Origin of the sequence: Streptomyces sp. NPDC014733, assembly GCF_043083385.1 — a bacterium.
Classification (GTDB): Bacteria; Actinomycetota; Actinomycetes; order Streptomycetales; family Streptomycetaceae; genus Streptomyces.
The window spans coordinates 1-57,671 of the sequence record NZ_JBIBYO010000015.1; the positions used below are offsets into that span (position 1 = coordinate 1).

The 57,671-nt window shown below is 72.5% G+C and carries 47 protein-coding genes (1 of these 47 running past the window's edge); 29 read left to right on the forward strand and 18 right to left on the reverse strand.

The genetic code is table 11. The features are described from left to right. The first annotated feature begins 309 nt into the window (after positions 1 to 309). The gene (locus tag ACF1BH_RS26525) at positions 310 to 714 is read left to right on the forward strand and encodes a tetratricopeptide repeat protein (RefSeq protein WP_391646334.1); all 405 of its coding nucleotides are present in this window, start codon (positions 310 to 312) and stop codon (positions 712 to 714) included. A 97-nt stretch (positions 715 to 811) separates the two neighbouring features. On the opposite strand, the gene ACF1BH_RS26530 is transcribed toward ACF1BH_RS26525, so the two are convergent. Further along, on the reverse strand, positions 812 to 1,132 hold the full coding sequence (locus tag ACF1BH_RS26530) for a DUF6343 family protein (protein ID WP_391646336.1): 321 nt from the start codon (positions 1,130 to 1,132) through the stop codon (positions 812 to 814). A 357-nt stretch (positions 1,133 to 1,489) separates the two neighbouring features. Continuing rightward, positions 1,490 to 1,630, reverse strand: a complete 141-nt coding sequence (locus ACF1BH_RS26535; RefSeq protein WP_391646338.1) for a hypothetical protein — start codon at positions 1,628 to 1,630, stop codon at positions 1,490 to 1,492. 667 nt (positions 1,631 to 2,297) lie between these two features. Between ACF1BH_RS26535 and ACF1BH_RS26540 the strand changes: the two genes are divergently transcribed. The 4 genes from ACF1BH_RS26540 (at position 2,298) to ACF1BH_RS26555 (ending at position 9,392) form a co-directional block, all read left to right on the forward strand. After that, positions 2,298 to 5,261: a DEAD/DEAH box helicase gene (locus tag ACF1BH_RS26540; RefSeq protein ID WP_391646340.1), complete on the forward strand. Its 2,964-nt coding sequence runs from the start codon at positions 2,298 to 2,300 to the stop codon at positions 5,259 to 5,261. Next, on the forward strand, positions 5,258 to 6,919 hold the full coding sequence (locus tag ACF1BH_RS26545) for an SWIM zinc finger family protein (RefSeq protein ID WP_391646343.1): 1,662 nt from the start codon (positions 5,258 to 5,260) through the stop codon (positions 6,917 to 6,919). Before ACF1BH_RS26540 ends, ACF1BH_RS26545 begins: the two co-directional genes overlap by 4 nt. Continuing rightward, positions 6,916 to 8,847 carry a helicase-associated domain-containing protein gene (locus tag ACF1BH_RS26550; protein ID WP_391646345.1) on the forward strand — a complete coding sequence of 644 codons (1,932 nt, stop codon included), beginning with the start codon at positions 6,916 to 6,918 and terminating at the stop codon, positions 8,845 to 8,847. Before ACF1BH_RS26545 ends, ACF1BH_RS26550 begins: the two co-directional genes overlap by 4 nt. Before the next feature lie 236 nt (positions 8,848 to 9,083). Then, complete coding sequence (locus ACF1BH_RS26555) at positions 9,084 to 9,392, forward strand: hypothetical protein (RefSeq protein WP_391646347.1); 309 nt, start codon at positions 9,084 to 9,086, stop codon at positions 9,390 to 9,392. A 911-nt stretch (positions 9,393 to 10,303) separates the two neighbouring features. Here ACF1BH_RS26555 and ACF1BH_RS26560 read toward each other — a convergent pair. Continuing rightward, positions 10,304 to 11,884, reverse strand: coding sequence for an FAD-dependent oxidoreductase (locus tag ACF1BH_RS26560; RefSeq protein ID WP_391646349.1), 1,581 nt, complete (start codon positions 11,882 to 11,884; stop codon positions 10,304 to 10,306). Positions 11,885 to 12,597: 713 nt separating this feature from the next. On the opposite strand from ACF1BH_RS26560, the gene ACF1BH_RS26565 reads away from it, so the two are divergent. The 4 genes from ACF1BH_RS26565 to ACF1BH_RS26580 all read left to right on the forward strand — a co-directional run bounded on the left by ACF1BH_RS26565 (position 12,598) and on the right by ACF1BH_RS26580 (position 15,834). Continuing rightward, positions 12,598 to 13,569, forward strand: coding sequence for a zinc-binding alcohol dehydrogenase family protein (locus ACF1BH_RS26565; RefSeq protein ID WP_391646351.1), 972 nt, complete (start codon positions 12,598 to 12,600; stop codon positions 13,567 to 13,569). A gap of 72 nt (positions 13,570 to 13,641) precedes the next feature. Continuing rightward, positions 13,642 to 14,562, forward strand: a complete 921-nt coding sequence (locus tag ACF1BH_RS26570; protein WP_391646353.1) for an IclR family transcriptional regulator C-terminal domain-containing protein — start codon at positions 13,642 to 13,644, stop codon at positions 14,560 to 14,562. A gap of 151 nt (positions 14,563 to 14,713) precedes the next feature. Continuing rightward, positions 14,714 to 15,154 (forward strand): hypothetical protein, encoded by a 441-nt coding sequence (locus tag ACF1BH_RS26575; protein ID WP_391646355.1) that lies wholly within the window; start codon positions 14,714 to 14,716, stop codon positions 15,152 to 15,154. A 41-nt stretch (positions 15,155 to 15,195) separates the two neighbouring features. Further along, positions 15,196 to 15,834 carry a uridine kinase gene (locus ACF1BH_RS26580; protein ID WP_391646357.1) on the forward strand — a complete coding sequence of 213 codons (639 nt, stop codon included), beginning with the start codon at positions 15,196 to 15,198 and terminating at the stop codon, positions 15,832 to 15,834. Between the two features lie 39 nt (positions 15,835 to 15,873). Here the strand turns inward: ACF1BH_RS26580 and ACF1BH_RS26585 are convergent, their stop codons facing one another. After that, positions 15,874 to 17,304 (reverse strand): WGR domain-containing protein, encoded by a 1,431-nt coding sequence (locus ACF1BH_RS26585; protein WP_391646359.1) that lies wholly within the window; start codon positions 17,302 to 17,304, stop codon positions 15,874 to 15,876. 138 nt (positions 17,305 to 17,442) lie between these two features. On the opposite strand from ACF1BH_RS26585, the gene ACF1BH_RS26590 reads away from it, so the two are divergent. Then, a complete protein-coding gene (locus ACF1BH_RS26590) occupies positions 17,443 to 17,904 on the forward strand; it encodes a type II toxin-antitoxin system PemK/MazF family toxin (protein ID WP_391646361.1) in 462 nt (153 codons plus the stop codon). A 61-nt stretch (positions 17,905 to 17,965) separates the two neighbouring features. Here the strand turns inward: ACF1BH_RS26590 and ACF1BH_RS26595 are convergent, their stop codons facing one another. From ACF1BH_RS26595 to ACF1BH_RS26605, 3 genes are all read right to left on the reverse strand, one after another. Continuing rightward, entirely contained in the window at positions 17,966 to 18,508 is a 543-nt protein-coding gene (locus ACF1BH_RS26595; protein WP_391646363.1) for a DUF1697 domain-containing protein, read from the reverse strand. Positions 18,509 to 18,545: 37 nt separating this feature from the next. Then, positions 18,546 to 19,109 (reverse strand): methylated-DNA--[protein]-cysteine S-methyltransferase, encoded by a 564-nt coding sequence (locus tag ACF1BH_RS26600; RefSeq protein WP_391646365.1) that lies wholly within the window; start codon positions 19,107 to 19,109, stop codon positions 18,546 to 18,548. A 91-nt stretch (positions 19,110 to 19,200) separates the two neighbouring features. Continuing rightward, positions 19,201 to 20,085, reverse strand: a complete 885-nt coding sequence (locus ACF1BH_RS26605; protein ID WP_391646367.1) for a glycerophosphodiester phosphodiesterase — start codon at positions 20,083 to 20,085, stop codon at positions 19,201 to 19,203. A gap of 651 nt (positions 20,086 to 20,736) precedes the next feature. Here ACF1BH_RS26605 and uvrB point away from each other — a divergent pair. Further along, positions 20,737 to 22,872, forward strand: a complete 2,136-nt coding sequence (gene uvrB / locus ACF1BH_RS26610) for an excinuclease ABC subunit UvrB (protein WP_391646369.1) — start codon at positions 20,737 to 20,739, stop codon at positions 22,870 to 22,872. A 273-nt stretch (positions 22,873 to 23,145) separates the two neighbouring features. Beyond that, entirely contained in the window at positions 23,146 to 24,129 is a 984-nt protein-coding gene (locus ACF1BH_RS26615; protein ID WP_391646371.1) for a TerC family protein, read from the forward strand. A 68-nt stretch (positions 24,130 to 24,197) separates the two neighbouring features. Here the strand turns inward: ACF1BH_RS26615 and ACF1BH_RS26620 are convergent, their stop codons facing one another. The 3 genes from ACF1BH_RS26620 to ACF1BH_RS26630 all read right to left on the reverse strand — a co-directional run bounded on the left by ACF1BH_RS26620 (position 24,198) and on the right by ACF1BH_RS26630 (position 27,432). Further along, entirely contained in the window at positions 24,198 to 24,854 is a 657-nt protein-coding gene (locus tag ACF1BH_RS26620) for an MBL fold metallo-hydrolase (protein ID WP_030282917.1), read from the reverse strand. Between the two features lie 9 nt (positions 24,855 to 24,863). Then, positions 24,864 to 25,595 carry a maleylpyruvate isomerase family mycothiol-dependent enzyme gene (locus ACF1BH_RS26625; protein ID WP_391646374.1) on the reverse strand — a complete coding sequence of 244 codons (732 nt, stop codon included), beginning with the start codon at positions 25,593 to 25,595 and terminating at the stop codon, positions 24,864 to 24,866. Positions 25,596 to 25,845: 250 nt separating this feature from the next. Next, positions 25,846 to 27,432, reverse strand: coding sequence for an FAD-dependent oxidoreductase (locus ACF1BH_RS26630; RefSeq protein ID WP_391646376.1), 1,587 nt, complete (start codon positions 27,430 to 27,432; stop codon positions 25,846 to 25,848). A 78-nt stretch (positions 27,433 to 27,510) separates the two neighbouring features. Here ACF1BH_RS26630 and ACF1BH_RS26635 point away from each other — a divergent pair, with 78 nt between their 5' ends. Both ACF1BH_RS26635 and uvrA read left to right on the forward strand, forming a co-directional pair. Continuing rightward, complete coding sequence (locus ACF1BH_RS26635) at positions 27,511 to 28,224, forward strand: TetR/AcrR family transcriptional regulator (protein ID WP_391646378.1); 714 nt, start codon at positions 27,511 to 27,513, stop codon at positions 28,222 to 28,224. A gap of 262 nt (positions 28,225 to 28,486) precedes the next feature. After that, complete coding sequence (gene uvrA, locus ACF1BH_RS26640; RefSeq protein WP_391646380.1) at positions 28,487 to 31,549, forward strand: excinuclease ABC subunit UvrA; 3,063 nt, start codon at positions 28,487 to 28,489, stop codon at positions 31,547 to 31,549. A gap of 185 nt (positions 31,550 to 31,734) precedes the next feature. Here uvrA and ACF1BH_RS26645 read toward each other — a convergent pair whose 3' ends face one another. Beyond that, complete coding sequence (locus ACF1BH_RS26645; protein ID WP_391646382.1) at positions 31,735 to 32,700, reverse strand: carbohydrate kinase; 966 nt, start codon at positions 32,698 to 32,700, stop codon at positions 31,735 to 31,737. Further along, positions 32,697 to 33,803: a LacI family DNA-binding transcriptional regulator gene (locus ACF1BH_RS26650; protein ID WP_391646384.1), complete on the reverse strand. Its 1,107-nt coding sequence runs from the start codon at positions 33,801 to 33,803 to the stop codon at positions 32,697 to 32,699. The genes ACF1BH_RS26645 and ACF1BH_RS26650 overlap by 4 nt, the downstream gene beginning before the upstream one ends. 326 nt (positions 33,804 to 34,129) lie before the next feature. Here ACF1BH_RS26650 and ACF1BH_RS26655 point away from each other — a divergent pair, with 326 nt between their 5' ends. Both ACF1BH_RS26655 and ACF1BH_RS26660 read left to right on the forward strand, forming a co-directional pair. Then, positions 34,130 to 35,137, forward strand: coding sequence for a zinc-dependent alcohol dehydrogenase family protein (locus tag ACF1BH_RS26655; RefSeq protein ID WP_391646386.1), 1,008 nt, complete (start codon positions 34,130 to 34,132; stop codon positions 35,135 to 35,137). An 85-nt stretch (positions 35,138 to 35,222) separates the two neighbouring features. Then, entirely contained in the window at positions 35,223 to 35,630 is a 408-nt protein-coding gene (locus ACF1BH_RS26660; RefSeq protein ID WP_391646388.1) for a Rieske (2Fe-2S) protein, read from the forward strand. 173 nt (positions 35,631 to 35,803) lie between these two features. On the opposite strand, the gene ACF1BH_RS26665 is transcribed toward ACF1BH_RS26660, so the two are convergent. Continuing rightward, on the reverse strand, positions 35,804 to 36,742 hold the full coding sequence (locus ACF1BH_RS26665) for a hypothetical protein (RefSeq protein WP_391646390.1): 939 nt from the start codon (positions 36,740 to 36,742) through the stop codon (positions 35,804 to 35,806). Between the two features lie 237 nt (positions 36,743 to 36,979). On the opposite strand from ACF1BH_RS26665, the gene ACF1BH_RS26670 reads away from it, so the two are divergent. The 12 genes from ACF1BH_RS26670 to pgi all read left to right on the forward strand — a co-directional run bounded on the left by ACF1BH_RS26670 (position 36,980) and on the right by pgi (position 49,824). Continuing rightward, positions 36,980 to 37,600 (forward strand): papain-like cysteine protease family protein, encoded by a 621-nt coding sequence (locus ACF1BH_RS26670; RefSeq protein ID WP_391646392.1) that lies wholly within the window; start codon positions 36,980 to 36,982, stop codon positions 37,598 to 37,600. A 4-nt stretch (positions 37,601 to 37,604) separates the two neighbouring features. Further along, positions 37,605 to 38,435 (forward strand): hypothetical protein, encoded by an 831-nt coding sequence (locus ACF1BH_RS26675; RefSeq protein WP_391646394.1) that lies wholly within the window; start codon positions 37,605 to 37,607, stop codon positions 38,433 to 38,435. Between the two features lie 201 nt (positions 38,436 to 38,636). After that, positions 38,637 to 40,721: an excinuclease ABC subunit UvrC gene (gene uvrC / locus ACF1BH_RS26680; protein WP_391646396.1), complete on the forward strand. Its 2,085-nt coding sequence runs from the start codon at positions 38,637 to 38,639 to the stop codon at positions 40,719 to 40,721. Between the two features lie 68 nt (positions 40,722 to 40,789). Beyond that, on the forward strand, positions 40,790 to 41,680 hold the full coding sequence (gene rapZ / locus ACF1BH_RS26685) for an RNase adapter RapZ (RefSeq protein ID WP_391646566.1): 891 nt from the start codon (positions 40,790 to 40,792) through the stop codon (positions 41,678 to 41,680). Beyond that, positions 41,677 to 42,732 carry a uridine diphosphate-N-acetylglucosamine-binding protein YvcK gene (yvcK, locus tag ACF1BH_RS26690; RefSeq protein ID WP_391646398.1) on the forward strand — a complete coding sequence of 352 codons (1,056 nt, stop codon included), beginning with the start codon at positions 41,677 to 41,679 and terminating at the stop codon, positions 42,730 to 42,732. The genes rapZ and yvcK overlap by 4 nt, the downstream gene beginning before the upstream one ends. Next, positions 42,723 to 43,712, forward strand: a complete 990-nt coding sequence (whiA, locus tag ACF1BH_RS26695; protein ID WP_030282946.1) for a DNA-binding protein WhiA — start codon at positions 42,723 to 42,725, stop codon at positions 43,710 to 43,712. The genes yvcK and whiA overlap by 10 nt, the downstream gene beginning before the upstream one ends. 227 nt (positions 43,713 to 43,939) lie before the next feature. Continuing rightward, complete coding sequence (gene gap / locus ACF1BH_RS26700; protein ID WP_391646400.1) at positions 43,940 to 44,944, forward strand: type I glyceraldehyde-3-phosphate dehydrogenase; 1,005 nt, start codon at positions 43,940 to 43,942, stop codon at positions 44,942 to 44,944. Positions 44,945 to 45,084: 140 nt separating this feature from the next. After that, complete coding sequence (locus tag ACF1BH_RS26705; RefSeq protein WP_391646402.1) at positions 45,085 to 46,296, forward strand: phosphoglycerate kinase; 1,212 nt, start codon at positions 45,085 to 45,087, stop codon at positions 46,294 to 46,296. 6 nt (positions 46,297 to 46,302) lie between these two features. Further along, a complete protein-coding gene (gene tpiA, locus ACF1BH_RS26710) occupies positions 46,303 to 47,079 on the forward strand; it encodes a triose-phosphate isomerase (RefSeq protein ID WP_391646404.1) in 777 nt (258 codons plus the stop codon). Between the two features lie 161 nt (positions 47,080 to 47,240). Further along, positions 47,241 to 47,471: a preprotein translocase subunit SecG gene (secG, locus tag ACF1BH_RS26715; RefSeq protein ID WP_391646406.1), complete on the forward strand. Its 231-nt coding sequence runs from the start codon at positions 47,241 to 47,243 to the stop codon at positions 47,469 to 47,471. 156 nt (positions 47,472 to 47,627) lie between these two features. Further along, entirely contained in the window at positions 47,628 to 47,963 is a 336-nt protein-coding gene (locus tag ACF1BH_RS26720; RefSeq protein WP_078653942.1) for an RNA polymerase-binding protein RbpA, read from the forward strand. Positions 47,964 to 48,171: 208 nt separating this feature from the next. Next, positions 48,172 to 49,824, forward strand: a complete 1,653-nt coding sequence (pgi, locus tag ACF1BH_RS26725) for a glucose-6-phosphate isomerase (protein ID WP_391646568.1) — start codon at positions 48,172 to 48,174, stop codon at positions 49,822 to 49,824. A gap of 103 nt (positions 49,825 to 49,927) precedes the next feature. Here pgi and pgl read toward each other — a convergent pair whose 3' ends face one another. Genes pgl through tkt form a run of 5 tightly spaced genes read right to left on the reverse strand, consistent with a single transcriptional unit; the run spans position 49,928 to position 56,547 of the window. Then, complete coding sequence (pgl, locus tag ACF1BH_RS26730) at positions 49,928 to 50,710, reverse strand: 6-phosphogluconolactonase (protein WP_391646408.1); 783 nt, start codon at positions 50,708 to 50,710, stop codon at positions 49,928 to 49,930. Beyond that, a complete protein-coding gene (opcA, locus tag ACF1BH_RS26735) occupies positions 50,707 to 51,762 on the reverse strand; it encodes a glucose-6-phosphate dehydrogenase assembly protein OpcA (RefSeq protein WP_391646410.1) in 1,056 nt (351 codons plus the stop codon). The genes pgl and opcA overlap by 4 nt, the downstream gene beginning before the upstream one ends. Continuing rightward, complete coding sequence (gene zwf, locus ACF1BH_RS26740; RefSeq protein WP_391646412.1) at positions 51,759 to 53,291, reverse strand: glucose-6-phosphate dehydrogenase; 1,533 nt, start codon at positions 53,289 to 53,291, stop codon at positions 51,759 to 51,761. Before zwf ends, opcA begins: the two co-directional genes overlap by 4 nt. Before the next feature lie 4 nt (positions 53,292 to 53,295). Further along, entirely contained in the window at positions 53,296 to 54,414 is a 1,119-nt protein-coding gene (gene tal, locus ACF1BH_RS26745) for a transaldolase (RefSeq protein ID WP_391646414.1), read from the reverse strand. Positions 54,415 to 54,459: 45 nt separating this feature from the next. Continuing rightward, a complete protein-coding gene (gene tkt, locus ACF1BH_RS26750; RefSeq protein ID WP_391646416.1) occupies positions 54,460 to 56,547 on the reverse strand; it encodes a transketolase in 2,088 nt (695 codons plus the stop codon). 432 nt (positions 56,548 to 56,979) lie between these two features. Between tkt and ACF1BH_RS26755 the strand changes: the two genes are divergently transcribed. Then, a protein-coding gene (locus ACF1BH_RS26755; protein WP_391646418.1) for a heme o synthase crosses the window boundary here: on the forward strand, positions 56,980 to 57,671 show its 5' portion. The gene runs 265 nt beyond the window's last position; 692 of the gene's 957 nt are visible here — the first part of the coding sequence; its start codon is at positions 56,980 to 56,982; the stop codon falls past the right edge of the window.

Below are 57,671 nucleotides of genomic sequence, written 5' to 3' on the forward strand. Positions count from 1 at the left end.
GTTTTGGGTTTGCCCCCCCCCCCCCCGCGCCCGGGGGGGGGGGGGCGGGGGGGGGGGGGGTGGGGGGGGGGGGGGGGGGGGGGGGGGGGCCCTGACTTCGGGGGGCTCCCCCCCCTCCCCCTCCCCCTCCCGCCCCTCCCCGTGTCGCGCTCGTCTCGGCCTCGGGTGTGCCACGGCCAAGCGCAGGCGCCGGTGTCTCATCTGTTGGCCGTCCGCCGGGAATGCAGCGGCAGGCGTTGTCGTTGTCCGGTGAGAATCCGACCGGGTGGCCCAGAAGGGGCATCCGGTGCCCACTGGAAGGAGGCAGCCGTGCAAGAGCGCAGCCCCGAGACCTATGTCATCGATTACCGCGCTGCGGAGCAGCTGCTGGATATCCGCGATCCCCGTGGAGCGATCCGGCTGCTCGATTCGGTCATCGCGGCGCACCCGGAGAACACCGCGGCGCGGCTGCTGCGGGCTCGCTCCTACTTTCTCGCCGCTCAACTCCGTCCGGCGGAGCTGGAGTTCCAGACCGTGCTGGAGCGTGAACCGGACAACGCGTTCGCGCACTTCGCCCTGGCGCGCACTTTCGAGCGGGCCGGCCGCCCGGAAGAGGCGCAGCGCCACTTCCGGCTGGCCGCGGCTCTCGAACCGAGGCCCGACTTCCTCCAGGCAGCCCGCTTCGGCACCGGTACTGACGGCGGCCCCGATCTGCCGCCTGCTCCCGCCGCCTGATCCGCGTGCTCCGGGTGTCCCGAGGTGGGCCCGGTCTCCTTTCGGGCCTTCCTCCTTTCCTCAGGGAATGACATGGACGGGACACAAGCGTGGTGCGCTACGGGCGAGCTCGCCCCTGTGGCCCTGAGGGGCGAGGCCGGGAGAGTGCTCTGTTCCGACCGTGGTCGGGCTCGTAGGGCGGTATGTCCTTGCCCGGCTGGTAGTGCGGACCCTGGTGGATGTGGCGGATGACCATGGCCAGGTCCATCAGGATCACCACGGCCAGGGCGGCGCAGGCGGCTGCCCAGCCGGGTCGGCCGGCCATGACGAAAGCCACGGTTCCGGCGACGGCCCAGACCAGCCCCCAGATGATCAGTCCGAAGCGGATTTTCAGCGGGCTCCGTGCGTGAAGGGGCTCATTTCCCGTGCGCATTGCCATCCATCTCCCGCCTCCATGGTGCTCCTGAATCGTGGGGGCGTCACTCATCAGTGCGTAGCGCTACGTCGCCCTCTGTAGGGAGGTGAGTCCGAGCGAGGGCGGTCGGTGAGGCGCGCGCCGAGGTGACTCGTAAGTGATGTGTCCTGTAGGTCGTCCAAACTGTCCTCCGATCAGCGCCCCGCCCCTCGCGGGAGCACGGACGTGGGTCAGGGGGGCGGCCGGGTGCCTGTTGATCCAGGACAGTCCGCCGATGCCGAGCCGGGAGCGTGCTCGGGTCACCGCCACGTAGGCGAGGCGGGCATCGTCGGGATCTACGGGCCGGGGAGCGGTATCCCGTGATCGTCGTGCTCTTCCAGATCATCGGGCTCCGTGAAGGTGCGCGGTCGACCGGCCCGGCTCCGGATCGTGGGCCGCCTGCGCCAGGGCGCGGAGCACCTCGCTGCCGTCGGCGAGCGCCACCCTGCGGCCCGTCACCAACTGCCGTATCACCTCTCGCATCGCGCCCGCGTTGGACCGGCAGAGGATCGCCCGAGGCGCCCGGACCGGAGTGATTTCCGTGGTGCGCCACGGCGCTCCGGTGAGGAGTGGTGTCCGAGGTCGGGGTCCGCGGATTGGCAGAAGCGGTTGACGCATGGCGAGGGTCGTGGTCTTACCCGTCCCGGCGCCTGCCTGGATCACGAGGTGTGAGCCGGACCGGAATGCCTCCGCCGCCGCGTGCTGTTCGGTGGTGGGCATGGTGGGCGCGGCGGTGCGATGGGCGTACATGAGCATCTCCTCAACGAGACGACTTGGTTACGGAAAGTGATTTCGTGACTCACTGTAATCTCTTTGTCGTCGATGTGCGAGGCCTTTCGCGGGCTGTGGAAAACCTTCGCGAGGGGGCGGCCGGTGCGGCGGGTGCGCGCATGGGTGCGCGGGGGAGCGGGCCGGTGAAAGTGCAGCTCAGGGGCTGTTGTCAGTGGTGTCTGGTTCCATCGGCGGTGGATCGCTCGCTGCGATCCGCGGAGGATGAGTGCTCGCGTCGGGGTGACGGGGGCGGAAGCGAAGCGGGGGAGGAGGGGCAGTGCGGACGACCGTAGACTCGCAGGCTGGAGCCGTGTGGCGGACGGAAGCCGTCGAACCGGCGAGGTGGGTGACAGCGAGTGATCAGCAAGCAGAGGTAGGCATGGCGGCGGACGATGGGCGAGCGGGGCACGCCGGTTCGGCCGTCGGCGCCTTCCCGAGGACGCCTTCGCCTGAGGGAGGAGCGCTGCGCGGGGTGACGACGTGCGCCGCGATCTTCCTGCCCGGCTCGCCGCCACGGACCGGAACCGTCGCGTTCTGGCGGCCGGACGGTGCGCCGCTCCCCTGCAGGGAGGCCGACGGAGACAGCGGAGAACGAGGAGCCGGGGCGCCGCCGGGCGACGGCCCGTCCGGCGGCACCGCGCAGCTGACCGTCGCCCGACGGCACGGCACCGGCGCACGGAGCCGCACGGTCCCCGCCGTCCTCCTGCCGATCGCGGACGCGCTTCCCCTGCTGCTCGATGCCCGGCACGACCCCGGGGCCCACCCGGCGGCCGCCTGCTGGGGCGCCGCCGCCCACCACGCGTTGCACCTCGCGGCACGCGGACGGCTGCTGCCCGGCCTCACCGAACGTGACCTCGACGCCTGGCGTGCCGGGCCGCTCGACCCGGACGACGCCGCCCACCTCGCCGCCATCGCCGCGGCCATGCCCGGCGAGGCCTACGCGACACCCCTGCCGGCCACCCGCCCTCTCCAGCTCCCCGACCCGGTAGCGCTCGTCCCGCTCTTCGTCGATGCCGTCACCGACACGCTGCCGCGCACACCGGGCGCCGCGCTCCTGGCCGGGCCCGCCTTCGCCGCCCAGGAGCCGCAGGCCATCCCCGGCGCGCGGGAATGGGCGGCCGAAACCGCGGCCGGTGCGGACGCCGGGGTACGCCTCTCCCTCCGGTTGGACCTCGCCCCGCACCGGCTCTTCGACAGCCGCGACGCACCGTCGCCCACGGACGGACACGACGCGGAGGACCTGGGGCCCGAGCGGAACGCCGCCGCGGCCGTCCTCCAGGTCCACAGCCTCACCGACCCCACCCTGGTGACCGACGCGGCAGACCTGTGGGACGGCGACGTCGCCGATCACTTCGGCCCCCGCTCCCGCGTCGACACCCTCCTCGCGCTCCGCCGCGCCGCACGGATCTGGGCCCCGCTCGGCCGACTCCTCGACCGGCCGGCGCCGGACGTCCTCCCGCTCGACGAAGACGAACTCACCGATCTGCTCGGCGCGGTGGCGACCCGGCTGAAAGCCGCCGGCGTGGCCGTCCACTGGCCCAGAGAGCTGGCCCGTGGCCTCACGGCCACTGCGGTACTGCGCCCCGCCCCCGGTACCGCCGCCGACGGATTCGGCTTCTTCGACACCGACCAACTCCTGCAGTTCCGCTGGCAGCTGGCCATGGACGGGGTGCCGCTCACCGAGGCCGAGATGGACGAGCTCGCCGAGGCGCACCGCCCCATGGTCAGACTGCGCGACCGGTGGGTCCCGGTCGACCCCGCCCTCGTCCGTAAGGCCCGCAAACGGGAGCTCGGCCTCCTGAACCCGGCCGACGCCCTCGCCGCCACTCTCAACGGCACCACGGACATCGACGGCGAAGAGGTGGAGGTCGTCCCCCTGGGGGCGCTCGCCGCGCTGCGCGACCGCCTCACCGACCCCACCCAGCTCCTGCCGCAGCCCCCCGCGCTCCGCGCCACCCTCCGCGACTACCAGCTCCGCGGTATGACCTGGCTCGACACCATGACCACCCTCGGCCTCGGCGGCTGCCTCGCCGACGACATGGGCCTGGGGAAGACCATCACCGTCATCGCCCTCCACCTCCATCGACGCCCCGCCGACCCGGTGCTCGTCGTCTGCCCCGCCTCTCTCCTGGGCAACTGGCAGCGCGAGATCGAACGCTTCGCGCCCGGCACCCCCGTACGCCGCTTCCACGGAGCGGGACGCAGCCTCGCCGGCGCGGAGAGCGGATTCGTCCTCACCACCTACGGGACGATGCGCAGCAGCGCCGCACAACTGGCCGACCACCCCTGGGCATGGGTCGTCGCCGACGAGGCCCAGCACGTCAAGAACCCCAACTCCGGCACCGCCAGAGCGCTGCGCGGCATCAAGGCGCCCGCCCGCATCGCCCTCACCGGCACCCCCGTGGAGAACAACCTCTCCGAACTCTGGGCCCTCCTCGACTGGACCACCCCCGGCCTCCTGGGGCCCCTCAAGACCTTCCGCGCGCTGCACGCCCGAGACGTCGAGGGCGGTGAAGTCCCCGGGGCCGCGGAGCGCCTCGCGCGGATCGTGCGGCCGTTCATCCTGCGCCGCAGAAAGTCCGACCCCGGCATCGCCCCGGAACTCCCGCCCAAGACCGAGACGGACCACCCGGTGGCGCTCGGCCGCGAACAGGCCGCCCTCTACCGAGCGGTCGTCCGGGAAACGCTCGCCGCCATCGAGGGCGCGGAAGGCATCGCCCGCCGCGGCCTGATCATGAAGCTGCTCACCGCCCTCAAGCAGATCTGCAACCATCCCGCCCAGTACCTCAAGGAGGCAGCGCCGGGACTCGTCGCCCGCTCCGGCAAGCTCGAACTCCTCGACGAACTGCTCGCCACCATCCTCGCCGAGGGCGGCGCGACCCTGATCTTCACCCAGTACGTCGAAATGGCCCGGCTGCTCGAACACCACCTGCGCACCCGCGGCATCCCGAACCAACTGCTGCACGGAGGCACCCCCGTCGCCCGACGCGAGGAGATGGTCGACCGCTTCCAGTCCGGCGACGTCCCGGTCTTCCTGCTCTCCCTCAAGGCCGCGGGCACCGGACTGAACCTCACCCGCGCCGGCCACGTGATCCACTACGACCGCTGGTGGAACCCGGCGGTGGAGGAGCAAGCCACCGACCGCGCCTACCGCATCGGCCAGACCCAGCCCGTCCAGGTGCACCGCCTCATCACCGAGGGCACCGTCGAGGACAACATCGCCGACCTCCTCACCGCCAAGAGAGCACTCGCCGACGCGGTGCTCTCCGCCGGGGAGACCGCACTCACCGAACTGTCCGACGCCGATCTCGCCGACCTCGTCTCACTCCGGAGGCCCGCATGAGCCCCCGCCCCACCTCCGGACACCCCGACCCGTTCGCCGGCCCCCGCCGCCGTCCGGCCGGCCGGACGGGAGTCCCCGGCGCCGCGCCGTTCCGCGGCCGGCACGCCGATGCCGGGCGCAGAGCAGCCGCGGACCGCCTCGCCCGCGCCGACCGCTCCCGCACCTTTCCGCCGCTGCCACCGCACACCACGGGCGACACCTTCGCCACCACCTGGTGGGGCCACGCCTGGCTCGACGCCCTCGAAACCACCGCCCTGGACCCCGCGCGGCTGGCCCGCGGCCGCGCCTACGCCCGCGACGGCCACGTCGACACCGTCAACATCACCCCCGGGCGCATCCTCGCCACCGTCCGCGGCAGCCGACCGCGCCCCTACAGCGCCGAGATCCGCCTCCGCGCACTCCCGGACGAGGAGTGGGACACGCTCCTGGAGACCGTCGCCGCCCAACCGGCCCAACTGGCCGCACTCCTTGCCAAGAAGCTCCCCGAAACCCTCGCGGACGGCACCGTTCCGCTGCTGCCGGGGCCCGGAGACCTCACCCCCCGCTGCTCCTGCCCCGACCACGGACGCCCCTGCAAGCACGCCGCCGCCCTCTGCTGTCATGTGGCCCGCCTCCTGGACGCGGACCCCTTCGTCCTGCTGCTCATGCGCGGCCGGGGCGAACGCGAACTCCTCGACGACCTCACCCGCCGCAGCGCCGTCCACACCGCCCGCGAGACCCACCCGAAGCCCGAGCACCACGAAGCCCGACGGGGCGCCGACGAACCCCAGGGGACCGGTCACCCTCACGAAGTACGCCGATCCCGCCCGGTGTTGCCGCCGCCCCCGGCCGAGGCCCGGCCGGAACTCCACGGCCCGGTCCCTCCCGCCGACCTCGCATCGCGTCGGGAGACTCCCGCGAGCCCGCTCCCGGCGAGGCCGGAGGGCGCAGCCCCCTCCGTACCCCGGCACGGTGCGCCCCGCGACCCCGCACCCCGGCCCGCGCACACCCGGCGGGTGCTCGCCCGCGACGCCCTCGCCGACCGCCCCCGTCCGCCGCTCCCCCCACCCGTGCCGCTTCCCGACGCGCCAGGATCCGGCCCGGCGCTCCCCGACGGCACCGGCCTGCCCTTCGACCCCGCCGCTGTCGCGTTCCTCGCCACCGACACCGCCGCCCGGGCCCACTCCCGCCTGACCGCCCTCGGGCGATCCGCCACCCGGCGCCGTTCGGAGTCCGACCCGGCAGCCGCACTCACCCCCTGGCAGGACGCCCTCCGCCTCGCGGCGACCGCACACCCCACCGCCGGGCTCACCTCCGCCACCCGCGCCCTCTTCCGCGACCTCGCCGCCGCCACCGGCCGCAGCACCGAGGACGTCGCCCGCTCCGTCGCCGCATGGCGCCAGGGCGGACGCGAAGGGCTCGCCGTCCTCGAAGACCCCTGGGACCCGCCCGCCGGAGACTTCGACCGCGCCCGCAGCGCCCTGCTCGCCGCGGGCCACCCACCCCTGCGCCCCGAGCACAACCGCCTCACCGACCCCGACCGCCGCCACCAGCTCCGCTTCGGCCACGACGGCCGCTGGTACCCCTACGAATCCGACCCCGGAGCCGAGATCTGGTGGCCCACCGGCCCCGCCGACCCCGACCCCCTGACCGCCCTCCGCAACCTCCTCACGCGATGACTAACCTCAACACGGTGGAAGGACTCGACACACTCACCCGCTCCCTCGCACAGCGCACCCCCGAGCAGCTCGCCGCGCTCCTCACCCGGCACGCGACCCCGCTCTCCCTGCGCCCCGCCGCCACCGGCCTACGGGACCTCGCCACCGCGCTGTGGTCGTACGAAACCCTCCACCACCTGGTGTTGCACCTCGACCATCCGAGACTCCAGGTCCTCGCCACCACCGCCCGCATCAGCCAGGACCGCGCCGACCAGGACGCACCGGCCCCCGCCGCCCCCTCGTCCGGCGCCGACTACCAGTCCCTCATGGCACACCGGCTCTCCTTCGCCCGGCTGGCCAGCGCACCCGTGGCGCCCGACGCCACCCGCACCGCCCTCGGAGCCACCTCCGGCCCCGCCCGGGCCACGGCCGAAGCAGCCCTGCGCTCCCTCTGCGACGACGGAATCGCCGCCCGCACCGAGGACGGCCACATCGTCGTCCCGCCCCGGACCGCACAACTCCTGGCAGCCGTGCCCCTCGGACCGTTCACCGCGGCCCCGCCACGCCCCACCCCGCACCCCGCCCGGCCCGGCACCAGCCCCCTCACCCCCACCGCCCTCCGCGACGAATCGGCCGCCGCGGCAGCCACCCTCGCCACCACCGCCGAACGGCTGCTCGCCGCCCTCGCCACCCAGCCCGCCGCGCTCCGCAAAACCGGCGGCCTCACCGTCCGCGAAACCAAACGCCTCGCCAAGGCCGCCGGAGCCACCGAGGCACACACCCGCCTCCTCCTCGACCTCGCCCTCGCCGCCGGCCTCATCGCCCTCACCCGCACCCCCTCCGGCATCACCGCCCTCCCTACCGCCGCCTACGACGACTGGCTCACCCACACCTCCGGCGAACGCCTCGCCCCGCTGCTCACCGCCTGGTCATCCCTGTGGGGCCTGCCCACCTACACCCCGTACGGCGAAACCCCGACCGCCCTCGTCCGCGGCCACGACCGGCACGCCCCTGCCCTCCGGCACGCGCTGCTGGCCGCGCTCGCCGCCGTCCCCCTCGGCAGCGGCGCCCCCCTCCCACCACTGCCCGACGCGTCGCAACCCGCCGACGGCACCACCGCAGACACCCCCCTGCGGGGACTCCTCGACGCCGCCCGCTGGCACCGCCCCCTCGCCTTCGACGCCCAGCCCCAGATCGAGGCCCGCGCCGCCCACACCCTCCACGAGGCCGCCTACCTCGGGCTCGTCGCCCACGGCACACTCACCCCGCTCGGCGAAGCCCTCCTCGCCGACCCCCGGAACCTCGGCGCGGCACTCCACGACCTGCTGCCGGCACCCCTCGACCAGGCCCACTTCCAGGCCGACCTGACCGCCGTTGTCCCCGGCCGCCCCACCACCGCCCTCACCGATCTGCTCGCCACCACCGCCGACCGCGAATCCGAGGGCCACGCCGTCACCTGGCGCTTCACCCCCGCATCCGTCCGCCGCGCCCTCGACGGCGGCCACCGCCCCGCCGACCTCCTCGCCGCACTCACCGCGGCATCGGCCGACGGCCGGCTGCCACAGCCCCTCACCTATCTCGTCGACGACACCGCGCGCGCCCACGGCCGGATGCGGGTGGTACCCGCGGCCTGCTGCCTCCGTTCCGACGACGAGGCCCTCATCGCCGAACTCGCCGCCCACCGCGCGTTGCGAGCTCTGGGGCTCCGCACCATCGCCCCCACCGTCCTCGTCAGCAGCCGCCCACCCGCCGACACCCTCGACGCCCTCCGCGCGGCGGGATATGCCCCGGCCCTCGAATCCGACAGTGGTGTCACCGAGGTGGAACGCCTCCCCACCCACCGCACCCACGCCCCCGTCCCCGCCCGCAACCCCGACGCCACGCTGGCCCTCGCCCGCCGTCTCCTCGGCACGCCCGACCCGTCCGGCGCCGGTTGTCCACAGCCCTGACGAGCCGCTGCTCGTGTCAAGTAGCGTTTCACCGTACGGAGTCGAGCACGGCACAACGGGGAGGGCGAGGCCGGAATGGGGACACACGGCGTGAGCGGCGGAAACGTGTCGAACGATGTCTCGGGCACCGTCCAGGGCACGGTGATCCAGGCCGGAGTGATCGAGGGCATCTGGCAGGCCCCACCACCCCCGAAGACCCCACACCACGCCAGGTCCCACCGGAGCTCGCCCAGTTCGTGGACCGCGAGCCGGTGCTGGAGGTCATCGACAGCTGGACCGGCGACCTACACGGCGCCCCGCGCGTCGCCGTCCTGAGCGGTATGGCCGGCGTCGGGAAGAGCACCACCGCACGCCGATGGGCACACCGGGACGCGACCCGCTTCCCCGGCGGCGCCTTTTACGTCGACTTCGCCGAGCTGCGAAGAGAAGCCGGAGAAGACATCTCCGCGGGGGTGAGCCAGTGCCTGCGGGCCCTGGGCGTGGAGGACCGGTACCTGCCCCGCTCCCTCGGTGAGCTGTCCGCTGGGCCTGCGCCCGGGGCGTAGCTGGGACGCCACCTCCGCAGCCGCCCGGGCCGGGACGGCCCCCGCCGAGGTTCCAGGAGCAGCTCGACAGCCTGGAGCGCGCGAGCCTGATCACCGCAGCGGCCGACGGCCGCTACCCCTTCCACGACCTCGTCCGCCTCCACGCCCGCGAACAGGCCACCCGCACCGGCCCCGAACCCGAACGCACCGCAGCCGTCCGGCGCGTGGCGGACCACCGCCTGGCCCGCGCCGCACAGGCCGACCTCTCCGTGATGGCCGCGAGGATGCGCATCGGAACGTACGTCGAGCGGCTGGACGGCACCGAGGGGGCCCCGGCCTTCGACGACCGGCAGCAGGCGCTGGACCGGCTGGACGCCTGGCGCAGTGAACTCCTCGCCGCCCAGCGCACCGCCGCCGACCACGGCTGGCACCGGATCAGGTCGTGGACCCCGTCGTTGAAGGCGGAGCTGGGGTCGAAGGCGAAGACCAGGTCGACACGTGACTCGTCGCGGAAGACCGGTCCCAGGACGTCGAGCACCCGGACGGTGGAGGTGACGGTCCGGGCGATGACGACGACGGTGCGCTCCGTCGGGAACGTCCGCCAGCGCTCAGGTCCGCGCCGACCGGCACCCGCAGCGGAGGTATCAGACCGTGACTGGTGTCGAGCACGTCTCCGCACCTCCAGCCGCACGCCACGCGGTACGCGGCCAGCCTGCCGTCAGCGCCTTCCACCGGTTCCCGCAACCCCTGTCCGTTCTTCGACGCCGCCGTGGATCCACCACCGTAAGCCAGCGGCTGAGGCACCGTCGGAGCAGGCCCGTCCGCCCGTCCTGCGCCGAAGGGCCCGGGCCCGAACACGCCGGGTCAGCCGACGGCGAGGCGCCCGGGGCGCGCCCAGGAGCAGGCGGGGAAGGCAGGAGGACGGCCGCCCTTCACCATTCCGCCGCCGGCTCCGCCCCCGGCCCCGAAGACGGCCGCGGCGTCCGCCCCGGAGGCGGGCCGGGTGGCGTCCCGTCCGTGGGCGACGACGGGCGGGACGGCGCCTCACCGTCGGGGGTGCGCGGGCCGCCCGGGAGCGGTTCGGTGGGGGACACCGCGCGGCCCGGCGGCAGGGCCGTTGACGGGAGGGACGTCGAGGGAGGCGGGGTGATCAGGGGGCGTGGGGAGACGACGGGCAACCGGCCCCCAGGCAGCGGGGAACGCCCCGGGCGGGAGCCGAGAGCGGCCGGAGGCGTCAGTTCCGGGCGACCGTCGCGTGCTGTGGACCGGCTGCTGCCCGGACGCAGCATGCGGTGCACCGAGCCCCGGGCGAGGCGGGCGACCGCCGAAGGACGCGGCCCCGCGACACCCGGCCGGCGTATGTCCTGGCCGGTGGCGAGCGCCCACGGCGCATGGACGAGACGGCCGATGGTCCGCTGCAGGTTCCGGGCGAGCGCCGGGTCGTCCAGACCGTGGCGATGCAGCCCGTCGCGCAACGCCACCGCGGCGCGTGCGGTGACCGAAAGCCCCTGGTCGTGCGCGGGCGGGAACGCGGCCACGGCATCGCCCAGCGCCACGAACCCCGTGGGCCAGGATGCCAGCTCCTCGTACCGGAGCCGGTGACCGGCCGCCTGCGGTGAGAGCCGCACCTCGCTCAACGGCTCGGCCGTGGCGATGAGTTCCCCGATGGAACCGTCCCCCACCTCACGGGCGAACGGGACGAACCGGTCGGCGGTGTGCGACGGCTCCTCGCCCGGCGCGCCCGCGAGCGTCACCAGCCAGCAGCTGTCCTCGATCGGGATCAGGGTCGCGTGGCGGCCGAGCAGCCGCCCGGAGACGTCATGGCCCGCGCTGAGTACGGCGGGCTCGCTCCCGGAAGGGGCGCGGAAGACGCGGGTGGCCTGGGTGAACCCGCCGTCCGCCATCAGCCGCCGGACCTCCGGCAGCCCCAGGGCGACCAGGCGCTCCGGGGTCAGGGAACGCCGCCCGGTGGCGTCCACCACCAGGTCCGCGTCGAGGCGCCGGGTTTCGCCGCCGAGCGTCTCCCGGATCCGTACGCCCGTGACGTCCTCCGGCGTGCCCGTCAGGCCCTCGGCCTCGGTGCCGTCGATGAGGGTCACCCCGGGCAGAGTGAGCACCTGCTCGCGGACCACCCGTTCCAGCAGGTCGTGGGAGGAGGACAGGAGAGTGGCGGACGGTGTCCGCCGGCGGATCCGGCTCGCCGTGGGGGCGAGGTCCGCGGTCGGCGGCAACCGGCGGGCGCCGACCTCCAGCAGCCGCCCGGTCACGCCGGGCAGCAACTCCTCGATCGTGTCGGCAACCGCGCCGGTGAGCAGCGAGGCCTGCCGCGGATGGGGGAGCACGCGCCGCGACGCCGGCCCCCGGGACACCGTTTCCTCCTCGACGACCACCACATCGGCGTGGCCGGACAGCGCGGCCGCCGCGAGCAGGCCCGCGACGCCGCCGCCCATCACCACGGCGAGATACGGGTGGGTGAAGTGGAGTCCGCCGCTCATGCCGTTCGGCGTGTTCATGGGCAGCCTCTTTCTCCGCAGGTGCGCACGGTGGCCGGGCGGGCGAGGGGCGCCGGAAGGAACGGTGGCACCTCCGCCGGGCGGGTCCGGCGCCGCGCGGTGGCCACGACGGCGCTGGAGACAGCCGTGAACGAGGCCGACAACGACGGGAGCGCGGACAGTCTTGCGCGCGCTCGGCGGACCTGCGCCGCCAGGGGTAACTCCGGTTGCTGAACGTCCTGACACCGCGGCGCGAACGCCGGTACACCGACGGATTTCCGCATCATGACCCCCCTCAGCCCGTGCACACCCCGCAACCCGCCCGGTGGTGCGCCCCGTCGTCCACCCGTCGCGCACCCGGTGGGCGGACACCGCCCCGTGGCGGAGTGCGCGCAACCCAGGGGAGCGCGGCCGTCCCGGCCTGGCGACGGCGGACACGACACCGGATCGTAGGCCGCGGAGATCACATGCGATACCCGCAAGTATCCGAGGGTCCGGCGGGAGCCACCCCGCCGATACCGGCGAGTAGATCTGATGCAAAACGGCGTAATGGGCAGAAAGCGCATGGGTAGTTTCTCGCGAGGAGAGATACCTCGGCGTTCTTTCTCGTCTGACGTGGCACAACGGGCCGGTAATCCCACCGGGGTTGGCGCGAAATGGTCGGATGGCCGCCCGAACACAGACGGCGTGCCTACCCTGTCCGGGCACAGCACCGAGACCCTTGAGGGAGAGTCGTGCACGCGATCGTGATGCGGGAATTCGGCGGCCCCGAGGTGCTGCGGACCGAGGAGGTCCCCGAACCCGAGCTCCGCGCCGGTCATGTGGCGGTCGAGGTGAGCCTCGCCGGAATCAACTACGCGGACATGCACGTCCGGGGCAACACCTACCTGGCACCGGTCGACCTGCCGTACATCCCCGGCAACGAGGTGATGGGGACGACGGACGACGGACGCCGGGTCGTCGGACTCTCCCGGGGCGGCGGCTACGCCGAACGCGCCCTGCTGCACCGCCGCGTCACCTGGGACGTCCCCGACGGCATCGGCGACGAACAGGCCGTCGCCCTGGCGCTCCAGGGCAACAGCGCCTGGCACCTGCTCTTCACCACACTGCGCGTCACCGCGGGGGAGACGCTGGTGGTGCCCGCCGCCGCGGGCGGCGTCGGCTCGCTGGCCGTCCAGCTCGCCGCGCACGCCGGGGTCAAGGTCATCGCCCTCGCCGGCAGCGAGGAGAAGCGGAAGCTCGCCGTGGACCTCGGCGCCCACGCGGCCGTCGACTCCACCGCCGGCGATCTGACCGAACGGATCCTGGAAGCCGCCGGCGGCCCGGTCGGCGCGGCCCTGGAGATGACCGGCGGCGACACCTTCCACCGCACCCTCGACGCCGTCGCCCCGCGCGGCCGCCTCGCGGTGTACGGCTATGCGGGCGGCGAGCTGGCGCAGGTGTCCACCCGCCTCCTGATGGAGCGGTCCCTGAGCGTCTCCGGCTTCTGGCTGCCGCAGCTCTACGGTGACCGGACCGCCCTGCCGACCTCGATGCGGGCGCTGTTCGACGCGGTCGAGGCCGGCACCCTCGCCCCGCTCACCGGCGCCCGCTACCCGCTCGACCGGGCGGCCCAGGCCCACCGCGATCTGGCCGCCCGTACCCCCACCGGGAAGCTCACGCTCGACGTCCGGCGCCGGTCCGCCGCGCCGGACAGCACGACCTGAAACCGGCCCGGACGGCACCGCCACCACCGCGCGCCTGCGGGCGCTGACCACTGCCAGGGGAGAGAGCACACGATGGGCAACCACCTCACCGCGCCCGACGCCGCCGTCGCGGCGACCACCGCCCTGCCCGCGGGCCCGGCCCCGAAGGGCACCGCTGTCCGCAGGAGGCCCGTGTGCCGCCCGCGGGACACCGCACGAGCGACGGGATCCAGCCATGCGGAACGGGTTTTCCTCGTCCAGGCCGCCTTCGCCGAACTCGGCGGCTCCGCCCACGGACCCGGCAAGATCGCGGAGTTCACCGGCCTGGACGACTCCGTCGTCTACCGCATCCTGCAGTCCGGCATCTACCAGCGGATCTTCGAACGCGTCGACCGCGGCCTCTACCGGCTGCGCACCTCGGCGGCCCAGCTCGCCTTCACCGCCCTCGACCACCGCCTCGACGGCGCCGCCGCACAGACGGTGTTGCGCGAGCTGCGGATGACCACCGACGGCGGCCTGGCGTTCCTCTACATGGTGGCGCCGTTCTCCGGGGCGCAGCGGCAGTGCGTCGACATGGCCGTCGGCGACTCCGACCTCGCCGAACTCGGCATGACGCCCCGCGACGTGCTGTCCGTGACGCGCTCGCTGCGCACCGGCGCCTCCGGCCGGACGATCCTCGCCTACCTGCCGCAGAAGGTGCAGCAGCGGGTGTTGGCCGAGCCCGTGCCCGACCAGGCGGGGCCCGGGGTCTACCGGGACAACGACGCGCTGATCGCCTCCCTGGCCGAGGTCCGCGACATCGGCTACGCCCTGGGCTACGAGGAGTGCATGGCCGGGTGGAACTCCTGCGCGGCGCCCATCATCTGGGACGGCGCCATCATGGGGTCGGTGCTGCTGCTCAAGCCGAAGCCGGTGATGCCGGAGGTGCCGGAGGCCTTCATCGAGGCGACGAAGGAGGCGGCGGCCGAACTCAGCCGCCACGGCGCGGCCCGTCCGGGGGCCGACGAGGCCTGAGCCGCCACCCGGCCCCACCCACGGAAGCCCCGGCGCCCGCCCGCCGCCCTGCGGGCGGGAACCCGTGACGCGGGCGGTCGGCGCGGCGTACGGTCGGACGGCTGCCGCGCCGACGGCGGCACCGGAACGGCAACGGGGACAAGGGGCACCGATGGACGCGGAGTTGACGGCGCTCGCCACGGCCGGGGCGACGACGCTCGTACAGCAGATGGCGACCGACGGCTGGGCGCAGGTGCGCGGGCGGTTCGCCGCCTTTCTCGCCCGGCGGCGCGGCACGGACGACGAAGAAGCCCTCCGGGGCGAACTCGATGCGTCGCGGGACGATCTGATCGCCGCCCGGCAGGACGGGGACGAGGAGTCGGCCGCCGATGTCGTCGCCGTCTGGCGGGGGCAGCTGCGCCGACTGCTGCGCGAGGACCCGGACGCCGCCGAGGAGCTGGCGGCCCTTGAGGAGGAGTGGCGGCCCCGGCAGGGCGGCACGTCGGTCCGCGATGTGCACAACTCCGTGAGCGGCTCCGTGCAGCAGGGCATCGTGATCCAGGCCGGGGTGATCTCCCGCCTCCACCAAGGGAGCGGGCCCTTCCCGCGATGATCCCCGGGAGGCCGCGCCCCGCCACCGTGCACAATGACGGGGTGCGGCTCCATCCGATCACCTGGGAACGACTGACCGATGCGCTCGCCGAGCGCATCGCCACCACCCCGGCGCAGGACGGCAGTGCCTGGCTGCGGATCGCCGTCGACGGTGCGCCCGCCGCCGCGCCGGAACAGCTCGCCGGACGGCTGACGGAGGCGCTGCGGCTGCGCGGCCGGGCCGCCCTCCGCGTCGACACCCACGGTTTCCTCCGCCCCGCCTCGCTGCGGCTGGAGTACGGGCACACCGACCCGGACGCCTACCACGACGAGTGGTTCGACCGGCGTGCCCTGTGGCGGGAGGTGTTCCAGCCGCTGGATCCCGGCGGCACCGGGCAGATCCTGCCGGATCTGTGGGACCCGGTCGCCGACCGGGCCACCCGCAGCGATTACGTGGCACTGCCGCCCGGCGGTGTCCTGCTGCTGCACGGACCATTGCTGCTCGGCCATTGGTTCCCCTTCGATCTCACGGTGCACCTCAAGCTGTCTGCCGCGGCCCTCGCCCGCCGCACTCCGCAGGAGGAGCGGTGGACGCTGCCGGCGTTCGCGCGCTACGAGGACGAGACCCGCCCGGCCGACGCCGCGGACGTCGTCGTACGGGCGGACGATCCGCGCCGGCCGGCCTGGAACGGGCCGGCCTGACCCCGGGGCGCCGTGGAGTGCTCCGTGCCGGGGACCGGCTCAGACCAGCTGCCGGATCTCGCCCCGCACGCGGTAGAAACCCCCCGACGCCGGTGCGAGGCCGTCGACGACGTAGCGCGCTCCGGGGCGGCGTATATGACGGGGGAACTGCACGTTCCAGGACGGTTCGAAGCCGTCCGACACGACGTGCACCCGCAGCCGCCCGCTCTCCTGGACGCACTCCACGACGATGCCGGAGGCGGCGGTGGCCGTCACCGTCTGCACCGTGGCCGACGGGGTGTAGGTGGGCAGCGCGGCGGCCGACTTCACGTCCCGGGCGACGGGGACCGTACCGGCCCGCGCGGCCGCCACGGCGGCCTCGCTCGCATCCACGCACACCAGCGAACCGTCGGTGGTCACCATGTACAGCTTCTCGTCGAGGTACTGCATCGACAGGGCGGAGCCGCCGCCGGTGCCGAGCTTCCACAGCCGGGTCCCGTCGGCGGCGAAGCAGTACACCGAGGAGGCCGAGTCGCCCGCGAAGACGTAGCGGCCGCCCGGCGCCGTGGCGCAGGAGTAGACGACCGTGTCGCAGGTGTACGTCGCCTCGATCGCGCCGTCCTTCTTCGCCAGCCGCTGCACCACACGCCGGTCGGTGCCGGCGTAGACCGACGCGTCCTCCTGCCAGCCGAAGAGCACCGCACCCCGGGTGGGCGTGTGCCACAGCTCCCGGCTGCCGTCGGCGGCGTACGCGGTCACACCGCGGCTGTGGCCGTGGTGGACGGCGCGGTCGTCACGCCGCACCATCCAGGCGGCGCTGCCGCTGCTGCGGCGCGACCACTGGTACTCGTCCTCGTGGTCGATGACCGTCAGACCGCCGTCGCGGTCCGCGACATGGAGGATGCCCTCGCGGATGTCCAGCCAGAAGATGTCGACGTCGGGGGCGATGTCGTACGCGGCGAACGGCAGCTTCGAGGAGAGGTCGTACACCGAGCCGTCGTCGCAGCCCGCATAGATCCAGAAGTCGTCCGCCACCAGGCACTTGACGCCTGCCGGGAGCTGATAGCGGGCCAGCACCTCGCCGTCGTGGCCCAGGGTGTGGACATCGCCGTTCTGATTGCCGACCCAGCAGCGGTCGGCGTCGACGTGGATGCCGAACGCGGCGGAGCCGGTGCGGAACCGCCACAGGACGGGGGCGACCGCACGCGCCGTCGACGGCGCCGAGGTGACCTGGCGGCGCGTCACCGGCCGGGCCGCGCGCTGTCCCCGGACCGCCGGGGCGTACCCCTTGCGGACCTTCTCGCCGATCTTCTTGGCGGCCGCCGCCTGCGCCTTCTCCGCCGTCGGGAACGTCGAGCGCTGCGACTGGCCGGCCGCGCCGATCCGGCCGTAGCGGACCGCGACGTCCGTGCCGCTCACCGACACCTCGTAGAACTTGTGGGCCCCGCCGCCCTCCTGGGACAGCTCCAGATACGTCGTGGATTCAGACATGGCGATCCCCTCCCCGGGCGGTCCCGTTGACCTTCCCCGCTGCTGAAAACCGTACGGCCGACCACTGACAACGGGCCCTGGCCGTGGTCCCGCCCGGCCCCTGACGGGCGGTCACGGCGCTGCGGTTAGCGTGGCCCCGTGACGTTTTCGAACCACGCGACCGGCGACAGCCCGGCGCTCCCCGGCAGCCACGGCCCCCACGCGACGACGGACGCCCTGCCCGCCTCCGTCGGTGCCGTACGGATGGCGTACGCGCCCGACCCCGACCGCGACCCGGACCCCGGCGAGATCGTGTGGACCTGGGTGCCGTACGAGGAAGGCGACGGGCGGGGCAAGGACCGTCCGGTGCTGGTGGTGGCGCGGGAAGCGGCGGGCACGCTGCTCGCCGTGCGGCTGTCCAGCAAGCCGCACGACCAGGACCGGGAGTGGATAGCCATCGGCGCCGGGCCGTGGGACCGCGCGGGCCGTGACTCGTGGGTCGATCTGGACCGGGTCCTGCGGCTGCACCCCCAGGGGATGCGCCGGGAGGCGTGCGCCCTGGACCGGGGCCGCTTCGGCCTCGTCGCACGGCGGCTCCAGGAGCGCTACGGCTGGCGCTGAACCGCAGGGTCCGCCTTGGCCGACCACGGCGGGCCCTGCCGGGGCGCCCCGGAACCGCAGGTCAGACCCCGGTCAGCGCCAGGATCTTGGTCACGGTGTTCCAGTTCCGGGAGGTGGCGACGACGCCGAGCGGGACCCGGCTCACCGCCTGCGCGAGCTTGGAGCGGCCGATGCCGTCCGGGCAGTGCAGATACAGCTCCCGCCCGATCAGCCGGAAGCTGTCCGGGGCGAACGCCGCCGCGTCCAGGGCGTCCAGCCGCGAGGTGTCACCGGGCGCCTCGGACAGGAACGTGAGATGCAGGGTCCGCGGCTCCGCCACCGCCTGCGGGTACGGGTTCGCCGCGACGCCCGCGGCGAACTCCGCGCCGGTACGGACCACCACCGGCACCGTCAGCCCCAGATCGGCGAGGATCCGCTCGTGCAGCAGGCGCGCGGTCTCCTCGGGCGGGGTGCCCGGATCGGCGAAGACGAGATTGCCCGTCTGCAGCAGGACGGTGACCTCCCGCAGCCCCAGCGACCGCGCCAGCTCCAGCTGGCGGGCCTTGGGGAAGGAGTTGTGCCCTCCGACGTTGATGCCGCGCAACAGCGCGATCTGCGTGGACATGGTGCCGCCTTTCGTGCGCCCGCTCGCGGCCGCTCGCTCAGAACAGGGGAGCGGGCAGGACGCCTTCCAGGGCCAGCAGGATGCGCTTGGCCTCCAGACCGCCGCCGAACCCGCCGATGCCGCCGTCACTGGCCACCACCCGGTGGCAGGGGACGACGACGGGCAGCGGATTGGCGCCCATCGCCGCGCCGACCGCCCGGGCGGCGCCCGGCTCACCGACCCGGTCGGCGAGGTCCTGATAGCCGACGACGCTGCCGTACGGCACGCCCGCGGCGAGCGCGTGCAGGACCCGGGCGTGGAACCCCGAGGTCAGCGACCAGTCCAGCGGCACGGTGAACACCGTCGCCACACCGGAGAAGTACGCCGCCAGCTCCGCCGCCGCCAGGGTCAGGTGGGGTATCTCCGCGCCCGGAGCCGTGCCGAAGATCCCTTCCAGCCGGGCCAGGGCCCGCCGGGTCGTCCGCTCGTCGGCGTGGAAGGCCACCTGGACCAGCCCCCGCTGCGTCGCGGCGAGCAGCAGCGGTCCGACGGGCGAGTCCGTCCGCCTCCACGCCCAGTCACGCCGCGGGTTCTGCGCTGGTTCCTGCGCTGCATCCGTCACGCCCTCAGCGTAGGGCGTGGCACTGACAACGCGGTGGCGGGCGGATCCGGGAGACCGTTCCCGCATCCGCCCGCCAGGGCGTAAGGCCAGGTCAGAGACCGTTCTTGTGCAGCGCGGCGCGGATCGTGTCCGCGGTGTTGCTGATGACGCCGTCCGCACCGGCCCCGGCGAGCTTCACCGCCGTGGCGGTGTTGTCGACGGTCCAGGTGTAGACCTCCATCGGACGGCCGTGCGGCCCCCGCAGCGCGTGCACCGCCTTGATGTACTCGGGGGTGGTCACCGTGTACGACGGGTTGATCTGGTCGCAGAACCGTGCGTACTCGGGCAGCTGGGCGACGGTGGGGTTGCCGAGGAAGCCGGTCTTGATGTCCGGCCGCAGCAGGTGGACGGTCTTCACCGCGTCACCGTTGAAGCTCTGGATGATCAGGCGGTTCTTGACGTGGTCACGGTCGAGCCACCCCTGGCGGCGCAGCTGGGACAGGACCTGCAGCTCGATGCCCGGGTACAGCTCCGGAGACTTCAGCTCCAGCAGGAGCCGCTGGTGGTTGTGGGTGACCGCGTTCATGTACTGCTGGAGGGTGGGCACCCGCTCGCCGGCGAACTTCGCGTCGAACCAGCTGCCCGCGTCCAGCTTCTTGATCTCCTTGAGCGTGAAGTCGGCGACCTTCCAGGGCGCGCGGTCCGGGAACACCTTCTCCACGTCGGTCGTCCGGTTGAGCGTCGTGTCGTGCAGGACGATCAGCTGACCGTCCTTGGTGCGCTGCACGTCGTTCTCCACCCAGCGGGAGCCGCGCCGGTGGGCCTCGTCGATGGAGGCCACGGTGTTCTCGGGGGCGTGGGTGGGGGCGCCGCGGTGGGCGACCGTCACGGTTCTGTGGCCGCCGGTGGCGGCCTGTGCGGCGGTTGGGGGGAGGACGAGCGTGGACAGACCCAGGAGCGCGCCGGAGAGGGCGGTGGCGGCGGTGCGAAGACGCATACGGACTCCTCGTGGACGTCGTGGACGTGACCGGGTGTGAGGTGTGCGAGGAACGGGGGTGACGTGGCCTGATGCCGTGCCGGACGGCCAGAGGTTCGCAGCCGGGGGGTACGGAGAGGGAGGCGAGGGATGGACAGAGATTGAACGAGAAGTGGCCGGTGTTCCGTGTTTGAGGCGCGCGGTGACAGGTTGTCCGGAATCGCCGTGCAACAGATGGACGCTCCGGCGCCGTCCAACTTGCCGGAGTGGCGGCGAACCCGCATCCCGGCCGACGGTTCGTCACCCTTCGTGCCTGTGACCGGTTTTGGTCTTCCCTGGATTCCGGGGCGCGTCACTCCGGAAACCGGGCGGGAGCGGAGCGGTCACAGGGGCGGACGGGGCCCGCGGGGCCGGCAGAACCGGGCCGTCGCCGCACGGCTCCGGATGGCTCAGGCGCCGGCCGTGCCCCGGTGCCCCGGTCCCTCCGTGCCGCCCGCCCGCTCCCGCCTGATGGCGTCCGGCCCGGGCCGGGGCCGAGCACGGGGCCGGTGATCGTCCCGGTCTTCCGCCGGCCCCGGGCGACTCCCGCACCGAGATCCGTCGATCGGGCGAACGCCCTGGTCGGAAGGGTTTCCCGGCCGGATGTCAGTGGGGGGTCGTACGGTGGATTCCATGCGGCCCGTATCGAAGATCGAACGCACGGTGGCGCCTTTCGAGGTCGTCAGCCCCTACCAGCCCAGCGGCGACCAGCCGACGGCCATCGCCGAGCTGGAGCAGCGCATCCGGGGCGGTGAGAAGGATGTCGTCCTGCTGGGCGCGACCGGCACCGGCAAGTCGGCGACCACCGCGTGGATGATCGAGAAGCTGCAGCGCCCGACGCTCGTCATGGCGCCCAACAAGACCCTCGCGGCCCAGCTCGCCAACGAATTCCGCGAGCTGCTGCCGAACAACGCCGTCGAGTACTTCGTCTCCTACTACGACTACTACCAACCCGAGGCGTACGTCCCGCAGTCCGACACGTACATCGAGAAGGACTCCTCGATCAACGAAGAGGTCGAGCGGCTGCGCCACTCCGCGACGAACTCCCTGCTCACCCGGCGGGACGTCGTCGTGGTCGCCTCGGTCTCCTGCATCTACGGCCTGGGCACGCCACAGGAGTACGTCGACCGCATGGTCCCGCTCAAGGTCGGCGACGAGATCGACCGTGATCAGCTGCTGCGCCGCTTCGTCGACATCCAGTACACCCGCAACGACGTGGCGTTCACCCGCGGCACCTTCCGGGTGCGCGGCGACACCATCGAGATCTTCCCGGTCTACGAGGAGCTGGCCGTCCGGATCGAGATGTTCGGCGACGAGGTGGAGGCACTGTCCACCCTCCACCCGCTGACCGGCGAGGTCATCAGCGAGGACCAGGAGCTGTACGTCTTCCCCGCCAGCCACTACATCGCCGGTCCCGAGCGGATGGAGCGGGCCATCGCCGGGATCGAGGCGGAGCTGGCCGACAGCCTTGCCACGATGGAGAAGCAGGGCAAGCACCTGGAGGCCCAGCGGCTGCGGATGCGCACGACCTACGACATCGAGATGATGCGCCAGGTCGGCTCCTGCTCCGGTATCGAGAACTACTCCATGCACATGGACGGCCGTGAGCCCGGCTCCGCGCCGAACACCCTGCTGGACTACTTCCCCGACGACTTCCTGCTGGTCATCGACGAGTCGCATGTGACGGTGCCGCAGATCGGCGCGATGTACGAGGGCGACGCCTCGCGCAAGCGGACCCTCGTCGAGCACGGCTTCCGGCTGCCGTCCGCCATGGACAACCGCCCGCTGAAGTGGGAGGAGTTCCTGGAACGCGTCGGACAGACCGTCTACCTCTCGGCGACCCCCGGGAAGTACGAGCTGGCGCGGGGCGACGGCTTCGTGGAGCAGATCATCCGTCCGACGGGGCTGGTGGACCCGGAGGTGGTGGTCAAGCCCACCGACGGGCAGATCGACGACCTGGTCCACGAGATCCGGGCACGGACCGAGAAGGACGAGCGGGTCCTCGTCACGACGCTCACCAAGAAGATGGCCGAGGACCTCACGGACTACTTCCTGGAGCTGGGTATCCAGGTCCGCTATCTCCACAGCGACGTCGACACCCTGCGCCGGGTGGAGCTGCTGCGCGAGCTGCGGGCGGGCGAGTACGACGTCCTGGTCGGCATCAACCTGCTCCGTGAGGGGCTGGACCTCCCGGAGGTCTCCCTGGTCTCCATCCTCGACGCCGACAAGGAGGGCTTCCTGCGGTCCGGTTCGGCGCTGATCCAGACGATCGGGCGCGCGGCGCGGAACGTCTCCGGCCAGGTCCATATGTACGCCGACAAGATCACCCCGGCGATGGAGCGGGCGATCGACGAGACCAACCGCCGCCGGGAGAAGCAGCTCGCCTACAACAAGGCCAACGGCATCGACCCGCAGCCGCTGCGGAAGAAGATCGGCGACATCGTGGCGACCCTCGCGCGCGAGGAGATCGACACCCAGGAGCTGCTGGGGACGGGCTACCGCAAGGGCGACTCCGGCGGAACGGCGAAGGCTCCCGTCCCGGAGCTGGGCGGCAAGGCGGCGAAGGGCGGCAAGCGCGCCAAGGCGGGCAAGGGCGCGACGCCCACCGACCGGCCCGCCGCCGAGCTGGCCGAGCTGATCGAGGAGATGACCGAGCGGATGCGGGCGGCCGCCGCGGACCTGCAGTTCGAGGTCGCGGCCCGGCTCCGGGACGAGGTGGGCGAGCTGAAGAAGGAGCTGCGCCAGATGCGGGAGGCCGGGGTGAGCTGACCGCCGGGCGCCGCGCCGCCACGCCGGCATCTGCCGAGCGTGGCAGCGCGCAGCACCTGACCAGGCGCTTTACCTTTTCATTTACTTCATCTTGGAATTCCTTTACGCTTGCTCCGCGGAGGGGAGTACTCCTGCAACGACGTCCCCGTCATCACGGATCACGAGCGTGACGAGATCCCGGGGCGTCGGTCCGGCGGCCTTCGGCAGCCGGGCGGAAGAGACCTCCGGCAGCGACGACGCTGTTGTGTGCCGTACGACTCTGCCGGAGGAGCAGTGGACGTTTCCCTGACCCTGTGGGTGCTGACCATCCTTGGTCTCAGCGCCCTGATCGCCGCCGATTTCTTCATCGGCGGCCGCACCCCGCACGAGGTCTCCCTCAAGGAGGCCGGAATCTGGACCGGCGTCTGGGTGACGCTCGCCGCGCTCTTCGGACTCGGACTGCTGCTGTTCGGCGGCTCCGCTCCGGCCGGTGAGTTCTTCGCCGGTTTCATCACCGAGAAATCCCTGAGCGTCGACAACCTCTTCGTCTTCGTCCTGATCATGGCGAAGTTCGCCGTCCCGTCGATCTACCAGCAGCGGGTGCTGATGGTCGGCGTGCTGATCGCGCTCGTGCTGCGGGCCGGATTCATCGGCGCCGGCGCCGCGATCATCGCCCACTTCTCCTGGGTCTTCTACCTCTTCGGCGCGTTCCTCATCTGGACCGCGTGGAAGCTCGTCAAGGAGGCCATGGCCGGTGCGGAGGACGAGGAGTTCGAGGAGAACCGCTTCCTGAAGACCGTCGGGAAGCGCTTCCCGTCGACCGGTACGTACCACGGCACGAAGCTGTTCGTCGTCGAGAACGGCAAGCGGCTGATGACGCCGATGCTGGTCGTCATGCTGGCGATCGGCACCACCGACGTCCTCTTCGCCCTGGACTCCATACCGGCGATCTTCGGCCTCACCCAGGACCCGTACATCGTCTTCACGGCCAACGCGTTCGCCCTGATGGGGCTGCGGCAGCTCTACTTCCTGATCGGCGGGCTGCTCAAGAAGCTGGTCCACCTCTCATACGGCCTGTCGGTCATCCTCGGCTTCATCGGGGTGAAGCTGATGCTGCACGCGCTGCACGAATCGGGGGTCGCCGTGCCGGAGATCAGCATCCCGGTCTCGCTGGGCGTCATCTGCGCGGTCCTCGTCGTCACCACCGTCACCAGCCTGCTGGCCGACCGGAAGCAGGCGGGGCAGGAGACGGCGCCGCGGGAGAACGCAGGCGTCTGACCGGCGACTGCCGCCCGTACCACGGCGGGCCCCGCACACCTGGGTGCGGGGCCCGCCGTCACGGATGGCTACCAGCCGCGCTCGCGCCACTCGGCGAGGTGCGGCCGCTCCGCGCCCAGCGTGGTGTCGGCGCCGTGCCCCGGATAGATCCAGGTCTCGTCGGGAAGCTGATCGAAGAGCTTGTGCTGAACGCCGTCGATCAGGGTGGCGAAGCTCTCCGCATCGCCCCAGGTGTTCCCCACGCCGCCCGGGAAGAGGCAGTCCCCGGTGAAGACATGGGGGGCGCCGTGCGGGTCGTCGTAGATCAACGCGATGCTGCCCGGGGTGTGACCGACCAGATGCCGTGCGGTCAGCTCCACCCGGCCGACGCGCAGGACGTCGCCGTCCTCGACCGGCACGTCCGTGGGCACCGGGATGCCCTCGGCGTCGTACCGCCCGGCGTACGTCCGCGCGCCCGTAGCGTCGACCACCTCGCGCAGGGCGCCCCAGTGGTCACCGTGCCGGTGCGTGGTGACCACCGACGCGAGACCGCTGTCGCCGATCAGGGTGAGCAGCGTGTGCGGCTCCGCCGCCGCGTCGATCAGCAGCTGCTCATCGGTCGCCCGGCACCGCAGGACGTAGGCGTTGTTGTTCGTCGGACCGACCGCGACCTTCGAGATCATCAGATCGGTCAGCTCGTGCACGTCGGCCGGTCCGCCGACCTTCACTGCTCCGCTGTAGGCCATGACGCCAGCTTAGAGCGGGGGTACGACAGGCAGCGCGCCGCCGTCGGCGGTCAGCTCGTCGCCCTCACCGCGCCCGGTGAGCCAGCCGAGCAGCGCCGTGGCCGGACCGGTCACCACGAGCGGCGCTGCCTCCTCGGTGGCCCGGCCGGTGCGCCGGGTATGTCCGTCGGCGGTGCGCAGCTCCAGCGCCGGCAGCCCGGGGTGCCCCGCGAACTTCACGCCGGTCAGGAAATCCAGCTCGGCGGCGACGAAGGCGGCGGGCAGCCGGTCGAGGGTGTAGCCGATCCCCAGGTCGACGTGGTGCAGCTCCACCTCGCCGAGCCGCCGCAGCGGCAGCCGGTCGGCGCGCTCCACCACGCCGTTGCGCATCTCGACCCGGAAGCCCCGCCGGTCCGCCGGAAGCGCCCGCGCCGCGGCGGTGAACCGCTCCCCGCTCGCCCGCAGATCGTCCAGCTGCGCCGCCAGCGGGCGGACCGCGTCCCGCCGGATGTCGGCGTCCCGGGTCGCCGCATCGGCGTACATCGGCGTGGGGACGTCCGTCCGCGCCCAGGTCAGCAGGTTGACCAGGGCGTCCGCGTTACGGGACAGATGGGCCAGGACATGGCCGCGGGTCCAGTCGGGGAGCAGGGACGGTTCGGTGACCGCGGCGTCGTCGAGACCGGCGACGGCGGTGAGCAGCCGCTCGGTGGCCTCGTGGACGGCGGCCACATCGTGCGCGAAATCTGGCGCGGTATCGGTCATGCCCCGACGCTAGCGCCGCGGACGCGGCTGCGGGAGACCGCCGGAACCGGCCACACCGCGCCCCCACGCGCCCCGGGACGACACCGGTGCGCCCCGGTCGCGTACCGGCGCCCCGGGGCGCGGCGCCCCGGCCCACCAGGCCCGGGGCCCGGTACGCCGCCGAGATGACCCCAGGCAGCGCACCGCGCGCGTCGCCCCGGAGCGCGCCCCCTCCCCGAGGAGTGCGCCCCGCCGGGCCTCGGGTGCGCCGCTACGCCGCGCCGTCGCCAGGCGTGCCGAACCACCGGCGCAGCGCGTCGTCCAGCCCGTCCGGCGACGCAGAGGCTCCGGGGGGTGCGTCCACGGCCCATGCCGTGCAGCCGTCGGGGCGGACCAGCAGCCCGGCGGGGGCGGGCCCGGTGGCGCGGGCGGTCAGCACCCGCAGCCGGTCCGTGTAGCCGGCGGCCCGGGCGCGCAGCGCGGCGTCGTCCGCCAGGTCGAGCAGCAGACCACCCCCGTCACACAACCGGTCGCCGAGCCGGGTGCCGTCCGAGAACAGCAGGTCGGGGGCGCTGCGGCCGATCAGCGGATGGTCGCCGGGCAGGTCGATGCGGTGCAGGACGCCGGAGATCTGCTTGGCGAAGAAGGTGGTCGCATCGACGGTCCTGGCCAGTTCCGTGACGAGGGCGCGCAGCGCCCGGGCGTGCGACTCCGGCCGCATCAGCGCCACTTGGGCCCGCGTCCAGTCCAGCACCCAGGCGCCGAGCGGGTGCCGCTCCGTGGTGTACGTGTCCAGCAGGCCCTCCGGGGCCCACCCCCGGATCGTCGCGGCGAGCTTCCAGCCGAGGTTGACCGCGTCGCCGATGCCGAGGTTCAGCCCCTGGCCGCCGAAGGGGGCGTGCACATGGGCGGCGTCGCCCGCCAGCAGCACCCGCCCCCTGCGGTAGTCCGGGACCTGCCGGGCGTTGTCGGTGAAGCGGGTCGCCGACAGCACCTTGGTGACCGTGACGTCGACGCCCGACGTGTGCCGCAGTGACGCCTGCAGCTCCTCGGCGGTGACCGGCGCCCCGCGGTCGGCCGGCGGGCCGTCGAACTCCACGGTCAGGATCCGCCCCGGCACCGGTCCGTGCACGTAGATGCCGGTGTCCGTGCTGTTCCACCCGGCCTTCAGCCCCTCGCCGCCGGTCATCTCGACGAGCGCCTGACGGCCGGTGATCTCCGGTGCGGTGCCCGGGAACGGGAAGCCCGCGAGGCGGCGGACCGTGCTGCGCCCGCCGTCGCAGCCGACCAGCCAACCGGCGCGCAGCACCCCGTCGGTGGTGTGGACGGTCACGTGGTCGGCCGCGGTGTCGAAACCGGTCAGTTCCACCCCGCGGCGCATGGTGACGCCCAGTTCGGCGGCGCGTTCGGCGAGCAGGTGCTCCAGGGCCGCCTGCGGGACGAAGCCGACGTCGTCGGCGGGGCCTGCGGCATGGAAGTCGGGGTCCTCCGCGTCCAGCAGATCGCCGTGGAGCATGATCCCCGCGAAGTGCCCGGCGAAGCGCGGCGCTCGGGCGACGCCGTCCACGCCCGCCGCCGCCCGCTGCCGCAGGAACGACGCGAACCGTTCCAGGCCCTCGCGCTGCACCTCCTCCAGGGCGGGCAGCAGACCGCGCCGGTAGAGGGACTCCGTGGTCGGCGTGTTGATCGCCCCGGCCTTGATGGTGGTGTCCACCTCCGTCAGCCGCTCCAGGACCGTGACATCCACCCCCGCCAGCGCGAGTTCGCAGGCCAGCATCAGCCCCGCCGGCCCGCCGCCCGCGACGACGACCTCCGCCTCCGTGCCCGGGCCGGTGCCCGCCGTGGCGTCCGTACGCATGTCCCACCCCTGTCCGTGTCGCTGGTACCGAGGAAAGAATGTAGTCACTAAAAAAATATGGCAAGTAAAATATTGCGTATGAGTGCGAAGGAAGCGGCGGACCGGGCCGGTGCGGACGGCGGGGCGGTGGACACGGACGCGGAGGAGGCGGGGCTCACGCTGCGGGAACGCAAGAAGCGGCGGACGCGGCAGCGGATCTCCGGCGAGGCGAGCCGGCTGTTCGTCGAGCGCGGCTTCGAGCAGGTCACCGTCGCCGAGGTGGCACGCGCCGCCGAGGTCTCCGCGATGACGGTCTTCAACTACTTCCCGCGCAAGGAGGACCTCTTCCTCGACCGCGTCCCGGAGGCCACCGAGATGCTCGTCCGCGCGGTACGCGACCGGGAGCCGGGCGAGACGCCGCTCGCCGCGCTGCGCCGGCTCGCCACCGGGCTGGTGGCGTCCGGCCATCCGCTGACGAGGGTGGGGGAGGGGTTCGGGCGCTTCTGGCGGACGGTCCTCGACTCGCCCGCGCTGCGGGCCAGAGGGCGTGAGGTGCTGGAGGAGCTGGAGGGACTGCTCGCGGCGGAGCTGGCGCGGGCCGCCGGTGCGGCGCCGGGTGATCCGGAGCCCCGGATCGCCGCCGCGCTGATCGCCGGCGGATGGCGGGCCGCGTATGCGACGGCGGTGCAGCGGCAGCTCGACGGTGACCCCGCGGAGGCGGTCGCCGTTGAGCAGGCGGCGGTGCTGGAGCGGACCTTCGACGCGCTGGAACGGGCCCTGCCTGCGCTCGGTGGGCCGGGGGAGCCGCGCTGACCTGCGCAGGCGTGGGCGGGGTGCGGAGCGGTGGTGATCGGGAAGGATCCGGCGCCGCCACACGTTCGAGTGAAGCAGGGCAACGACGACCGTAATTCGAATGCGCGTGCTATAGGCTCGTGTGTGGCATCACTCAGACAGTGCCGTGGCGGTCCCCATACCCTGGGAAGGGGTTCCGCTCCGCTCCGCCGCCTCTGCTCATCACCGGGCGCCGGACGCGGTACCGCGGCTCCCCGCCCACTCCAGAAAGGTGCCGACCGGCGTGGCCGACCGTCTCATCGTCCGTGGCGCTCGCGAGCACAATCTCCGTAACGTCTCGCTCGACCTCCCCCGCGACTCCCTCATCGTCTTCACGGGGCTCTCCGGGTCGGGCAAGTCCTCGCTCGCCTTCGACACGATCTTCGCCGAGGGGCAGCGGCGCTACGTCGAGTCGCTGTCCTCCTACGCCCGGCAGTTCCTCGGGCAGATGGACAAGCCCGATGTGGACTTCATCGAGGGCCTGTCCCCCGCGGTCTCCATCGACCAGAAGTCGACGTCCCGCAACCCCCGCTCGACGGTCGGCACCATCACCGAGGTCTACGACTACCTCCGCCTCCTCTTCGCCCGGATCGGCAGGCCGCACTGCCCCGAGTGCGGCCGCCCGATCGCCCGGCAGTCGCCCCAGGCCATCGTCGACAAGGTGCTGGAGCTGCCCGAGGGCAGCCGCTTCCAGGTCCTCTCCCCGCTGGTGCGGGAGCGCAAGGGCGAGTTCGTCGATCTCTTCGCCGACCTCCAGACCAAGGGGTACAGCCGCGCCCGGGTCGACGGCGAGACGATCCAGCTCGCCGAGCCGCCGAAGCTGAAGAAGCAGGAGAAGCACACCATCGAGGTGGTCGTCGACCGCCTGACGGTGAAGGAGTCCGCCAAGCGCCGGCTGACCGACTCCGTCGAGACCGCCCTCGGGCTCTCCGGCGGCATGGTCATCCTCGACTTCGTCGACCTGGACGCCGACGATCCGCAGCGCGAGCGGATGTACTCCGAGCACCTCTACTGCGCCTACGACGACCTCTCCTTCGAGGAGCTGGAGCCGCGGTCCTTCTCCTTCAACTCCCCCTTCGGCGCCTGCCCGGACTGCACCGGCATCGGCACGCGGATGGAGGTCGACCCGGAGCTGATCGTCCCCGACGAGGACCGTTCGCTCGACGAGGGCGCCATCCACCCCTGGTCGCACGGCCACACCAAGGAGTACTTCGGCCGTCTGGTCGGCGCCCTCGCCGACGCCCTCGGTTTCCGTACCGACATCCCGTGGGCCGGGCTGCCGCAGCGCGCCAGGAAGGCCCTGCTCAACGGTCATCGCACGCAGATCGAGGTCCGCTACCGCAACCGCTACGGCCGCGAGCGCGCCTACACCACGCCGTTCGAGGGCGCCGTGCCGTTCGTCAAGCGGCGCCACAGCGAGGCGGAGAGCGACAGCAGCCGCGAGCGCTTCGAGGGCTACATGCGCGAGGTGCCCTGCCCGACGTGTGAGGGCACCCGGCTGAAGCCGATCGTCCTCGCGGTCACCGTGCAGGGCCGGTCGATCGCCGAGGTCGCCGCCATGTCGATCAGCGACTGCGCCGACTTCCTGCGCGACATGACGCTCAACGCCCGCGAGAAGAAGATCGCCGAGCGGGTCCTCAAGGAGGTCAACGAGCGGCTGAAGTTCCTGGTCGACGTCGGTCTGGACTACCTCTCGCTCAACCGCGCCGCGGGCACCCTCTCCGGTGGCGAGGCCCAGCGCATCCGGCTCGCCACCCAGATCGGCTCCGGTCTGGTCGGCGTCCTCTACGTCCTCGACGAACCGTCGATCGGCCTCCACCAGCGCGACAACCACCGGCTGATCGAGACGCTGGTCCGGCTGCGTGACATGGGCAACACCCTGATCGTCGTCGAGCACGACGAGGACACCATCAAGGTCGCCGACTGGGTCGTGGACATCGGTCCCGGTGCCGGTGAGCACGGCGGCAAGGTCGTGCACAGCGGCCCCATGAAGGAGCTGCTGGCCAACAAGGAGTCGATCACCGGCCAGTACCTCTCCGGCCGGCGCTCCATCGCGACACCGGAGATCCGCCGCCCCGTCGACCCCGCCCGGCAGCTGACGGTGCACGGCGCCAAGGAGAACAACCTCCGCGACATCGACGCCTCCTTCCCGCTGGGCGTGCTGACCGCCGTCACCGGTGTCTCCGGATCCGGCAAGTCCACGCTGGTCAACGACATCCTCTACACCCACCTCGCGCGCGAGCTGAACGGCGCCAAGGCGGTGCCCGGGCGGCACACCCGGGTGGACGGCGACGACCTCGTCGACAAGGTGGTCCATGTCGACCAGTCGCCCATCGGCCGTACGCCGCGCTCCAACCCCGCGACGTACACCGGGGTGTTCGACAACATCCGCAAGCTCTTCGCGGAGACGATGGAGGCGAAGGTCCGCGGCTATCTGCCGGGGCGTTTCTCCTTCAACGTCAAGGGCGGCCGCTGCGAGAACTGCTCGGGCGACGGCACCATCAAGATCGAGATGAACTTCCTGCCGGACGTGTACGTGCCGTGCGAGGTCTGCCACGGCGCGCGCTACAACCGCGAGACGCTGGAGGTGCACTACAAGGGCAAGTCCATCGCCGAGGTGCTGGACATGCCCATCGAGGAGGCACTGACCTTCTTCGAAGCGGTGCCGGCCATCGCCCGTCACCTCAGGACGCTGCACGACGTCGGTCTGGGCTATGTCCGCCTCGGCCAGTCCGCGCCGACCCTCTCCGGCGGTGAGGCGCAGCGCGTCAAGCTGGCCAGCGAACTCCAGAAGCGGTCCACGGGCCGTACGGTCTACGTCCTGGACGAGCCCACCACCGGGCTGCACTTCGACGACATCAGCAAGCTGATCACGGTGCTGTCCGGGCTGGTCGACAAGGGCAACACGGTCATCGTCATCGAGCACAACCTCGATGTGATCAAGACCGCCGACTGGATCGTCGACATGGGCCCCGAGGGCGGCAACGGCGGCGGCATGATCGTCGCCGAGGGCACCCCGGAGCAGATCGCCTCGGTCCCGGCCAGCCACACCGGCAAGTTCCTGCGGGAGATCCTCGGCGACCGGGTCAGCGACGCCGTCGACGCCGCCACCTCGGTAGCCCCCGCGGCGGCGAAGCCGGCGAAGAAGGCGGCGGCCAGGAAGACCGCCACCAAGGCGACCACAACCAAGGCGACGGCCAGCAAGGCGACGGCCACCAAGGCGACGGCCAAGAAGACCGCCGCGAAGACCACGGACAGGAAGACCGCCGCGAAGAAGGCGACCGGCAAGGCCCGCCGGGCCTCCTGACACCCCGTCGGCACCCGGGCCGCCGCCCTGACCCGCTCCCCGGAGCGGCAGGGGCGGCGGCCCGCTGCGTGCCACCGCGTCGGGTGGGCGTGCCACCGCGTCGGGTGGGCGTGCCACCGCTCCGGGCGGGCGGGGCGCCACACGGAAGCGGCGCTCCGCCCTCCAGGGCCCGCCCGCCCGACGCGCTACCGCTCCAACTCCGCCGCCCACGGCGGCTCGGCGCCCGCGCGGGAGCAGGTGAGGGCGGCCGCACGGGCCGCGAAGGTGAGGATGTCGCGCCAGTCGTCCGCGTCGAGCGCGGCCACCGCCGGGCGGGAGAGCGCTTCATGGGCGTCGAGCCGGTGCAGCAGCGCCGCATTGACGGTGTCGCCGGCCCCGATGGTGTCCACCACCGGGACCCGCACACCGGGCACCGACACCACCGAGCCGTCCCGCGTCCACCCGGTCAGCCCGTCGGCGCCGCGGGTCAGTACCACCGCGGCGGGCCCGGCGGCCAGCCACTCCCGCACCGCGGACGCCACGGCCCCGTCGCCGTCCGGGTGCCCCGGCCCGGCGTCCGCGAGCCACCGGGCGTCCTCCTCCGACAGCTTCAGCAGCGTCACGTGGGGGAGCCAGGAGCGGAACCGGGCGCGGTAGGCGGCGGGATCCGGGATCAGACCGGCCCGGATGTTCGGGTCCAGCGCGGTGAACACCCCGCGCCCGGCCTCCCGGCGCAGCAGCGTCTCGTACGCCGTCGCGCCCGGCTCCAGCACCAGCGAACAGGTGCCGAAGGAGAGCGCGCGCACCGACGGCGGCAGCGCGTCCGGCACCGTGAACAGGCGGTCGGCGGTGCCTCCGGCGTAGAAGCCGTAGCCCGCCGAACCGTCCGCGCCGATGTCCGCCACGGCCAGCGTCGTCGGTTCGTCGCCCCGCTGCACCAGCCGCGCGTCCACCCCGGCCGCGGACAGACCGCCGAGCAGTGAGTCCCCGAACGCGTCGCGGGAGATCCGCGAGCAGAAACCGACCGTGGCACCGAGCCGGCCCAGCGCGACGGCGGTGTTGTACGGGCCGCCGCCGCGCCGGGGCAGCAGCGCGGGCAGCCCGTCCTCCGCGGCGCCGCCCCGCGGGCCGGGGACGAGATCGATCAGTGCCTCACCGGCGACAACGATCACGGGGTGTTCCTTTCGTCCACGGGGGAGTCCCTTTTCTCGGCGGTCGGAGCGGTCGGAGCGGTCGGAGGCGCGGCGCCCGGCCGGGCACCGGCGGTACCACGGGAGGGCTCGGGGCAGCCGCACGAGGCACGGTGCATCAGCGTGCACGGCAGGCGCAGTGTGCGCGGCGCCCGGTCCGGGGCGGCCAGCCGGTCCAGCAGCAGCCGGACCGCCGCCGCCCCGATTTCCCGGCCGGGCTGGGCGACGGCGGTCAGCCGGGGGGTGAACAGGTCGGCCCAGGAGAAGTCGTCGAAGCAGGCCAGCGCCACGTCGTCCGGGACCCGCAGGCCACGGTCGCCCAGGGCGCGCAGGGCGCCGATGGTCATCGCGTTGTTGGCGGTGACCAGGGCGGTCGGCGGGCGCCCGGCGGAGAGCACCTGACGGGTGGCGGCCTCGGCGCCCGCCGCCTCGGAGTTGCCGCCCGCCAGCAGCCCCGGGTCGTACGGCAGCCCGCGCGAGCGCAGCGCCGCGCGGTATCCGGCGACGCGTTCGGTGGTGGTGCTCAGCCCCGGCAGTCCGGCGATCAGACCGATGCGGGTGTGTCCCCGGTCGGCGAGGTGTTCGACGAGTTGCCTCATGGGTGCCGCGTTGTCCGCGCACACCTGATCGTGTGCGCCGCCGACCAGCCGGTCCAGGAAGACGGTGGGCACGGCCCGGCGGGTCAGATAGCCGACCATCTCCGACGGCTCCGCGGACGGCGCGACGATCATGCCGTCGACCCGCCGCTCGTGCAGCAGCTGGACGACCTTCCGTTCATGGCCGGGGTCGTCGTGCGGGTCGGCGAGCAGCAGGCCGTACCCGGCCTCCAGCGCGCCCGCCTCGACGCCTTGGAGGATCTCGGTGAAGTACGGATTGCTGATCGCGGAGACCGCCAGCCCGATCGACCGGGTCCGCGCGGTCACCAGCGAACGGGCCAGGGTGTTGTGGGTGTAGCCGAGTGCGTCGATGGCGCGGAGCACCGCGGCGCGGGTGGCCTCGCGCACCGGGCGGGTGCCGTTGAGGACGTGCGACACCGTGGCGACGGAGACCCCCGCGTGCCGCGCCACGTCCACCATCGTCGTCATCGGGCTCTTCCTTCCGAACGTGCGGCGCCGCGGCCGGGTGCCGCGGCGTCCTGGCGCGGCCGGCCCCTACGGGACCGGAGGGGCCGTACGGGCGCCGGCGCCGCGTCCGGGCTCCGGCGCCGCGTCCGGGCTCCGGCCCGGACCCGGGCGCCGCGCAACTCCCGGGCGCACGCCGGGGAACCGGGGCGGACGGCCACCGGGAACAGGGGCCGTGCGCCCGCCCACCGTAGCCGTCCCCGACCGTGCGCGTAAACGCTTGCGCAAGCGTTTACGCGCGGGCTACCTTCCGGGGCACCGAACCCCGTACGACTCGTGAGGAGGCGCCGATGCGCGCTCTTGTGGTCACCGAACCGGGCGCCCCCGACGGCTTCGTCGTCACCGAGGTGCCCGATCCCCGCCCGGGGGCCGGTGAGGTGCTGGTGCGCGTCGCGTCCTGCGGGCTGTGCGGTACGGACATGCATCTGCTCGACGGGGAACTGCCCGCCGCGCGCTACCCGTTGATCCCCGGGCACGAACTGACCGGCGAGATCGTCGCCCTGGGCGCGGGGGTGACCGCCCCGGCCGTCGGCACCCGGGTCGCGGTGGACCCCAACATGCCGTGCGGCACCTGCCATTACTGCCGGATCGGCCGCGGCAACCTCTGCGCCGACTACCGCGCGGTCGGCGTCACCCGCGACGGCGGCTTCGCCGAACTGGTAGCCGTCCCCGCGAGCTGCGCGTACCCCCTGCCGGACGGGCTCCCGGCGGCCGCCGCCGGGCTCGTCGAACCGCTGTCCTGCGCGGTCCACGGCCTCAGCCGGCTGCCCCGCCGCCCCGGCGAGCACTACCTGATCTACGGCGCCGGCACGATGGGCCTGATGATGGCCGCGCTCGTCCGGACCGCCGGCGCCGCGTCGGTGTCGGTGGTGGACCTCAACGCGGACCGGCTGGCCTTCGCCGAGTCGTTCGGTGTCGACGCGGCCGTGGCCGACGCGGGTGCCCTGGGGCGCGCGCCCGGCTTCGAGGTGGTGATCGACGCGACCGGGGTCGTCGCGGCCATCGAGGACGGCCTCGGCCGGGTGCGGCGCGGCGGCACGTTCCTCCAGTTCGGCGTGGCCGACCCGGCCCGCACCGCGTCGTTCTCGCCGTACCGCGTCTACCACCACGAGATCGACATCCTCGGCTCGATGGCGGTGCACCACAGCTTCGGCCCCGCCATCGACGTGCTGGCTGCCGGGCTGGACCTCACCCCGCTGGTCAGCGACGTCCTGCCGCTCGACGACGCGGCCGAGGCGGTACGCCGCTTCCGCGCGGGCACCTGCCGAAAGATCCAACTGGCGCCCGGGCCCGTCTGACGCGGCCGGGCGGGGGGCGGCGCGGGGCTGCCGGTAAGGTCGGGCTTCGGTAGACATCGCCCCCCGTGACCCCTCTGGAGCAGCCATGAGCCAGCCCCCCGCCCGCCGAACCGTCCTGCGTGGTGCCGCGCTGGTGGGCGCCGCGGGCTTCGGGGTGGCGGCGTGCTCCGGCGGCGCCAGGAAGGACGACGGCGTGCCCTCCGAGCCGGTCGAGCTGGGGGCCGCCGCCGAGGTCCCGGTGGGCGGCGCGAAGCTCTACCGCGAGGACCGGCTGGTCGTCTCCCAGCCCGCCAAGGGCACGTTCAAGTGCTTCAGCGCCAGGTGCACCCACGCCGGATGCGTGCTCACCGAGGTGACGAAGGAGGAGGGCGACTGCTCCTGCCACGGCAGCCGCTTCGACGTCACCAACGGCCAGGTGCTCCAGGGACCGGCCACCGAGCCGCTGCCGGAGGTCCCGATCAAGAACAAGGGCGGCAAGCTGATCGCCGGCTGAGACCGGGGCGCCCGGCCGCTGCGGCGCGCCTGCGGGCCGGGGCGCACGGCTCCGGGCACAGGGCGTGCTCCCCGGCCGTCAGGGGCGCGCGGCCCGGCCGCCCACGCCCCGGTGCGCGCCGTCCGCAACGCGCCCCGTGGCACCGGACGCGGCGCCTTTGCGGGCCCGCCCCGTCATCCCCAGTCCCACACGATCCCCACGATCCCGGGCCGTACACCCTGCTCCACCAGGTGCACGGCGCGGTGGCGGCCGCTCAGCGTCAGCTCCTGGCGGCCGCCGCGCGGGGCGCCCGCCGACGACTGGGTGAAGCGGCGGCACCGCACCGGGAGCGCCGACTCGTCGAAGCGCACCTGGAGGACGTACTGCCCGCCGGTGAAGCGGAAGCCGCGGAAGTACTCCGTACTGGGACCGCCGGTGCCGTCCTCGAAGGCGTAGCCGAAGACATAGGTGTCCCCGGCGCGCAGCCGGGTGTCGAACAGCAGCTCCGCGACCACCACCCCGGCCTCCGCGTCGCCCCGTACCCGCCCCAGACGGCAGTTCTCCGCCGCCCGGACCGTCACCCGGGACGGATCGCAGCCCACGTCACCGCGGTGGATGGCCACATAGCGGTCCACGCCGTCCCGGTGCGCCCGGACCACCTGGACCGATTCGCGGGCGCTCAGCTCCCGCCCGGCGCCGATGCGCACCCGCTCGTGGTGGCCCACGGTGTGCAGCCCGTCGTCGGCGGGCGTCTCCAGCTCGGCGAAGAGCTGGTGGAGCGCGTCGGCGGGCTCCACCAGAGTCCGGTACGAGCGTGCCGACGGGCGGTCGCCGTCCGGCCGGACGCCGCCCTCCGGGACCAGCAGCCGGTGCAGCGACCGCTCCGGCAGCTCCAGCACCTCCTCCAGCGCCCGCACCGCCCGGAGCGACTCGGGGCGCTGCGGGCGCCGCGCGCCCTGCTGCCAGTAGCTGAGGCTCGTCACCCCCACCTTGATGCCGCGCTGCGCGAGCTTGTGCTGCACCCGGTTGAGCGCCAGGCCGCGGACGCTCAGCGCGCTGCGCAACGCCAGGTGGAAGGGGCCGGTCTTCAGCAGTTGCGCCAGCTCGGCCGCCTCGGGAGTGTTCCGTGCCATCTCTCAACCTCCGGCGCGCGGGTGAACGTTCACTACCGGATCGCACGGCGCGCGCCCTGCCCATGAACTCACTGCAGTACGCCGGGCACCGGTCGTTCACATCCGGGCCCGTCCGTCCACACCCCCATGTCATCCCGCATTGAAGCGTGTTGACCTGCCTGCGACAACACCGGATGCTCCTTCGCAGCATCCGGATGCGCTCCTCCACACCCCACCGCCCCGTTCGGGAGGAACGCCGTGCCCCGTCCCCGCACCGTACGCCGCAGACGCCCGGTGGCCGTCGCACTCGCCGCCGCCGCACTGACCGTCCTGCCCGCCGCCACCGCGAGCGCGGCGCCCGCCACACCCCGTACGCCCGCCGCGTCCGCCCCGCGCGCCACCGCGAACAGCCTGGACATTGCCATGCAGGCCCAGGAGAACAGCAACTGGTGCTGGGCCGGCTCCGGCAACACCATCGCCGCCTGGTACGGCCGCAACTACAGCCAGAACCAGTTCTGCAACGCCGCCTTCGGGCGCCCCCAGAACACCGACTGCCCCAACGACCAGGCCACCTTGGGCAACGTCCAGAACGCCTTCCGGTGGATGGGCCTCAACCCCGGCTCGTACGTCAGCGGCTATCTCGCCTATGCCACCGTCCGCGGCGAGATCGACGCCCGGCGCCCCGTGGAGACCCGCATCCAGTGGGCCTCCGGCGGCGGCCACATGCACGTCCTCTACGGGTACGACGCCGATCGCGGCTGGGTGCGCTGGGGCGATCCCTGGCCGTCCAACAATCGCTACAACTGGGGCGATTACAGCTACTACGTCAACGGAAACGACTTCTCCTGGACCCACTCCCTCTACCGGACAGGAGCCTGAGGCCATGACACGGCGCATCGCCTTCCGGGCCGCCGCCACCGGCGCCCTCGCCACCTCGCTCATCGGCCTCGCCGCCCAGAGTGCCTCGGCCGCGTCCCACCCCGCGGCCCCCGAGGCGCCGCCCCGCGCGAGCGTCGCCGCCGCCCACCGCGCCGCCGCCGGGCCCGGCACGCTCGCCACCCTGGCCCGCTTCTTCGCCCACGACGGGACGCTCACCCCGGAGCAGGCCGCCCCGCACGTCGACGCCACCACGGTCCCCGTGTACGGACTGTCCCCGGACTTCGTCCGCAAGGTCCCCGGCGCCCCGGTGGCCCGGCTGGAGGCCCTCGCCACCAGGGCGGTCGCCTCCGACGGGCGCACCGCCTCGGTGTGGACGGTGCGCCGTGGCGGCTCCTGGAAGGTCGTCAACATCGCCACCGGGGACGACGAGACCCGCGCCGCGGCCGCCGGATCCCGCCTGGCCGCCGGGGGCACCGTCTTCCACGAACCGCAGATCAACGCCTGGTACGTCCAGCAGGGCGACCGCATCCGGCCGCTCGACGCCGAGGCACGCAAGGCCGTCGGCCCCGGGGGCGTCACCGTCGCCGCCTACCGGGAACGGGTCGCGAAGGCGTACGGCGACAAGCTCCCCGGCTCCGCCTACGACCGGCGCGGCGAGGCCGGCGGCTACGGCGGGCCCGCCGCGGAGCGTCCCGCCGCCCCCGGCGCCCGCCCCGTCACCACGGCGGACGGCGGCGTCCCGGTGGCCGCAGCGTCGGCCGTCGCCGGTGCCGCGGCCCTGGTCGCCCTCGGGCTGACCGGCACCACCGCGGTCCGCCGCCTGCGCCGCCGCTGACCGGGCGGCCCGCCGTCCGCCTCCCCGCGGCGGGGCGGGCCGCCCCGCCCCGTGCGGGGGCCGCGGACCGGAAGCACCGGCTCCGCGGCCCCCGCTCCCGGCCCCCGCTCCCGGCCCCCGCTCCCGGCCCCGGTTCCCGGGGGCCGTCCCGCCCCGCCGCGAGCCCGCGGATTGTCGGTGGCGGTCAGTAGGGTGGTGGTCATGGCAGACCCCAGCAGCTACCGACCCAAGCCGGGACAGATCCCCGACTCGCCGGGGGTCTATAAATTCCGCGACGACCACGGCCGTGTCATCTACGTCGGCAAGGCCAAGAGCCTGCGCCAGCGCCTGGCCAACTACTTCCAGGACCTGGCCGGTCTCCACCCCCGCACCCGCACGATGGTCACCACCGCCGCCTCCGTGGAGTGGACCGTCGTCTCCACCGAGGTCGAGGCGCTCCAGCTCGAATACAGCTGGATCAAGGAATTCGACCCGCGTTTCAACGTCAAGTACCGCGACGACAAGAGCTATCCGTACCTCGCGGTCACCCTCAACGAGGAGTTCCCCCGCGTCCAGGTGATGCGCGGCGCCAAGAAGAAGGGCGTGCGCTACTTCGGCCCCTACGGCCATGCCTGGGCCATCCGCGAGACCGTCGACCTGATGCTCCGCGTCTTCCCCGTCCGCACCTGCTCCGCGGGCGTCTTCAAACGCTCCGCGCAGATCGGCCGCCCCTGCCTGCTCGGCTACATCGGCAAGTGCTCGGCGCCGTGCGTCGGCCGCATCTCCCCCGAGGAGCACCGCGAACTCGCCGAGGACTTCTGCGACTTCATGGCCGGCCGTACCGGCGCCTACCTGCGCCGCCTGGAGCGCGCCATGCAGGAGGCCGCCGAAGAGATGGAGTACGAGCGCGCCGCCCGCCTGCGGGATGACATAGGGGCGCTCAAGCGGGCCATGGAGAAGAGCGCCGTCGTCCTCGCCGACGCCACCGACGCCGACCTCATCGCCGTCTCCGAGGACGAACTGGAGGCCGCTGTCCAGATCTTCCACGTCCGCGGCGGCCGGGTCCGCGGCCAGCGCGGCTGGGTCACCGACAAGGTCGAGGCGGTCACCACCGCCGGTCTCGTCGAACTCGCCCTCCAGCAGCTCTACGGCGAGGAGCGCGGCGACGCGGTCCCCAAGGAGGTGCTGGTCCCCGCGCTGCCCGAGCCGGTCGAGCCGGTCCAGCAGTGGCTCTCCGAGCGGCGCGGCGCCCAGGTCTCGCTGCGCATTCCGCAGCGCGGCGACAAGAAGGACCTGATGGCCACCGTCGCCCGCAACGCCCAGCAGGCCCTGGCGCTCCACAAGACCAAGCGCGCCTCCGACCTGACCACCCGCTCCCGCGCCCTGGAGGAGATCGCCGAGGCCCTCGGCCTGGACGCGGTGCCGCTGCGCATCGAGTGCTTCGACATCTCCCACCTCCAGGGCGAGGACGTCGTCGCGTCCATGGTGGTCTTCGAGGACGGTCTCGCCCGGAAGAGCGAGTACCGCCGCTTCCAGATCAAGGGCTTCGAGGGCCAGGACGACGTCCGCTCCATGCACGAGGTCGTCGGCCGCCGCTTCAGGCGCTACCTCCAGGAGAAGCAGAAGTCGGGGGAGTGGACGGAGGAGCCCGCCGCCCCCGAGGAGGGCAACGGCGAGGCCGGTGCCGCCGAGCGCGCCGAGGCCGCCGCCGCGGAGCCGGACCCGATGGCCGGGCGCCCCACGGACGAGGAAGGCCGCCCCAAGCGGTTCGCCTACCCTCCACAGCTCGTCGTCGTCGACGGCGGCGCCCCGCAGGTCGCCGCCGCCCGCCGCGCCCTGGACGAGCTGGGCATCGACGACGTCGCCGTCTGCGGTCTGGCCAAGCGCCTGGAGGAGGTCTGGCTGCCCGAGGAGGACGACCCGGTCGTCCTGCCGCGCTCCAGCGAGGGCCTCTACCTCCTCCAGCGCGTCCGCGACGAGGCGCACCGCTTCGCCATCCGCTACCAGCGCACCAAGCGCGGCAAACGGCTGAAGTCCTCGCCGCTGGACGCGGTGGCCGGGCTGGGCGAGAGCCGCCGCCAGGCGCTGCTCAAGCACTTCGGGTCGCTCAAGAAGCTCCGGGCGGCCACGGTCGAGGAGCTGTGCGAGGTCCCCGGCGTCGGCCGGAAGACCGCCGAGTCGGTGCTCGCCTCCCTGGCCGGTGCGACACCCGCCGGACCCGCCGTGAACACCGCCACAGGAGAGATCATTGAGGATGACGGGGCCGCTCCGGCCGCGTTGTCGCCGGAACGGGGGCGGGACGCATGAGCACACCGCACAACACGCACGAAACCGAGACATCCGAGAAAGACGGTGCACAGGTGAGTACGGGCACGATGCGCGAGTCCGACCAGGGAGAGAGCGCCGCCATCCCCGAGCTGGTGATCATCTCCGGCATGTCCGGCGCCGGCCGCTCCACCGCGGCCAAATGCCTGGAGGACCTCGGCTGGTTCGTCGTCGACAACATTCCTCCCGAGCTGATCCCCCCGATGGTCGACCTCGGCGCCCGTTCCCAGGGGAACGTCGCCAAGATCGCCGTCGTCGTCGACGTCCGCGGCCGCCGCTTCTTCGACAACCTCAAGGAATCCCTCGCCACGCTCGACGCCCAGAAGGTCAAGCGCCGCATCGTGTTCCTGGAGTCCTCCGACGAGGCGCTGGTCCGCCGCTTCGAATCGGTACGCCGCCCGCACCCCCTCCAGGGCGACGGCCGGATCGTCGACGGCATCGCCGCCGAGCGGGACCTGCTGCGCGAACTGCGCGGCGACGCCGACCTCGTGATCGACACCTCCAGCCTCAACGTCCACGAGCTGCGCGCCAAGATGGACGCCCAGTTCGCCGGCGAGGAGGTGCCCGAGCTGCGCGCCACGGTCATGTCCTTCGGCTTCAAGTACGGCCTGCCCGTCGACGCCGACATGGTCATCGACTGCCGCTTCATCCCCAACCCCCACTGGGTCCCCGAGCTGCGCCCCTTCACCGGTCTGAGCGAAGAGGTCTCCGACTACGTCTTCGACCAGCCCGGCACCAAGGAGTTCCTGGACGGCTACGCCGACCTGCTCCGCATCGTCGCCGAGGGATACCGCCGCGAGGGCAAGCGCTACGTCACCATCGCCGTCGGCTGTACGGGCGGCAAGCACCGCTCCGTCGCGATGTCCGAGAAGCTCGCCCGGCGCCTCGTGGGCGAAGGGGTGGAAACCGTCACCGTCCACCGCGACATGGGGCGCGAGTGACCGGCCGTGCCCTGCGGCTGCGCCGGGTCCGCAAACTGGTCCCCGGCGCCCGCCCGCACAAGGGCACACCCAAGGTGGTGGCGCTCGGCGGCGGGATGGGGCTCTCCGCGTCGCTGGCCGCGCTGCGCCGGATCACCGGTGATCTGACCGCCGTCGTCACCGTCGCCGACGACGGCGGCTCCAGCGGCCGCCTCCGCGACGAGCTGGGTGTGCTGCCCCCCGGTGATCTGCGCAAGGCGCTGGCCGCGCTGTGCGGGGACGACGACTGGGGCCAGACCTGGGCACGCGTCATCCAGCACCGCTTCCAGAGCGGCGGCGAACTGCACGACCACGCAGTCGGCAATCTCCTCATCGTCGCCCTGTGGGAACAGCTGGGCGATCACGTCCAGGCGCTCGACCTGGTCGGCAAGCTGCTCGGCGCGCACGGTCGGGTGCTGCCCATGTCGGCGGTCCCCCTGGAGCTCCAGGCCCAGGTCCGCGGCCACGACGAGGCGCGTCCGGAGGAGATCACGACCGTCCGCGGGCAGGCCACCGTCGCGCTCACCCGCGGCGAGGTGCAGTCCGTCCACGTCGTCCCGGAGGCCCCGCCGGCCGTCCCGGAGGTGGTCGCGGCGGTCCGCGACGCCGACTGGGTGGTGCTCGGTCCGGGCTCGTGGTTCTCCTCCGTGATCCCGCATCTGCTGGTGCCGGAGCTGCGCGAGGCGCTGGAGGAGACCAAGGCGCGCAAGGTCCTCTCGCTCAACCTCGCACCGCAACCCGGTGAAACCGATGGCTTCTCCCCGCAGCGTCATTTGGAGGTTTTGGCCCGACACGCCCCTAAACTCGCCTTCGACGTGGTGCTGGCCGATCGGGACGCCGTGCCCGACATCGAGGGTCTGACGGCTGCCGCCAAGCAGCTCGTCGGCAGCGAGGTCGAGCTGGCCGCGGTCGCCGCCCGGGGCGACGCCGCCCGCCCGGCGGGCGGCGCCCCCGACAGGCACGACCCCGAGCTGCTGGCTGCCGCGTACGACCGTATTTTTCGGATGCATGGAAGGATCGGCCCATGGCGATGACGGCAGCGGTGAAGGATGAAATCTCCCGGCTCCCCGTCACCCGGACCTGCTGCCGGAAGTCGGAGGTCTCGTCGATCCTGCGGTTCGCGGGCGGTCTGCACCTGGTGAGCGGCCGCATCGTGATCGAGGCGGAGCTGGACACCGGCATCGCGGCCCGGCGGCTCCGCAAGGACATTCTGGAGATCTTCGGCCACTCCTCCGACCTGGTGGTGATGGCCCCCGGCGGGCTGCGGCGCGGCAGCAGGTACGTCGTACGGGTGGTGGCGGGCGGTGACCAGCTGGCCCGCCAGACCGGCCTGGTCGACGGCCGCGGCCGCCCGATCCGCGGGCTGCCCCCGCAGGTGGTGTCCGGCGCGACCTGCGACGCCGAGGCGGCCTGGCGCGGCGCCTTCCTCGCCCACGGCTCGCTGACCGAGCCGGGCCGCTCCTCGTCGCTGGAGGTCACCTGCCCCGGCCCCGAGGCGGCGCTCGCACTGGTCGGCGCGGCCCGTCGGCTGGGCATCGGCGCCAAGGCACGCGAGGTCCGCGGGGTGGACCGTGTCGTCGTCCGGGACGGCGACGCGATCGGTGCCCTGCTGACCCGCCTCGGCGCCCATGAGTCGGTGCTGGCGTGGGAGGAGCGCCGGATGCGCCGCGAGGTGCGGGCCACCGCCAACCGCCTCGCCAACTTCGACGACGCCAACCTCCGCCGCTCGGCCCGCGCCGCGGTCGCCGCCGGCGCCCGGGTCCAGCGGGCCCTGGAGATCCTCGGCGAGGAGGTCCCCGAGCACCTCGCGGCGGCCGGGCGGCTGCGGATGGAGCACAAGCAGGCGTCCCTGGAGGAGCTGGGCGCGCTCGCCGATCCGCCGCTCACCAAGGACGCGGTGGCCGGCCGGATCCGCCGTCTGCTGGCGATGGCCGACAAGCGCGCGCAGGACCTCGGCATCCCCGGCACCGAGTCGAATCTCACCGAGGAGCTGGCCGACGGAATGGTCGGCTGACCTCGTCACAAACCCCGCAAAAACCTTCCCGCCGCAGGTCAGAAGCGGTGCGCCCCCGGTATCCGAGACGATGCCGGGGGCGTTTTGCAGCTGCTCGTGAGTGCGGGGTGGCGGCCGATGTCAATGTCACGTATGTCTCGCATTGGGGGTAGGGTCGAAGTCGGTCGGGGACATCCCATACAGCTCGCCGGTATCGCTGCCGGCGCACCAACGAGGAGATCGGTTTCGTGACGATCCGCGTAGGCATCAACGGATTCGGCCGCATTGGTCGCAACTACTTCCGCGCGCTCCTGGAGCAGGGCGCGGACATCGAGATCGTCGGTGTCAACGACCTGACCGACAACGCCACCCTGGTCCACCTGCTGAAGTACGACACCATCCTGGGCCGTCTCAAGCACGACGTCAGCCACACCGACGACACGATCACGGTCGGCAACCAGACGTTCAAGACCATGGCGGAGCGCGACCCCGCCAACCTCCCGTGGGCCGAGCTGGGCGCCGACATCGTCGTCGAGTCCACCGGCATCTTCACCAAGCGCGCCGACGCCGCCAAGCACCTCGCCGCCGGCGCCAAGAAGGTCCTGATCTCCGCGCCCGCCAAGGACGAGGACATCACCATCGTCATGGGCGTCAACCAGGACCAGTACGACGCGTCGAAGCACGACGTCATCTCGAACGCCTCCTGCACCACCAACTGCGTGGCGCCGATGGCCAAGGTTCTCCTGGAGAACTTCGGCATCGTCAAGGGCATGATGACGACGGTCCACGCCTACACCAACGACCAGCGCATCCTCGACTTCCCGCACAAGGATCTGCGCCGCGCCCGCGCCGCCGCGGAGAACATCATCCCCACCACCACCGGTGCCGCGAAGGCCACCGCGCTGGTGATCCCGGAGCTGGCCGGCAAGCTGGACGGCATCGCCATGCGCGTGCCGGTCCCCACCGGCTCCGTCACCGACCTCGTCGTCGAGCTGGAGCGCGAGGTCACCAAGGACGAGGTCAACGGCGCCTTCCAGAAGGCGGCCGAGGGGCAGCTCAAGGGCGTCCTGGAGTACACCGAGGACGCGATCGTCTCCTCGGACATCGTCAACTGGCCGGCGTCCTGCACCTTCGACTCCTCCCTGACCATGGTCCAGGGCAAGAGCGTCAAGGTCATCGGCTGGTACGACAACGAGTGGGGCTACTCCAACCGCCTGGTGGACCTGACCACCTTCGTCGGCGGTCAGCTCTGATCTCCACCGGCTGAGCCGGCGGGCGCCCCGTGCCACGGGCGCCCACGCACCGAGATGTACGGTCGGGGCTCGTACGACGCGACGACGCGTCGTACGAGCCCCGAGCCATGGCTGATCTGATGCAACGGAGTCATTCCTCAATGAAGACGATCGACGAACTCATCGCCGACGGGGTCGGGGGCAAGCGGGTGTTCGTCCGCGCCGACCTGAACGTGCCGCTCGACGGCGCGACCATCACCGACGACGGCCGTATCCGCGCCGTCCAGCCGACGATCGCCAAGCTCGCCCAGAACGGCGCCAAGGTCATCGTCGCCTCCCACCTGGGCCGTCCCAAGGGCGCCCCGGACCCGGCCTTCTCGCTCGCTCCCGCCGCCGCCCGCCTCGGTGAGCTGCTGGGCCGCGACGTCGCCTTCGCCACCGACACGGTCGGCGACTCCGCCCGCGACACCGTCGCCGCGCTGGGTGACGGCGAGGTCGCCGTGCTGGAGAACCTCCGCTTCAACCCCGGCGAGACCAGCAAGGACGACGCCGAGCGCGGCGCCTTCGCCGACCAGCTGGCGCAGCTGGCCGACCTCTACGTCGGCGACGGCTTCGGCGCCGTGCACCGCAAGCACGCCTCCGTCTACGACCTGCCCGCCCGCCTCCCGCACGCCGCGGGCGACCTGATCGCCACCGAGGTCGCCGTCCTCAAGCGCCTCACCGAGGACGTCGCGCGCCCCTACGCCGTGGTGCTCGGCGGCGCCAAGGTCTCCGACAAGCTCGGCGTCATCGACCACCTGCTGGAGCGCGCCGACCGCATCCTCATCGGCGGCGGCATGGCGTACACCTTCCTCGCCGCCCAGGGGCACGAGGTCGGCATCTCGCTGCTGCAGAAGGACCAGATCCCGGCCGTCCAGGGATACCTGGAACGGGCCGCGGCCAAGGGCGTGGAGTTCGTGCTCCCCGTCGACGTGCTGGTCTCCGCGGACTTCCCGGACCTGAAGACCAAGGCCCCGGCCAACCCGGACACGGTCGCCGCCGACGCCATCCCCGCGGACAAGGAGGGCCTGGACATCGGCCCCGAGACCCGCGAGCTGTACGCCTCGAAGCTCGCCGACGCGGCCACCATCTTCTGGAACGGCCCGATGGGCGTCTTCGAACACCCCGATTACGCGGGCGGCACCAAGGCCGTCGCGCAGGGGCTGCTGGACTCGTCCGCCTTCACGGTCGTCGGCGGTGGCGACAGCGCCGCCGCGGTCCGTCAGCTCGGCTTCGACGAGAATGCTTTTGGCCACATTTCGACCGGCGGCGGCGCCAGCCTCGAGTACCTCGAAGGCAAGACGCTCCCCGGCCTCGCCGCTCTGGAGGACTGAACCACCGTGACTGCTCGTACCCCGCTGATGGCGGGCAACTGGAAGATGAACCTCAACCACCTCGAGGCCATCGCCCACGTCCAGAAGCTCGCCTTCGCGCTCACCGACAAGGACTACGACGCCGTCGAGGTCGCGGTCCTGCCGCCCTTCACCGACCTGCGCTCGGTCCAGACCCTGGTCGACGGCGACAAGCTGAAGATCAAGTACGGCGCCCAGGACGTCTCCGCGCAGGACTCCGGCGCCTACACCGGTGAGATCTCCGGCGCCATGCTCGCCAAGCTCAAGTGCACGTACGTGGCGATCGGCCACAGCGAGCGCCGCCAGTACCACGGCGAGAACGAGGAGATCTGCAACGCCAAGGTCAAGGCCGCGTACAAGCACGGCCTCACCCCGATCCTCTGCGTCGGTGAGGGCCTGGACGTCCGCAAGGCCGGAAACCAGGTCGCGCACACCCTCGCCCAGGTCGACGGCGCCCTCCAGGACGTCCCGGCCGAGCAGGCCGAGTCCATCGTGATCGCCTACGAGCCCGTCTGGGCCATCGGCACCGGCGAGGTCGCCACGCCCGAGGACGCGCAGGAGGTCTGCGGGGCGATCCGCGGCCGCCTCGCCGAGCTGTACAGCCAGGAGCTGGCGGACAAGGTGCGCATCCAGTACGGCGGCTCCGTCAAGTCCGGCAACGTCGCCGCGATCATGGCGCAGCCCGACGTCGACGGTGCGCTGGTCGGCGGCGCGGCGCTGGACGCGGAGGAGTTCGTGAAGATCGTCCGCTTCCGCGACCAGTAGCAGCTATGACGACGGGCCCGGCCCGTCGTACCCTGTCGGGGCCGGTCCGGCGCTCAGCGCGGTCCGGCCCCGCACGATGTCGCCGTCGTGGTGGTGCCGCGGTCCGTACCGGCGCCCTCGACACCGTCCGTCAGTCCTAGAGAGTTGGTCCAGCCGTGGTCATGGGGTTCTCGATCGCCCTCATCATCTTCAGCCTGCTGCTGATGATGCTGGTGCTCATGCACAAGGGGAAGGGTGGCGGCCTGTCCGACATGTTCGGTGGCGGTATGCAGTCCTCCGTCGGCGGCTCCTCCGTCGCCGAGCGGAACCTCGACCGCATCACCATCGTCGTGGGTCTCCTGTGGTTCGCCTGCATCGTCGCGCTCGGTGTCCTGATGAAGCTCGGCAGCTGACATACCGTCGGGGACGCGGCCTATCATGGGGCGGCGTCCTGCAGCGGGCGGTAACTCCCGTCACGGGGCGCGCGTTGGGCCTTTCATAGACCGGAGCGCCCGCAGCGCAGCTGCCGCGCGATGCTGTGCAGCACCATTACGCAGGGAGTTACGACCGTGGCAAGTGGCAACGCGATCCGAGGAAGCCGGGTCGGGGCGGGGCCGATGGGGGAGGCCGAGCGAGGCGAGTCCGCGCCGCGTACCCGGATCTCCTTCTGGTGCGCCAACGGGCACGAGACGCAGCCCAGCTTCGCCGGCGACGCACAGGTTCCCGACACATGGGACTGCCAGCGCTGCGGTTTCCCGGCGGGCAAGGACCGCGACAGCCCGCCCGACCCGCCGCGCACCGAGCCGTACAAGACCCACCTGGCGTATGTGCGCGAGCGCCGCAGCGACGCCGACGGCGAGGCGATCCTCGCCGAGGCGCTCGCCAAGCTCCGCGGCGAGATCTGACGCCGCACCGGCGGCGCGACCGGCCCGGCCGGGAGGGAACATCCCCTCCCGGCCGGGCCGTTGGCGTTCCCGGCACCGTACGGCGCGGCGCCCGGCACCGTACCGCCGCCCGTGTGCCGAGAGCGGACAGACCCCTCATATCGCGCGCCGATCAACTAAATTGGAGGGCGGCGGGGCCGGTACGAGACGAAGAAGGCTGATGTCCGAGATGAACGCAGAAGGCCGCAGCAGGCTCGATCAGATGCCTGAGTGGACGGCGCTGGGCGCACACCGCGCGCAGCTGGGCGATCCCCAGCTGCGCGATCTGTTCGCCCAGGAGCCGGAGCGGGCCGGGCGCTACACCCTTCGGGTGGGCGACCTGCACATCGACTACTCCAAGCATCTGATCACCGACGAGACACTGCTGCTCCTGCGCGAGCTGGCCGCCGCGACGGGCGTGGCCGAGTTGCGGGACGCGATGTTCCGCGGTGAGAAGATCAACGTCACCGAGGGCCGTTCGGTGCTGCACACCGCGCTGCGCGCCCCCGGCTCCGCGGTGATCGAGGCCGACGGGCAGAACGTCGTCCCCGCCGTCCACGCCGTCCTCACCAAGATGGCGACCTTCGCCGACCGGGTCCGCTCCGGCGACTGGACGGGCCACACCGGCCGCCGCATCAAGACCGTCGTCAACATCGGTATCGGCGGCTCCGACCTGGGCCCCGCGATGGCGTACGAGGCGCTGCGCGCCTACACCCGCCGGGACATGCAGTTCCGCTTCGTCTCCAACGTCGACGGCGCGGATCTGCACGAGGCGCTGCGCGATCTGGACCCGGCCGAGACGCTGTTCGTCATCGCCTCGAAGACCTTCACCACCATCGAGACGATCACCAACGCCACCTCGGCGCGTTCCTGGCTGCTCGACGGTCTGGGCGCCGGTGACGAAGCCGTCGCCCAGCACTTCGTGGCGCTCTCCACCAACGCCGGGAAGGTCGCCGAGTTCGGCATCGACACGGCCAACATGTTCGAGTTCTGGGACTGGGTCGGCGGCCGCTACTCCTACGACTCGGCGATCGGGCTGTCGCTGATGATCGCCATCGGTCCGGAGCACTTCCGGGAGATGCTGGCCGGCTTCCACCTCGTCGACGAGCACTTCCGCACCGCCCCCGCCGAGGAGAACGCCCCGCTGCTGCTGGGCCTGCTCGGCATCTGGTACGGCAACTTCTTCGACGCCCAGTCGCACGCCGTCCTGCCGTACAGCCACTATCTGTCGAAGTTCACGGCCTATCTCCAGCAGCTCGACATGGAGTCGAACGGCAAGTCGGTGGACCGCGAGGGCCGCCCGGTGCGCTGGCAGACCGGCCCGGTCGTCTGGGGCACGCCCGGCACCAACGGCCAGCACGCCTACTACCAACTGCTCCACCAGGGCACCAAGATGATCCCGGCGGACCTCATCGGCTTCGCCCGGCCGGTCGAGGATCTGGCGCCCCGGCTCGTCGCCCAGCACGATCTGCTGATGGCCAACCTCTTCGCCCAGGGCCAGGCGCTGGCCTTCGGCAAGACGCCGGACGAGGTGCGCGCCGAGGGCGTCGCCGAGGAGCTGGTGCCGCACCGGACGTTCCGCGGCAACCACCCCACCACGACCATCCTCGCCACCGAGCTGTCCCCGTCCGTGCTGGGCCAGTTGATCGCCCTCTACGAGCACAAGGTGTTCGTCCAGGGCGCGGTGTGGAACATCGACTCCTTCGACCAGTGGGGCGTCGAGCTGGGCAAGGTCCTCGCCCGGCGGGTCGAGCCGGCGCTCACGGACGGCGCCGAGGTGCCGGGCCTGGACGCCTCGACCGCTGCTCTGGTCGCCAAGTACCGCGAGCTGCGCGGCCGTTGAGCGACCGGGCGGCGCGCCCTCCGCGCCGCCCGCCGCCGTACGGCGAAGGGCTCCCGCACCGACGAGGTGCGGGAGCCCTTGCGCGTGCTGTGCGTGCCGTGCGTCAGGCGGAGGCCGGACGGTAGAGGTCGCGCGGCAGCTGGGAGGCGGCCGCCTCGTCCAGCAGCCACAGGGTCCGGCTGCGGCCCCGGGCGCCGGCGGCCGGCGCCTGGATCTCCCCGGCTCCGGAGAGCGCGATGGCCGCGGCCTGCGCCTTGTCCGCACCGGCGGCCAGCAGCCACACCTCACGTGCCGCGCGGATCGCCGGCAGCGTCAGCGAGACACGGGTGGGCGGCGGCTTGGGCGCACCGTGCACCCCGACCACCGTCCGCTCCTCCTCCCGCACCCCCGGCAGCTCCGGGAAGAGGGAGGCGACATGGGTGTCCGGGCCGACGCCCAGCAGCAGGACGTCGAACGACGGCACCGGACCGTGGTCCTCCGGGCCCGCCGCGGCGGCCAGTTCGGCGGCGTACGCCTCGGCCGCGGCGTCCGCGTCGTTGCCGTACGGGCCACCGGCCGGGGCCATGGCGTGGACCCGCGCCGGATCGAGCGGCACGGAGTCGAGCAGCGCCGCACGGGCCTGGGTTTCGTTGCGCTCCGGGTCGCCGTCCGGCAGGAACCGTTCGTCGCCCCACCACAGGTCGAGCCGGGACCAGTCCACGGCGTCCCGGGCGGGCGCCTCGGCGAGGGCCGCGAGCAGCCCGTTGCCGTTGCGTCCGCCGGTCAGCACCACGGAGGCGGAGCCCCGGGCGGCCTGGGCGTCCACGATCTTCGTGATCAGCCGGGCCGCCGCGGCCTGCGCCATCAGCTCCTTGTCGCGGTGGACGACGACCTGTGGCGCGCTCACTTGGCGGCCGCCTTCTTCGCCGCGGACTTCTTCGGCGCGGGCTTCGCCGCCGCTTCGGCATCCTTCGCGGGCTTCGCCGTCTCCCCGCCGTCCTTCGCGGGCGTCTCCGGCGCGGTCGTCCGCGCCGTCTCGCCCAGCCGCTCCACGCCGTACTTCAGCGCGGCGGCGAAGGTGTCGTCCGGGTCGAGGCGGCGCAGCTCCTCGGCGAGCAGCTCGGAGGTCTCCCGCCGCTTGAGCGCCACCGCACGGTCGGGCTGGCCCTGCATCGACAGGGTGGCCAGCGAACCGTCCGGCCGGTCCAGCACGATCGGCCCGCAGTTGGTCTCCAGCCGTACCGCGGTCAGGCCGGGACCGGCCGAGACCGTGCGCTCGACGGGGACGTCCAGGCGGCTGGCGAGCCACATGCCCAGCAGCTCGCAGCTGGGGTTGAACTCCTCGCCCTCCACCACCGCGGAGGTGATCTCGCACGGCATCTGGTCCAGCGCCGCCGCGAGCATCGAACGCCACGGGGTGATACGGCTCCAGGACAGGTCCGTGTCGCCGGGGGTGTACGTGGCGGCGCGGTCGGTCAGCTCCTGGATGGGCTGCTCGGAGGCGTAGGCGTCGGTGACCCGGCGCTGGGCCAGCGCACCGAGCGGGTCCTTCGCCGGGTCCAGCGGGCCGTTGACCGCCCACCACACGACGACGGGCGCGTCCGGCAGCAGCAGCGGCAGCACCACCGACTGGGCGTGGTCGATCGCCTCGCCGTACAGCCGCAGCACGACCGTCTCACCCGTACCGGCGTCCGCGCCGACCCGGACCTCGGCGTCCAGCCGGGCCTTGGCGCGGTCGCGCGGGGTGCGGCTGACCCGCTTGATGACGACCAGGGTCCGCGAGGGGTGCTCGCGGGACGCCTCGTTGGCCGCCTTCAGGGCGTCGTAGGCGTTCTCCTCGTCGGTGACGATGACGAGGGTGAGCACCATGCCGACGGCGGGCGTGCCGACGGCGCGGCGGCCCTGCACCAGCGCCTTGTTGATCTTGCTGGCCGTGGTTTCCGTCAGGTCGATCTTCATGGGCGACGCCAGCTCCGTCCGTCTCGTGCGAGCATTTCGTCCGCCTCGGCCGGGCCCCAGGTGCCTGCCGGGTACTGCGCCGGCTTGCCGTTGCGGTCCCAGAACTCCTCGATCGGGTCGAGGATCCGCCAGGACTGCTCGACCTCCTCCAACCGCGGGAAGAGGTTGGCGTCACCCAGCAGCACATCGAGGATGAGCCGCTCGTACGCCTCGGGGCTCGACTCCGTGAAGGACTCGCCGTACGCGAAGTCCATGGAGACGTCCCGCACCTCCATCGAGGTGCCCGGAACCTTCGAACCGAAGCGCACGGTCACGCCCTCGTCCGGCTGCACCCGGATGACCAGGGCGTTCTGGCCCAGCTCCTCCGTGGCGGTGTGGTCGAAGGGGGAGTGCGGCGCCCGCTGGAAGACCAGCGCGATCTCGGTGACCCGGCGGCCCAGACGCTTGCCGGTGCGCAGGTAGAAGGGGACGCCCGCCCAGCGGCGGTTGTCCACCTCCAGCTTGATCGCGGCGTAGGTGTCGGTCTTCGACTGGGGGTCGATGCCGTCTTCCTGGAGGTAGCCGACGGCCTGCTCGCCGCCCTGCCACCCGGCGGTGTACTGGGCGCGCACCGTCTCCTTGCCGAGGTCGGCGGGGAGACGTACGGCGCCCAGCACCTTGGTCTTCTCGGCGACCAGCGCGTCCGCGTCGAAGGAGGACGGCTCCTCCATGGCGGTCAGCGCGAGCAGCTGGAGCAGGTGGTTCTGGATGACGTCACGCGCCGCGCCGATGCCGTCGTAGTAACCGGCCCGGCCACCGATGCCGATGTCCTCGGCCATGGTGATCTGCACATGGTCGACGTACGAGCGGTTCCACAGCGGCTCGAACATCGTGTTGGCGAAGCGGAGCGCCAGGATGTTCTGGACCGTCTCCTTGCCGAGGTAGTGGTCGATGCGGAAGACCGCCTCGGGCGGGAAGACCTCGTGGACGACCTGGTTGAGTTCCTGGGCGCTCTTGAGGTCGTGGCCGAAGGGCTTCTCGATGACCGCACGGCGCCACGAGCCGTCCTTCTGGTCGGCGAGCCCGTGGTTCTTGAGCTGCTTGACGACCGTGGGGAAGAACTTGGGCGGCACCGACAGGTAGAAGGCGAAGTTGCCACCCGTGCCCTGCGCCTTGTCCAGCTCCTCTATCGTCGCCTTCAGCGTCTCGAACGCCGCGTCGTCGTCGAAGTTGCCCTGGACGAAGCGCATCCCCTGGATGAGCTGCTGCCAGACCTCCTCGCGGAACGGCGTCCGCGAGTGCTGCTTGACGGCGTCGTGCACCACCTGCGCGAAGTCCTCGTCCTGCCACTCGCGGCGGGCGAAGCCGATGAGGGAGAAGCCGGGCGGGAGCAGACCGCGGTTGGCGAGGTCGTACACCGCCGGCATCAGCTTTTTACGCGACAAATCGCCCGTGACGCCGAAAATGACCAGGCCCGACGGCCCCGCGATACGCGGGAGCCGTCGGTCCGCGGCGTCACGAAGCGGATTCGCTCCATGAACTGCGGTCAAGGTGTCAGCCCTCCGAAGGAGCGAGGCGCTTGAGCTCCGCCTCGGTGGACTTGAGCAGGTCGTTCCAGGAAGCCTCGAACTTCTCCACGCCCTCGTCCTCCAGCAGCTGCACGACCTCGTCGTAGGAGATCCCGAGCTTGGCGACGGCGGCGAGGTCCGCACGGGCCTGCTCGTAGGTCCCGCGGACGGTGTCGCCGGTGATCTGACCGTGGTCACCGGTCGCCTGGAGGGTGGCCTCCGGCATGGTGTTGACCGTGCCGGGCGCGACCAGCTCGTCGACGTAGAGGGTGTCCTTGTACGCCGGGTCCTTGACGCCGGTCGAGGCCCACAGCGGACGCTGCTTGTTGGCCTGCGCCTTGTCCAGGGCGGCCCAGCGCTCCGAGGAGAAGACCTCCTCGTACGCCTCGTAGGCCAGGCGGGCGTTGGCCAGCGCGGCCTTGCCCTTGAGGGCCTTGGCCTCGTCCGTGCCGATGTTCTCCAGACGCTTGTCGATCTCGGAGTCGACGCGGGAGACGAAGAACGACGCCACCGAGTGGATCTGCGAGAGGTCCAGGCCCGCGGCCTTCGCCTTCTCCAGGCCCGCCAGGTAGGCGTCCATCACCTCGCGGTAGCGCTCCAGCGAGAAGATCAGCGTGACGTTGACGCTGATGCCCTTGGCGATGACCTCGGTGATCGCCGGCAGACCCGCCTTGGTGGCCGGGATCTTGATGAGGGTGTTGGGGCGGTCCACCAGCCACGCCAGCTGCTTCGCCTCGGCGACGGTCGGCGTGGTGTGGTGCGCCAGGCGCGGGTCGACCTCGATGGAGACCCGGCCGTCCTGGCCGTCGGTGGCGTCGAAGACCGGCCGCAGGATGTCGGCGGCGTCGCGGACGTCCGCCGTCGTGATCATGCGGATGGCTTCCTCGACGGTGACCTTGCGCGCGGCGAGGTCGGCGACCTGCTGGTCGTAGCCGTGGCCGTCCGAGATCGCCTTCTGGAAGATCGACGGGTTGGTGGTGACGCCGACGACGTGCTGCTGGTCGATCAGCTCGGCGAGGTTGCCGGACGTGATGCGCTGGCGCGACAGGTCGTCCAGCCAGATCGCGACGCCTTCATCGGAGAGGCGCTTGAGTGCGTCTGTCATGGGGGATTGCATCTCCTACTAGTACTACTGGTTCGTGTACCGGCGTCAGCGCGCGGTGGCTTCCAGCGATTCCCGGGCGGCGGCGGTCACCGCGTCGGCGGTGAAGCCGAACTCGCGGAAGAGGACCTTCGCGTCGGCCGAGGCACCGAAGTGCTCCAGCGACACGATCCGGCCGGCGTCCCCGACGTAGCGGTGCCAGGTCAGGCCCACGCCCGCCTCGACGGCGACCCGCGCCTTGACGGACGGCGGCAGCACGCTGTCGCGGTACTCCTGGTCCTGCTCCTCGAACCACTCGACGCAGGGCATCGACACGACGCGGGTGGGCACGCCCGCGGCCTGCAGCTGCTCGCGCGCCTCGACGGCGAGCTGCACCTCGGAACCGGTGCCGATGAGGACGACCTGCGGTTCGCCGCCGTCGGCCTCGAACAGGACGTAGCCGCCCTTGGCCGCCTCGTCGTTCGCCTCGTACGTCGGCACGCCCTGCCGGGTCAGTGCGAGGCCGTGCGGGGCGCCCACGCCGAACTCCTTCGTGTAGCGCTTGAGGATCTCGCGCCACGCGATGACGGTCTCGTTGGCGTCGGCCGGGCGCACGACGTTCAGGCCCGGGATGGCGCGCAGCGAGGCCAGGTGCTCGACCGGCTGGTGGGTCGGGCCGTCCTCGCCCAGACCGATGGAGTCGTGCGTCCACACGTACGTCACCGGCAGGTGCATCAGCGCGGAGAGCCGGACGGCGTTGCGCATGTAGTCGGAGAACACCAGGAAGGTGCCGCCGTAGATGCGGGTGTTGCCGTGCAGCGCGATGCCGTTCATCTCCGCGGCCATGGAGTGCTCGCGGATGCCGTAGTGGATCGTGCGGCCGTACGGGTCGGCGCCCGGCAGCGGGTTGCCCACCGGCAGGAACGACGAGGTCTTGTCGATGGTGGTGTTGTTGGACCCGGCGAGGTCGGCGGAGCCGCCCCACAGCTCGGGCAGCACACCGCCCAGCGCGGCCAGCACCTTGCCGGAGGCGGCGCGGGTGGCGACGGCCTTGCCGGTCTCGAACGCCGGAAGGTGGTCCTCCCAGCCGGCCGGCAGCTCGCCCGCGCTGATGCGGTCGAACTCGGTGGCACGCTCGGGGTTGGCGGTCCGCCAGGCGGCGAACGCCTTGTCCCACTCGGCGCGGGCGTCCCGGCCGCGGTCCAGCGCCTCACGGGTGTGGGCCAGGACCTCGGGGTCGACCTCGAAGGACTGCTCGGGGTCGAAGCCCAGCACCCGCTTGGTGGCGGCGACCTCGTCGGCGCCCAGCGCCGAGCCGTGCGCGGCCTCGGTGTTCTGCGCGTTCGGGGCCGGCCAGGCGATGATCGAGCGGGCCGCGATGAACGACGGGCGCCCGGTCTCGGCCTTGGCCGCCGCCAGCGCGCGGGCCAGACCGACCGGGTCCAGGTCGCCGTTGGGCAGCTGCTCGACGCGCTGGACGTGCCAGCCGTACGCCTCGTACCGCTTGAGGGTGTCCTCGGAGACCGCGGTCTCGGTGTCGCCCTCGATCGAGATGTGGTTGTCGTCCCAGAGCAGGACGAGGTTGCCGAGCTTCTGGTGTCCCGCGAGGGAGGACGCCTCGGCGGAGATGCCCTCCTGGAGGCAGCCGTCACCGGCGACGACCCAGATGGTGTGGTCGAACGGGGAGGTACCCGCGGGGGCCTCCGGGTCGAACAGACCGCGCTCGTAGCGGGCGGCCATCGCCATGCCGACGGCGTTGGCGACACCCTGGCCCAGCGGGCCGGTGGTGGTCTCGACGCCGGTGGTGTGGCCGTACTCCGGGTGGCCCGGGGTCTTCGAGCCCCAGGTGCGGAACGCCTTCAGGTCGTCCAGCTCCAGGCCGTACCCGGCCAGGAAGAGCTGGATGTAGAGGGTCAGGCTGGAGTGGCCGGCGGAGAGGACGAACCGGTCGCGGCCGGTCCAGTCCGCATCGGCCGGGTCGTGCCGCATCAGCTTCTGGAAGAGAAGGTAGGCGGCCGGAGCCAGGCTCATGGCCGTACCAGGATGGCCGTTTCCGACCTTCTGCACGGAATCCATGGCCAGGACGCGGACGGTATCGACGGCCCGCTTGTCCAGATCGGTCCACTCGATGTCTGTGGTGGTCGGCTTGGTGCTCACCCTGAGTCAGGGCTCCTCTCCACATGTCGAATGCCGCGGACGGTATGTCCGCCAGGCGGTGTCGAGCCTACCCCCGCCGGTGCGTGCGTCTTTTCGACGCGGAGTCGGCCGCGCCGCCGGGCGGAGTACGCGTCACCGCAGGCGACCGGCGCCATGTCTCCGGCGATCCGGACGCGGGGGACGCGACCCCTGTTCCCCAGACTGACGGGAGGCGTTCGCCTTCGCCTCCCGTAAAAGGGGACGGGGCCGCGGGCCGGGGTGTCCGGCGGCGCCACCGGGGAAGCCAACACGAGCGGACCCCGGCGAAGATCGCGGTATGGCCAACGTCTAAAGTGGCGTGGTACGCGCAAGCCTCGCGGCCGCCAGGGCCGGATGCGCTTGCTGGCCTTATCTCCGCGGTGAAAGCCGCTGATGTTACTTCCAGGGGTGTGCGTGACGGCCGTCCAATCCCGTCCTGCGGGGACGCTCTCTCAGAGCCCCGGGAGTCCGAACCCCGGCCACCGGCCGTTCGGTGCCCGCGTCAAGGCGTTCATCGCGCTCACCAAGCCGCGCGTCATCGAGCTGCTGCTGATGACGACGGTGCCGGTGATGTTCCTGGCCGCCGGCGGCGTCCCGGACCTGTGGCTGGTGCTGGCCACCTGTATCGGCGGCTACCTCTCGGCGGGCGGTGCCGCGGCGTACAACATGTACATCGACCGCGACATCGACGCGCTGATGGACCGCACCGCCCAGCGTCCGCTGGTGACGGGCATGGTCTCGCCCCGGGAGTGCCTGGTCTTCGCGACCGCGCTCGCCGTCGGCTCCACCGCGTGGTTCTGGTACCTCGTCAACCCGCTGTCGGCGATGCTCTCGCTGGGCGCGATCCTCTTCTACGTCGTCGTCTACACGATGATCCTGAAGCGGCGCACCAGCCAGAACATCGTCTGGGGCGGCATCGCGGGCTGTATGCCGGTGTTCATCGGCTGGTCATCGGTGACCAACTCGGTCTCCTGGGCCGCGGCCGTCCTCTTCCTGGTGATCTTCTTCTGGACGCCGCCGCACTACTGGCCGCTGTCGATGAAGGTCAAGGAGGACTACGAGCGCGCCGGTGTGCCGATGCTCCCGGCGGTCGTCGGCAACAAGGT

Coding starts and splice junctions, on each gene's coding strand:
- ACF1BH_RS26530 (WP_391646336.1), bottom strand. CDS start 1,132: ATGGCAATGCGCACGGGAAATGAGCCCCTTCACGCACGGAGCCCGCTG.
- ACF1BH_RS26535 (WP_391646338.1), bottom strand. CDS start 1,630: ATGCGAGAGGTGATACGGCAGTTGGTGACGGGCCGCAGGGTGGCGCTC.
- ACF1BH_RS26540 (WP_391646340.1), top strand. CDS start 2,298: ATGGCGGCGGACGATGGGCGAGCGGGGCACGCCGGTTCGGCCGTCGGC.
- ACF1BH_RS26545 (WP_391646343.1), top strand. CDS start 5,258: ATGAGCCCCCGCCCCACCTCCGGACACCCCGACCCGTTCGCCGGCCCC.
- ACF1BH_RS26550 (WP_391646345.1), top strand. CDS start 6,916: ATGACTAACCTCAACACGGTGGAAGGACTCGACACACTCACCCGCTCC.
- ACF1BH_RS26560 (WP_391646349.1), bottom strand. CDS start 11,884: ATGAACACGCCGAACGGCATGAGCGGCGGACTCCACTTCACCCACCCG.
- ACF1BH_RS26570 (WP_391646353.1), top strand. CDS start 13,642: ATGGGCAACCACCTCACCGCGCCCGACGCCGCCGTCGCGGCGACCACC.
- ACF1BH_RS26575 (WP_391646355.1), top strand. CDS start 14,714: ATGGACGCGGAGTTGACGGCGCTCGCCACGGCCGGGGCGACGACGCTC.
- ACF1BH_RS26585 (WP_391646359.1), bottom strand. CDS start 17,304: ATGTCTGAATCCACGACGTATCTGGAGCTGTCCCAGGAGGGCGGCGGG.
- ACF1BH_RS26595 (WP_391646363.1), bottom strand. CDS start 18,508: ATGTCCACGCAGATCGCGCTGTTGCGCGGCATCAACGTCGGAGGGCAC.
- ACF1BH_RS26605 (WP_391646367.1), bottom strand. CDS start 20,085: ATGCGTCTTCGCACCGCCGCCACCGCCCTCTCCGGCGCGCTCCTGGGT.
- uvrB (WP_391646369.1), top strand. CDS start 20,737: ATGCGGCCCGTATCGAAGATCGAACGCACGGTGGCGCCTTTCGAGGTC.
- ACF1BH_RS26620 (WP_030282917.1), bottom strand. CDS start 24,854: ATGGCCTACAGCGGAGCAGTGAAGGTCGGCGGACCGGCCGACGTGCAC.
- ACF1BH_RS26625 (WP_391646374.1), bottom strand. CDS start 25,595: ATGACCGATACCGCGCCAGATTTCGCGCACGATGTGGCCGCCGTCCAC.
- ACF1BH_RS26630 (WP_391646376.1), bottom strand. CDS start 27,432: ATGCGTACGGACGCCACGGCGGGCACCGGCCCGGGCACGGAGGCGGAG.
- ACF1BH_RS26635 (WP_391646378.1), top strand. CDS start 27,511: ATGAGTGCGAAGGAAGCGGCGGACCGGGCCGGTGCGGACGGCGGGGCG.
- ACF1BH_RS26650 (WP_391646384.1), bottom strand. CDS start 33,803: ATGACGACGATGGTGGACGTGGCGCGGCACGCGGGGGTCTCCGTCGCC.
- ACF1BH_RS26655 (WP_391646386.1), top strand. CDS start 34,130: ATGCGCGCTCTTGTGGTCACCGAACCGGGCGCCCCCGACGGCTTCGTC.
- ACF1BH_RS26660 (WP_391646388.1), top strand. CDS start 35,223: ATGAGCCAGCCCCCCGCCCGCCGAACCGTCCTGCGTGGTGCCGCGCTG.
- ACF1BH_RS26665 (WP_391646390.1), bottom strand. CDS start 36,742: ATGGCACGGAACACTCCCGAGGCGGCCGAGCTGGCGCAACTGCTGAAG.
- ACF1BH_RS26675 (WP_391646394.1), top strand. CDS start 37,605: ATGACACGGCGCATCGCCTTCCGGGCCGCCGCCACCGGCGCCCTCGCC.
- uvrC (WP_391646396.1), top strand. CDS start 38,637: ATGGCAGACCCCAGCAGCTACCGACCCAAGCCGGGACAGATCCCCGAC.
- rapZ (WP_391646566.1), top strand. CDS start 40,790: ATGCGCGAGTCCGACCAGGGAGAGAGCGCCGCCATCCCCGAGCTGGTG.
- whiA (WP_030282946.1), top strand. CDS start 42,723: ATGGCGATGACGGCAGCGGTGAAGGATGAAATCTCCCGGCTCCCCGTC.
- ACF1BH_RS26705 (WP_391646402.1), top strand. CDS start 45,085: ATGAAGACGATCGACGAACTCATCGCCGACGGGGTCGGGGGCAAGCGG.
- secG (WP_391646406.1), top strand. CDS start 47,241: ATGGGGTTCTCGATCGCCCTCATCATCTTCAGCCTGCTGCTGATGATG.
- pgi (WP_391646568.1), top strand. CDS start 48,172: ATGAACGCAGAAGGCCGCAGCAGGCTCGATCAGATGCCTGAGTGGACG.
- opcA (WP_391646410.1), bottom strand. CDS start 51,762: ATGAAGATCGACCTGACGGAAACCACGGCCAGCAAGATCAACAAGGCG.
- tal (WP_391646414.1), bottom strand. CDS start 54,414: ATGACAGACGCACTCAAGCGCCTCTCCGATGAAGGCGTCGCGATCTGG.